At 64.0% G+C, this 57,545-nt stretch carries 51 protein-coding genes, 1 tRNA gene and 1 pseudogene (2 of these 53 cut by a window edge); 26 read left to right on the plus strand and 27 right to left on the minus strand.

Features of this window, described 5'->3' with window-relative positions:
- Window positions 1-225: the 5' end (the start) of an SDR family NAD(P)-dependent oxidoreductase gene (locus tag U5A58_RS18900; RefSeq protein WP_254356156.1), read on the minus strand. 681 nt of this gene lie to the left of the window's left edge; only the first 225 of its 906 coding nucleotides appear in the window; its start codon is at window positions 223-225; its stop codon lies beyond the left edge, outside the window.
- A gap of 307 nt (window positions 226-532) precedes the next feature.
- On the opposite strand from U5A58_RS18900, the gene U5A58_RS18905 reads away from it, so the two are divergent.
- Window positions 533-1,435, plus strand: a complete 903-nt coding sequence (locus U5A58_RS18905) for a LysR substrate-binding domain-containing protein (RefSeq protein ID WP_321912329.1) — start codon at window positions 533-535, stop codon at window positions 1,433-1,435.
- A 52-nt stretch (window positions 1,436-1,487) separates the two neighbouring features.
- Here U5A58_RS18905 and U5A58_RS18910 read toward each other — a convergent pair whose 3' ends face one another.
- From U5A58_RS18910 to U5A58_RS18925, 4 genes are all read right to left on the minus strand, one after another.
- Entirely contained in the window at window positions 1,488-2,645 is a 1,158-nt protein-coding gene (locus tag U5A58_RS18910; RefSeq protein WP_321962599.1) for an acyl-CoA dehydrogenase family protein, read from the minus strand.
- A gap of 70 nt (window positions 2,646-2,715) precedes the next feature.
- Entirely contained in the window at window positions 2,716-4,248 is a 1,533-nt protein-coding gene (locus U5A58_RS18915) for a class I adenylate-forming enzyme family protein (RefSeq protein WP_321962600.1), read from the minus strand.
- Window positions 4,249-4,568: 320 nt separating this feature from the next.
- Window positions 4,569-5,942, minus strand: a complete 1,374-nt coding sequence (locus U5A58_RS18920) for an MFS transporter (protein ID WP_321962601.1) — start codon at window positions 5,940-5,942, stop codon at window positions 4,569-4,571.
- Between the two features lie 47 nt (window positions 5,943-5,989).
- Complete coding sequence (locus tag U5A58_RS18925; RefSeq protein WP_321962602.1) at window positions 5,990-8,329, minus strand: cytochrome P450/oxidoreductase; 2,340 nt, start codon at window positions 8,327-8,329, stop codon at window positions 5,990-5,992.
- Between the two features lie 231 nt (window positions 8,330-8,560).
- On the opposite strand from U5A58_RS18925, the gene U5A58_RS18930 reads away from it, so the two are divergent.
- On the plus strand, window positions 8,561-9,388 hold the full coding sequence (locus U5A58_RS18930; protein WP_321962603.1) for an IclR family transcriptional regulator: 828 nt from the start codon (window positions 8,561-8,563) through the stop codon (window positions 9,386-9,388).
- Between the two features lie 301 nt (window positions 9,389-9,689).
- Complete coding sequence (locus U5A58_RS18935; protein ID WP_321962604.1) at window positions 9,690-11,054, plus strand: NYN domain-containing protein; 1,365 nt, start codon at window positions 9,690-9,692, stop codon at window positions 11,052-11,054.
- Between the two features lie 306 nt (window positions 11,055-11,360).
- On the opposite strand, the pseudogene U5A58_RS18940 reads toward U5A58_RS18935, so the two are convergent.
- The 9 genes and pseudogenes from U5A58_RS18940 to U5A58_RS18980 form a co-directional block, all read right to left on the minus strand.
- Window positions 11,361-11,594: pseudogene (locus U5A58_RS18940) on the minus strand (hypothetical protein); the annotation flags it as partial.
- 64 nt (window positions 11,595-11,658) lie between these two features.
- Complete coding sequence (locus U5A58_RS18945) at window positions 11,659-12,465, minus strand: hypothetical protein (protein ID WP_321962605.1); 807 nt, start codon at window positions 12,463-12,465, stop codon at window positions 11,659-11,661.
- The gene (locus tag U5A58_RS18950) at window positions 12,462-14,711 is read right to left on the minus strand and encodes a cation:proton antiporter (RefSeq protein ID WP_321962606.1); all 2,250 of its coding nucleotides are present in this window, start codon (window positions 14,709-14,711) and stop codon (window positions 12,462-12,464) included. Before U5A58_RS18950 ends, U5A58_RS18945 begins: the two co-directional genes overlap by 4 nt.
- Before the next feature lie 12 nt (window positions 14,712-14,723).
- Window positions 14,724-15,311 (minus strand): LutC/YkgG family protein, encoded by a 588-nt coding sequence (locus tag U5A58_RS18955; RefSeq protein ID WP_321962607.1) that lies wholly within the window; start codon window positions 15,309-15,311, stop codon window positions 14,724-14,726.
- The gene (locus tag U5A58_RS18960; protein WP_321962608.1) at window positions 15,298-16,692 is read right to left on the minus strand and encodes a lactate utilization protein B; all 1,395 of its coding nucleotides are present in this window, start codon (window positions 16,690-16,692) and stop codon (window positions 15,298-15,300) included. Before U5A58_RS18960 ends, U5A58_RS18955 begins: the two co-directional genes overlap by 14 nt.
- Complete coding sequence (locus tag U5A58_RS18965) at window positions 16,689-17,432, minus strand: (Fe-S)-binding protein (RefSeq protein WP_321912347.1); 744 nt, start codon at window positions 17,430-17,432, stop codon at window positions 16,689-16,691. Before U5A58_RS18965 ends, U5A58_RS18960 begins: the two co-directional genes overlap by 4 nt.
- A gap of 120 nt (window positions 17,433-17,552) precedes the next feature.
- Window positions 17,553-18,764, minus strand: coding sequence for a porin (locus tag U5A58_RS18970; protein ID WP_321962609.1), 1,212 nt, complete (start codon window positions 18,762-18,764; stop codon window positions 17,553-17,555).
- Between the two features lie 162 nt (window positions 18,765-18,926).
- The gene (locus U5A58_RS18975; protein WP_321962610.1) at window positions 18,927-20,378 is read right to left on the minus strand and encodes an APC family permease; all 1,452 of its coding nucleotides are present in this window, start codon (window positions 20,376-20,378) and stop codon (window positions 18,927-18,929) included.
- Window positions 20,379-20,667: 289 nt separating this feature from the next.
- A complete protein-coding gene (locus U5A58_RS18980) occupies window positions 20,668-21,675 on the minus strand; it encodes an AraC family transcriptional regulator (RefSeq protein WP_321912354.1) in 1,008 nt (335 codons plus the stop codon).
- Window positions 21,676-21,882: 207 nt separating this feature from the next.
- Here U5A58_RS18980 and U5A58_RS18985 point away from each other — a divergent pair, with 207 nt between their 5' ends.
- From U5A58_RS18985 to crcB, 5 genes are all read left to right on the plus strand, one after another.
- The gene (locus U5A58_RS18985; RefSeq protein ID WP_321962611.1) at window positions 21,883-23,865 is read left to right on the plus strand and encodes a primary-amine oxidase; all 1,983 of its coding nucleotides are present in this window, start codon (window positions 21,883-21,885) and stop codon (window positions 23,863-23,865) included.
- A 7-nt stretch (window positions 23,866-23,872) separates the two neighbouring features.
- Window positions 23,873-24,853: a hypothetical protein gene (locus U5A58_RS18990; protein ID WP_321962612.1), complete on the plus strand. Its 981-nt coding sequence runs from the start codon at window positions 23,873-23,875 to the stop codon at window positions 24,851-24,853.
- A gap of 49 nt (window positions 24,854-24,902) precedes the next feature.
- Complete coding sequence (styD, locus tag U5A58_RS18995; protein ID WP_415774252.1) at window positions 24,903-26,381, plus strand: phenylacetaldehyde dehydrogenase StyD; 1,479 nt, start codon at window positions 24,903-24,905, stop codon at window positions 26,379-26,381.
- Between the two features lie 120 nt (window positions 26,382-26,501).
- Window positions 26,502-27,248 (plus strand): SDR family oxidoreductase, encoded by a 747-nt coding sequence (locus U5A58_RS19000; protein WP_321962613.1) that lies wholly within the window; start codon window positions 26,502-26,504, stop codon window positions 27,246-27,248.
- A gap of 168 nt (window positions 27,249-27,416) precedes the next feature.
- The gene (gene crcB, locus U5A58_RS19005; RefSeq protein ID WP_321912362.1) at window positions 27,417-27,797 is read left to right on the plus strand and encodes a fluoride efflux transporter CrcB; all 381 of its coding nucleotides are present in this window, start codon (window positions 27,417-27,419) and stop codon (window positions 27,795-27,797) included.
- 67 nt (window positions 27,798-27,864) lie between these two features.
- On the opposite strand, the gene cfa is transcribed toward crcB, so the two are convergent.
- Window positions 27,865-29,028, minus strand: coding sequence for a cyclopropane fatty acyl phospholipid synthase (gene cfa, locus U5A58_RS19010; protein WP_321912363.1), 1,164 nt, complete (start codon window positions 29,026-29,028; stop codon window positions 27,865-27,867).
- Window positions 29,029-29,263: 235 nt separating this feature from the next.
- Between cfa and U5A58_RS19015 the strand changes: the two genes are divergently transcribed.
- Window positions 29,264-29,680 (plus strand): HIT family protein, encoded by a 417-nt coding sequence (locus U5A58_RS19015; protein ID WP_321949111.1) that lies wholly within the window; start codon window positions 29,264-29,266, stop codon window positions 29,678-29,680.
- Window positions 29,681-29,700: 20 nt separating this feature from the next.
- On the opposite strand, the gene U5A58_RS19020 is transcribed toward U5A58_RS19015, so the two are convergent.
- Together U5A58_RS19020 and U5A58_RS19025 are read right to left on the minus strand one after the other, a co-directional pair.
- Window positions 29,701-30,372 carry a nitroreductase gene (locus U5A58_RS19020; protein WP_321962614.1) on the minus strand — a complete coding sequence of 224 codons (672 nt, stop codon included), beginning with the start codon at window positions 30,370-30,372 and terminating at the stop codon, window positions 29,701-29,703.
- An 86-nt stretch (window positions 30,373-30,458) separates the two neighbouring features.
- Window positions 30,459-31,664, minus strand: coding sequence for a porin (locus U5A58_RS19025; protein WP_321962615.1), 1,206 nt, complete (start codon window positions 31,662-31,664; stop codon window positions 30,459-30,461).
- Between the two features lie 220 nt (window positions 31,665-31,884).
- On the opposite strand from U5A58_RS19025, the gene U5A58_RS19030 reads away from it, so the two are divergent.
- The 4 genes from U5A58_RS19030 (at window position 31,885) to U5A58_RS19040 (ending at window position 33,862) form a co-directional block, all read left to right on the plus strand.
- Window positions 31,885-31,975 (plus strand) — tRNA-Ser (locus U5A58_RS19030).
- 384 nt (window positions 31,976-32,359) lie between these two features.
- Window positions 32,360-32,845, plus strand: a complete 486-nt coding sequence (locus U5A58_RS19035) for an Hcp family type VI secretion system effector (protein ID WP_415774253.1) — start codon at window positions 32,360-32,362, stop codon at window positions 32,843-32,845.
- 31 nt (window positions 32,846-32,876) lie between these two features.
- On the plus strand, window positions 32,877-33,230 hold the full coding sequence (locus U5A58_RS40865) for a DUF3592 domain-containing protein (RefSeq protein WP_415774261.1): 354 nt from the start codon (window positions 32,877-32,879) through the stop codon (window positions 33,228-33,230).
- Entirely contained in the window at window positions 33,227-33,862 is a 636-nt protein-coding gene (locus U5A58_RS19040; protein ID WP_321962616.1) for a hypothetical protein, read from the plus strand. The genes U5A58_RS40865 and U5A58_RS19040 overlap by 4 nt, the downstream gene beginning before the upstream one ends.
- Before the next feature lie 833 nt (window positions 33,863-34,695).
- Here the strand turns inward: U5A58_RS19040 and U5A58_RS19045 are convergent.
- From U5A58_RS19045 to acs, 3 genes are all read right to left on the minus strand, one after another.
- The gene (locus U5A58_RS19045) at window positions 34,696-36,714 is read right to left on the minus strand and encodes a VC_2705 family sodium/solute symporter (protein ID WP_321962617.1); all 2,019 of its coding nucleotides are present in this window, start codon (window positions 36,712-36,714) and stop codon (window positions 34,696-34,698) included.
- Complete coding sequence (locus tag U5A58_RS19050) at window positions 36,711-37,076, minus strand: DUF4212 domain-containing protein (protein ID WP_321912372.1); 366 nt, start codon at window positions 37,074-37,076, stop codon at window positions 36,711-36,713. The genes U5A58_RS19045 and U5A58_RS19050 overlap by 4 nt, the downstream gene beginning before the upstream one ends.
- A gap of 100 nt (window positions 37,077-37,176) precedes the next feature.
- A complete protein-coding gene (acs, locus tag U5A58_RS19055; RefSeq protein WP_321962618.1) occupies window positions 37,177-39,159 on the minus strand; it encodes an acetate--CoA ligase in 1,983 nt (660 codons plus the stop codon).
- Window positions 39,160-39,513: 354 nt separating this feature from the next.
- On the opposite strand from acs, the gene U5A58_RS19060 reads away from it, so the two are divergent.
- The 9 genes from U5A58_RS19060 to U5A58_RS19100 all read left to right on the plus strand — a co-directional run bounded on the left by U5A58_RS19060 (window position 39,514) and on the right by U5A58_RS19100 (window position 47,289).
- Complete coding sequence (locus U5A58_RS19060) at window positions 39,514-40,407, plus strand: DMT family transporter (protein WP_321912376.1); 894 nt, start codon at window positions 39,514-39,516, stop codon at window positions 40,405-40,407.
- Between the two features lie 176 nt (window positions 40,408-40,583).
- Entirely contained in the window at window positions 40,584-41,228 is a 645-nt protein-coding gene (locus tag U5A58_RS19065) for a TIGR00645 family protein (protein ID WP_321912378.1), read from the plus strand.
- A 52-nt stretch (window positions 41,229-41,280) separates the two neighbouring features.
- Window positions 41,281-42,804 carry a fumarate hydratase gene (locus tag U5A58_RS19070; RefSeq protein WP_321912380.1) on the plus strand — a complete coding sequence of 508 codons (1,524 nt, stop codon included), beginning with the start codon at window positions 41,281-41,283 and terminating at the stop codon, window positions 42,802-42,804.
- A 203-nt stretch (window positions 42,805-43,007) separates the two neighbouring features.
- The gene (gene bfr, locus U5A58_RS19075) at window positions 43,008-43,487 is read left to right on the plus strand and encodes a bacterioferritin (RefSeq protein ID WP_233882110.1); all 480 of its coding nucleotides are present in this window, start codon (window positions 43,008-43,010) and stop codon (window positions 43,485-43,487) included.
- Window positions 43,488-43,558: 71 nt separating this feature from the next.
- Window positions 43,559-44,419 carry a glutamate racemase gene (gene murI / locus U5A58_RS19080; RefSeq protein WP_415774254.1) on the plus strand — a complete coding sequence of 287 codons (861 nt, stop codon included), beginning with the start codon at window positions 43,559-43,561 and terminating at the stop codon, window positions 44,417-44,419.
- A gap of 363 nt (window positions 44,420-44,782) precedes the next feature.
- Window positions 44,783-45,037: a bacterioferritin-associated ferredoxin gene (locus U5A58_RS19085; RefSeq protein ID WP_321962711.1), complete on the plus strand. Its 255-nt coding sequence runs from the start codon at window positions 44,783-44,785 to the stop codon at window positions 45,035-45,037.
- 288 nt (window positions 45,038-45,325) lie between these two features.
- Entirely contained in the window at window positions 45,326-46,057 is a 732-nt protein-coding gene (locus U5A58_RS19090; protein ID WP_321936075.1) for an energy transducer TonB, read from the plus strand.
- A 47-nt stretch (window positions 46,058-46,104) separates the two neighbouring features.
- Entirely contained in the window at window positions 46,105-46,851 is a 747-nt protein-coding gene (locus U5A58_RS19095; protein WP_321912387.1) for a MotA/TolQ/ExbB proton channel family protein, read from the plus strand.
- Window positions 46,852-46,869: 18 nt separating this feature from the next.
- Complete coding sequence (locus tag U5A58_RS19100) at window positions 46,870-47,289, plus strand: ExbD/TolR family protein (RefSeq protein WP_133183537.1); 420 nt, start codon at window positions 46,870-46,872, stop codon at window positions 47,287-47,289.
- 429 nt (window positions 47,290-47,718) lie between these two features.
- Here U5A58_RS19100 and U5A58_RS19105 read toward each other — a convergent pair whose 3' ends face one another.
- A complete protein-coding gene (locus U5A58_RS19105) occupies window positions 47,719-48,759 on the minus strand; it encodes a LysR family transcriptional regulator (protein ID WP_321912390.1) in 1,041 nt (346 codons plus the stop codon).
- A gap of 121 nt (window positions 48,760-48,880) precedes the next feature.
- Here U5A58_RS19105 and U5A58_RS19110 point away from each other — a divergent pair, with 121 nt between their 5' ends.
- The 4 genes from U5A58_RS19110 to hemP all read left to right on the plus strand — a co-directional run bounded on the left by U5A58_RS19110 (window position 48,881) and on the right by hemP (window position 51,259).
- On the plus strand, window positions 48,881-49,762 hold the full coding sequence (locus U5A58_RS19110; protein WP_321962620.1) for a pirin family protein: 882 nt from the start codon (window positions 48,881-48,883) through the stop codon (window positions 49,760-49,762).
- A gap of 136 nt (window positions 49,763-49,898) precedes the next feature.
- The gene (locus tag U5A58_RS19115) at window positions 49,899-50,297 is read left to right on the plus strand and encodes an OsmC family protein (protein ID WP_321962621.1); all 399 of its coding nucleotides are present in this window, start codon (window positions 49,899-49,901) and stop codon (window positions 50,295-50,297) included.
- 38 nt (window positions 50,298-50,335) lie between these two features.
- A complete protein-coding gene (locus U5A58_RS19120) occupies window positions 50,336-50,821 on the plus strand; it encodes an SRPBCC family protein (RefSeq protein ID WP_321912395.1) in 486 nt (161 codons plus the stop codon).
- Window positions 50,822-50,998: 177 nt separating this feature from the next.
- Window positions 50,999-51,259: a hemin uptake protein HemP gene (gene hemP, locus U5A58_RS19125; protein WP_321912397.1), complete on the plus strand. Its 261-nt coding sequence runs from the start codon at window positions 50,999-51,001 to the stop codon at window positions 51,257-51,259.
- 340 nt (window positions 51,260-51,599) lie between these two features.
- On the opposite strand, the gene U5A58_RS19130 is transcribed toward hemP, so the two are convergent.
- The 6 genes from U5A58_RS19130 to uvrB form a co-directional block, all read right to left on the minus strand.
- Window positions 51,600-52,007 (minus strand): GlcG/HbpS family heme-binding protein, encoded by a 408-nt coding sequence (locus U5A58_RS19130; RefSeq protein WP_321936077.1) that lies wholly within the window; start codon window positions 52,005-52,007, stop codon window positions 51,600-51,602.
- 130 nt (window positions 52,008-52,137) lie between these two features.
- Window positions 52,138-53,565 (minus strand): 4Fe-4S binding protein, encoded by a 1,428-nt coding sequence (locus tag U5A58_RS19135; RefSeq protein WP_321962622.1) that lies wholly within the window; start codon window positions 53,563-53,565, stop codon window positions 52,138-52,140.
- Window positions 53,562-54,407: an FTR1 family iron permease gene (locus U5A58_RS19140; protein ID WP_321962623.1), complete on the minus strand. Its 846-nt coding sequence runs from the start codon at window positions 54,405-54,407 to the stop codon at window positions 53,562-53,564. The genes U5A58_RS19135 and U5A58_RS19140 overlap by 4 nt, the downstream gene beginning before the upstream one ends.
- A gap of 52 nt (window positions 54,408-54,459) precedes the next feature.
- The gene (locus tag U5A58_RS19145) at window positions 54,460-54,813 is read right to left on the minus strand and encodes a cupredoxin domain-containing protein (RefSeq protein ID WP_321912406.1); all 354 of its coding nucleotides are present in this window, start codon (window positions 54,811-54,813) and stop codon (window positions 54,460-54,462) included.
- Between the two features lie 91 nt (window positions 54,814-54,904).
- Entirely contained in the window at window positions 54,905-55,453 is a 549-nt protein-coding gene (locus U5A58_RS19150) for an iron transporter (protein WP_201698127.1), read from the minus strand.
- Between the two features lie 295 nt (window positions 55,454-55,748).
- Window positions 55,749-57,545, minus strand: the 3' portion of a protein-coding gene (gene uvrB, locus U5A58_RS19155; protein WP_321962624.1) for an excinuclease ABC subunit UvrB. 285 nt of this gene lie beyond the right edge of the window; 1,797 of the gene's 2,082 nt are visible here — the last part of the coding sequence; its start codon lies off the right edge, out of view; it ends in the stop codon at window positions 55,749-55,751.

Consider the following 57,545-nt stretch of genomic DNA (forward strand, 5'->3'; position numbering starts at 1 on the left):
GGCGGCGTCGGCCACGCTGTCGGTGTTCGCGGTGGCCTGGCCGTCGAAAGACTTGATCTCGTTCACCACGGCCTGCGCGGGACCGTCGTTATGGCCCTCGCCGGTAAGCGAAGCGCCCACGTCGTTCACCACGACTTTTGCGCCATGGCGCGCCATCATGAGCGCGATATCGCGGCCAATGCCTCCGCCCGAGCCCGTCACCACCACGACCTTACCGTCCAGCATTCGTTGCGTCGTCATCGTTTTCGCTCCTCCAGCCCGCTTTGCGCCGGGCATTCATTCGATTTGAATCGTTATGCGGCAAGCTGTGCCGTTCGTGTTGCAGCTTGACGCATCGGGTACGGGTGCACAATTTGGATATGCCGAACGCCCGTTTCGGCCAGGATTAACCCGTACTATCGCTAATGGCGTGCATTGCGCTGCGGCGCAATAATGCTCAGAGTCCGCTCGTGCCCCGTGTCTTCTCGAACGAACGGGCAGGCAGACGCAGGCAGGAAAACCCGCAGGAACTGGAGTCACGGCAAGTCAACCCATGCATTTCGATCTCGTCGACCTGAAGCTCTTCACCCACGTAGCTGAGGCGAGCAGCCTCACCCGCGGCGCGGAACGCGCGCACCTCTCGCTGCCCGCGGCCAGCACGCGTATCAAGAATCTCGAAGAACAGGTGGGCGTGAAGCTCTTGAGCCGCACGAGCCAGGGGGTCACGCTAACCGGGCCCGGCGAGACGTTGCTCGCGCACGCGCGCCGCGTGCTCAAGCAGCTCGAGCAACTCACCGGAGACCTGCAGGAGTACTCGCAGGGCGTGAAGGGCCATGTGCGCGTGTTCGCGAACACCACGGCAATGAGCGAGTTCCTGCCCGCCGTGCTGCGCACCTACCTCATCAACCATCCCGACGTGTACGTGGATATTCACGAGCGTCTTTCGCCCGACATCGTACGCGCCGTGCAGGACGGCACGATCGATATCGGCATCGTGGCCGGCAATGTGCGCACCGAGGGCTTGCAGGTGCTGCCGTACCGGCGCGACCGCCTCGTGCTCGTCACGGCGCTGAGCCACCCGCTTTCGCAAGCGAGCGAAATGGCATTTGCCGATACGCTCGACTACGACTTCATCGGGCCGCCCGAGGAAAGCGCGATTTTCTCGTTCCTCAAACGTGCGTCGTCGGATTTGCAGCGCACGATACGCTGGCGTATCCAGATCGGCAATTTCGAAGCCGCGTGCCGCATGATCGAGGCGAACATCGGCATTGGCGTGCTGCCCGAGGGCACGGCGCGCCGCCACGCGCAAACCATGTCGCTGAAGATCGTGCCGCTCACCGACGAATGGGCCGTGCGCAAGCTGCAGATCTGCATGGCCGATCGCGACGCGCTGCCGCTGTTCGCGCGCAAGCTCGTCGATCTGCTCGTGGCCGACGGCATCGGCCGGCTCGAATAAGCCCGAATAAACCCATCAAGCGGCGCGCGTGCTGCGCGCCGCTGCCTCTTGCTTACCGCCCGCCAGCCGCGCGAATCATGTTGCGCGCGATGACGATCTGCTGGATCTGGCTCGTGCCTTCGTAGATGCGGAAAATGCGCACATCGCGGTAAAAGCGCTCGATGCCATAGTCGGACATATAGCCCGCGCCACCGAAGATCTGCACCGCGCGGTCTGCCACACGCCCGCACATTTCCGATGCGAACAGCTTCGCACACGCCGCTTCCGTACTCACGTTCTGGCCTGCGTCGCGACGGCGCGCGGCGTCGAGCACCATGCAGCGCGCCGCATAGAGTTCGGTCTGGCTATCCGCAAGCATGGCCTGCACGAGCTGGAATTCGGCGATCTTCTCGCCGAACTGCTCGCGCTCCATTGCGTAGCGCAGCGCGTCGTCGAGCATGCGCTGCGCCACGCCCACGCAAATCGCCGCGATATGGATGCGCCCCTTGTCGAGCACCTTCATCGCCGTCTTGAAGCCCAGGCCTTCCTTGCCGCCGATGATGTTTTCCGCCGGCACCTTCACGTCTTCGAAGATCACGTCGCAGGTATGCGCGCCGCGCTGCCCCATCTTCTTGTCGCGTTTGCCGAAGCTGATGCCGGGCGTTTTCGCGTCAACGATGAACGAGGTGATGCCGCCCGCGCGCGGCTCGTCGGGATTGGTGCGCGCCATCAGCGTGAACATGCCGGCCTGCGGCGCGTTCGTGATGAAACGCTTGGTGCCGTTCACCACGTAGTGATCGCCGCGCCGCTCGGCACGCGTCTTGATGGATGCGGCGTCCGAGCCCGCGCCCGGCTCTGTGAGCGCGAAGCTCGCAATGATCTCGCCGCTCGCAAGCTTCGGCAGCCAGCGGGCCTTTTGCTCCTCGGTGCCGTCGATCACGATGCCCTGCGAGCCGATGCCCACCGTCGTGCCGATGATCGAGCGAAATGCGGGCGAGGTCTTGCCCAGCTCGAGCATCACGAGCACTTCTTCTTCCATCGTGAGATCGAGCCCGCCGTACTGCTCCGGAATGGTCAGGCCAAAGAGGCCCATGGCCTTCATATCGTCGACGATATCGGCCGGAATCTCATCCGTTTCCGCTACGCGCTCCTCGTTCGGCACGAGACGCTCGCGCACGAAGCGCGCGACGTTGTCGAGCAGAACGTTCATCGTTTCCTGGTCGCGAATCATGGTGTATGCCCTGCAATCGTTGATCGGGCGGCACGGCGCCGCCCGGTGAGAGAGAAATAATCGGGAATGCTCAGCGAGTGCGCACGGCGCGTTTGGCCATTTCGCGCAGCGGCTGCTTTTGCAGCTTGCCGCTCGCCGTGGTCGGAATCATGTCGATGGTCACGATCTCCGAGGGACGCTTGTAAGCCGAAAGCCGCTCGCTCAGGTAGTGGGCGAGATCGGCGGCGTCGATCGTCGCGCCCTCCTTCGCTTCCACGAAGGCCACGACTTCCTCGTTGCCTTCGGCGTCGCGCCGCCCCACCACAGCGCTCTGGCGCACCGCCTCGTAGGTATTGATGACCGACTCGACCTCGATCGGATAGACGTTGAAGCCCGAGCGGATGATCAGATCCTTCGAGCGGCCCACGATGAAGAGCGCGCCGTCGGCATCGAGCCGCCCGAGGTCGCCGGTCTTGAGCCAGCCTTGCGCGTCGAGCACTTCGGCGGTCAGGCCCGGCTCGCGATAGTAGCCACGCATGACGCCGGGGCCGCGCACCCACAGCTCGCCCGGCTCGCCGCGCGGCACATCGTGGCCGTCGGGTCCGACCACGCGCAGCTCCGCACCCTCGACGATCTCACCCGAGGACACATCCTTGCGCGGACGGTCCATGCGCGTGATGAAGAGCGAGCCCGCGTACTCGGTCATGCCATAGCCGTGATGCAGCGGCATGCCGAAGAGCGTTTCGACCTGCTGCTTGAGCGTGGGGTCGAGCGGACCGCCGCCCGTATAGAGGTAGCGCAGACGCGGCGCATGCACCGCGCCGCCGTGCTCGCGCACATAAGCGACGATGCGCGTGAAGAGCGTTGGCACGCCCTGAAGAATGGAAATTTCGGAGGCGCCAAGCGCCTTCACGACCTCTTCCGCCGAAAAGCGCGCCGCGAGATGCAGGCTCGCGCCCGCTTCGAACGTGGCGAGCAGCAACGTGGCGAGGCCGAAGATATGCGACATCGGCATGACCGCGTAGGCGCAATCGGCCTGCGTCATGTCGCGCGAGGTGGCCGAGACATGCGCGAAATGCAGCAAGCCGCGATGCGTGGCCATCACCCCCTTGGGCTGGCCCGTCGTGCCCGACGTATAGATGAGCACCGCCACTTCGTGCGCGAGCGCTTCCGGCTCGCGCGCGGCGGTAGTGTCCTGTGCGGCCATCATCAGCGGCCCGAGTCCGGCCGGAGCGATTTCGCGCGCGCGATAACGCACGCCATGACGCAGCGCGTCGGGCGACGCGCCGTGCGTAAACAACATGAGACGCGGCCCGCAATGCGCGCGGATCGTCTCGATCTCGCGCTCCGAAAGCCGCGCGTTGACGACAGCCGGCCACGCGCCGATTTCCGAAAGCGCGAACAGCAGCGTCACCACGGCCGAACAATTTTCGGCCACGATCAGCACGCGGTCGCCCACGTCCACGCCCTGCTCGCGCAAAAACCGCTGCGCCTGCTCAACGTCGCTCCAGAGCTGCCCGAAGCTCGTCACCTTTGCTTCTTCGCGTATCGCCATCGCCTCGGGCGACACCTCCGCCCAGTGCCGCGCGATATCGCTGATCTTGCGCGCCGCTCGCCTCACCACTGTCACCTCCCGTCGTTGCTCTTTGACTGCGTACGGCGCGCCGTGGCACGCCGCATCGCGACAGGTATCAGTGTGGTTCAGGCGCGGCCTGCCAACAATTCGTTTTCGAGAAAGCCGGCATTCGTCTGCCGAGAAGTCGGAGTTGACCCCGATGGCCGGGCGTTCACCCCTCGCTGGTGATGCGGGCGAAGCGCCTGCGGGCGCTCGCGCCGGCGCGCTCCGTGCACAGCCTTGCGGGCGCAGTCCACGCGCCGTCGCCGCCATGTCCGTGCGGGCGCCTAGCGGCTGCGAGCGCCGCCAGACGCAGGCGCTGCCGCCAGTCACTCCATCTGCGCCGCCGCACGCTCGCCTCCCATCGTGCCCCTGGAAGCGCTATTCGCCCGATGAATCGCCACGATGCCCGCGAGCGAGACGCAGGCCGGCACGGCAGCCGCGATAAAGAGCGACGAGGACGACCATTGCAGGTGCAGAAGCGCGCCGCCGAGCACCGGGCCGACGACCGAGCCGATACGGCCCACGCCGAGGCTCCAGCCGATGCCGGTCGAGCGCAGCGAGGTCGGATAGTAGGTCGCGGCGAGCGCGTTGAGCGCCGGCTGCCCGCCGATGATCGTAAAGCCGGTGATAAAGATCGCGACGAACATCGCGGCCACCGAGACCATCACGGCCGGATTGCCGATTGCCGCCGTCGAGACGATGGCGATCAGGAACGTCGTGCCGAGCACGCGCGTAAAGCCCGCCAGGTCGATGATGCGCCCGAGCAGCAGCGTGCCGATCACGCCGCCGCCCCACAGCGCCGTGCCTGCGAATACGGCGGTCTGCGTCGAATAGCCGGCGTCGCGGATCACGGTCGGCAACCAGTTCGAGAGGAAATACATGGCGAGCAGATTCGCGAAGTTCACCACCCACAAAAGCATGGTCACTCTTGCGCGCCCTTCCTTGAACAGCTCGACGAACGGCACGCCGCGCGAGCGCGTTTCCGTGGTCGTGAACTGCGCGCCCGTGGGCAGATGCAGGGCGGGCGCCACACGCAACAGATTGCGGCGCACACGCGCCTCGGTTTGCGCGCCGCGATTGCGAAACAGCAGGAACTGGATCGACTCGGGCAGCGCGAGCCACATCAGCACGCCGAGCACGAGCGGAATCGCCCCGCCCACGAAGAACACGGCGCGCCAGCCGAACGCTGGAATCAGCGCAGCGGTGATGAGGCCGCCCAGCACGCCACCGAGCGTAAAGCCGCACGAAACGATCATCATGAGCGTGACGCGCATGCGGCGCGGGCTGTACTCGCCCGCGAGCGCCATCGCGTTCGGCATGATGCAGCCAAGGCCCAGACCCGCGACGAAGCGCCAGGCCACCAGTTCCGCAATGGAATGCGCGAAGCCCGTGGCGACCATGCACGCGGAAAAGAACAGCGTCGCGCCGATCAGCACCGGGCGGCGGCCGATCTTGTCGGCGAGCGTGCTGAAGGTGAGCGAGCCCACCAGCATGCCGAAGAGGCCCGCGCCGAACACCGGCGAGAGCGTTTCCTTCGCAATGCCCCACTCGCGGATCACGACCGGCGCCACATATCCCATCGCCTGGACGTCGAACCCGTCCATGACGAGGCATAGCGCGCACAGCGTGACCACGAGCAACTGATACGGCCCGAACCGGCTTTCGTCGATGATGCCGGTGACCTCCACCGCCTTGTTCATGTTGTGTCTCCAATGCTTGTTTTATGGTCTCGATCGCGCTGCGGCGACTAGAGTTCGAGTACCAGCCGCCCGCTTTTCGCGCGCGAGCAGCAGGTCATCATGCGCGATTGCGTGTCGCGTTCGGCGCGCGTGAGTACCACGTCGCGGTGATCGATCTCGCCCGCCAGCACGCGGACCTCGCACGAGCCGCACAAGCCTTCTTCGCAGTCGCTTTGCACGTCGATGTTCGCGCGGCGCAGCGAGTCGAGCACGGTCTGGTCCGCGCCCACGTTCAGCACGAGCCCCGAGTCTTTCAACTCGACTTCGAACGCCTGTTCCTGCGCGGGGTCGAGCTTGCCGCCGGTCGCGGCGAAGTGCTCCACGCGCAGCGCGTCTTCGGGCCACGCCTCGCTGCAGGCTTCGAGCGCTTCGAGCATGCGTGCGGGGCCACAGGCGTACACGCGCGTCTGTTCGTCGACGCGCAGCGCGGCGAAATCGTTGCGTGTGCCCTCTTCCGATACGTGCATATGCAGACGTTCGCCATGCAGTTGCGCGAGTTCGTCGGCAAGCGCCATCGTCTTGCGCGAGCGTCCGCTGTAGTGCAATTCATAGTCGATGCCCAGTTCGCGCGCGCGGCGCGCCATGGCGCTCACCGGCGTGATGCCGATACCGCCGGCAATGAAGATCGCGCGACGCCCTTCCTCGTCGAGCCGGAAGTGATTACGCGGGCCGCGGATCTTCAGGCGCATACCCGTGCGCAGCGTGTCGTGCACCCAGGCCGAACCGCCGCGGCTTTGCGTTTCGCGCAGCACGGCGATCTCGAATGCACGCGTTTCGGCGGGGTCCGAGCACAGGGAGTACTGGCGTGAGATGCCGGTGTCGCCGCATTCCACGTCGATATGCGCTCCCGGCGCCCAGCGCGGCAGCGCGCCGCCGTCGGGCGCGACGAGACGCAAGCGGACGATGCCTTCGGCCACGGCGTCCACACGCTCGACCACCACGGGCCGCGAAAGCGCATGCGCAGAAGGCTCGCCAATGCGTACCGGAACGTGCGCGCGGAGCAGCGCCGCATTCGTGCGTTCCGGGTTCTGCGCGGGGTCCCATTCCACATACAAATGCTCAGGACCCCGGAACGACGTGTTGGGTACGTAGGTGAAGCTTTGCTCGGCCAGACGCATGTGCGGCAAGCGGCGCGTGAACTCTTCGAGGAAGATCTGCATCTCCATGCGCGCGAGGTTCTTGCCCATGCACTGGTGCGAGCCATAGCCGAACGTGACGTGATCGCTTGCGTTGTCGCGACGAATGTCGAACAGGTCGGCGTCCGCAAAATGGCGTTCGTCGTGATTCGCGGAGGACGTCACGATGAGCAGCTTCGAGCCCGCCGGAATGTCGATGCCGCCAATCTGCACGTCCTTCGTCGCGAGGCGCCGCCAGGCCGCAACCGACCCGTTGTGACGCAGGCACTCTTCCACGGCGTTCGGAATGAGGCTCGGGTCCTCACAGATCTCGCGCCACGCATTCGGGTGCTGCAGCAGCAGCTTCATCGCGTTGGCCGTGGCATTGGCCGTGGTTTCGTGCGCGGCCACGATGCCCGCCATCATCATCGAATGCAGATAGGAGTCCGTGACGACTTCCGGATGGTCCTTCTGCTTGCGAATGCCGTACTGCATCCAGCCCGGGCCGTCCGGGTGCTGGCGCATCTTGTCGAGCACCTTGCCCGCGAACTGCCAGAAGTTGCCCACCGCGTGCGCGACTTCGACCTGCTCTTCTGGGCGAGGGCGGCCCCACGTATTGACCGTGTGCGCGATCGAGTACTTGCGCAGCAGGTCCATGTCCTCTTCAGGCACGCCGAGAAAGTGCAGCGCGACGGTGAGCGGCACTTCCCAGAGCATCTCGTCGACGAGATCGGCGCGGCCTGCGTCGATGAAACGATCCACGTACTCGCGCGTGAGGCGCCGCACCATCGGTTCGTGGTGCTTCAGATGTTCGGGCGTGAACGGCTCCATCAGCACGCGGCGGCGCGGCATGTGCGCAGGCTCGTCTTCGTTCACGAGCGTGCGGTTCATGGCGTAGCCGTACGACGCCAGTACCGCGTTCGCCTCGGGGCCCGTGGGCGTGATCTTTTCGAGCGCGATAGAGGGCGAAAACGTGAGGTTGTCGCGGAAGATCGCCTTGATGTCGGCGTAGCGCGTGACCACCCAGTAGCCAAGCTGCGGGCTGTAGAACACGGGCTCCTGCTCGCGCGCCCAGCGCACGTACTCGGGCGGGTCCTGCTGGTAGCCGTCGCTGAACGGGTCGAATGCCGCGGCATTGGCGCTAACCGGGCAGCGCGGCGCGGTGTCTCGCGCCTCGCCCGTTGCGTGGGGGAACGGGCAGCGGCCCGCTGACTGGGAAGATGTCTCGCTCATATGCCTCTCCTGCATCCTGCATGAATTACGTTTTGCGTAACTCTAGTACGCATTGCGTAATCGTGAGATAGGGGTTAACGTGCAAGCATGGCAGGCACTGTACTGCGCCTATGCGCCCTAAAATCCCGCGTGAACCCAACCGAACGTCCGTCCCCGCCCAGCATGGAAAGCAGGAAAACCACTCCCCGCCGCCCCGCGGCCAAAGCCGCCGAGGCCGCAGCAGCCACCACAGTGGCGGCCCCAAAAGTCGCGCGAGAAACGAAAGCCGCCGCACCGCGCGAACGCCGCCAGCGCGTGCAGTCCGCGCAAACCGGCATGGCCGTGCTGAAGGGGCTCGCGCGCCTGGGCGGCCGTGCGAGCCTCTCGGGTCTCGCGGCCTGCGTGGAAGAGAGTCCCGCGAAGGTGCATCGCTATCTCGTGAGCCTGATCGAGGAAGGTCTCGTCGCGCAGGACACCGCCACCCAGCAGTATCGGCTCGGCGTCGAGGCGATGATGATCGGCGTGGCCGCCATGCGTCAGGCCGATCCGGTGCGCATTGCGGAGCCTGCGCTCGTGCGCCTGCGCGAGACGCTCGAAGTGACGTCGTTCGTCGCGGTGATGGGCAACAAGGGGCCCACGATCATCCGTTTCGAGGAGCCGGGGCTGCCCGTGACGGTCAACGTGCGGGTGGGGTCGGTGATGTCGCTGCTATGGTCGTCCACGGGCCGCGTCTTCCTCGGCCTGCTCGACGACACGCGCGTGCTCGCGCAAGCCGAGGAAGAACTCGCGCACGCCGACGCTTCGTTGCGCGCGCAACTGAGCGCGAGCGACCCGATCGGCACGCTGCGCCGCGACGTGCAGGCGGCGCGCTGCGCAAGCGTGCGCGATACGAATCTCAAGGGCATCAGCGCCGTTTCGGCGCCGCTCTTCGATCACACCGGCAAGCTGTGCGGCGCGCTCACGGTGCTGGGCGCCACGGGCGGCTTCGACGCGACACCCGAGGGGCCGAACGCTCGCGCCGTGCGCCGCGAGGCCCAAGCCGTGAGCGCCCTGCTCGGCTATGTGGCGCGCAGCGCTTAGCGTCCACCGTCGTCGAGTCGCTTTTTGTTTTTTTGCCGCTATGGGGCTTGGGAGCGCTTGCGGCTTTGGGTACCCTGCCGATCCGGAAAGCCAGGGCGGCGTAAGGCTACGAATGCGCTGTGACGCTTACGTGAAAAAGAGGGGTTTTACGACCGGACGCTCGAAAATAGTTGCCAAGAACCATGCTTGGCGCACGCAACGCACTCGTTCGAAGGGAGCGGCACCGCTATCGCGATTCCCGGCCCGCCGCGGTGCAACCGGCTATCATGTGAATTCAACGTAGATGGAACGAATCAATCACATGGCTTCCCCACAGGAAAACGTCAGCATGGCGGTGTTCTGCGACTTCGAGAACGTCGCGCTCGGCGTGCGCGACGCGAAAATCGACCGCTTCGATATCAAGCCCGTGCTGGAGCGGCTCTTGCTCAAGGGCAGCATCGTCGTGAAGAAGGCTTATTGCGACTGGGAGCGCTACAAGGGCTTCAAGGCCGCGATGCACGAGGCGAGTTTCGAGCTGATCGAAATTCCGCACGTGCGCCAGTCGGGCAAGAACTCGGCCGATATCCGCCTCGTCGTGGACGCGCTCGATCTCTGCTATACGAAGTCGCACGTGGACACCTTCGTGATCGTGAGCGGCGACTCCGACTTTTCGCCGCTCGTCTCGAAGCTGCGCGAAAACGCCAAGAAGGTGATTGGCGTGGGGGTGAAGCACTCCACTTCCGACCTGCTCGTCGCCAATTGCGACGAGTTCATCTTCTACGACGACCTGGTGCGCGACCTCGCGCGCGACCAGCAGGCGCACGGCAAAGGCAAGAACAAGGACGGCGGCGGCGCGAAACGCCAGGGCGGCGAAGAGCGCCAACCGAAGCAGGACGGCGAAGAACGCAAGTCGAAGGCCGTTACCCTCGCGATCGAAACGCTCGACGCGCTCGTGCTGGAGCGCGGCGAAAGCGGCAAGATCTGGGCCTCGGTGCTCAAGAGCGCCATCAAGCGCCGCCGGCCCGACTTCAACGAAACGCGCTACGGCTTTCGCGCATTCGGCAATCTGCTCGAAGAGGCGCAGTCGCGCGGCCTGCTTGAAGTGGGCCGCGACGACAAGTCGGGCACCTGGGTGTCGCGGCTGAACCCGCCGCCCCTCCCGTCGGCCGCCGCCAGCGTGTCGGCGCCGGAAAGCCCGGCGCCACGCACCGAAGAGCCGCGCGGCAGGCGCAAAGGCCGTCGCAATGGCCGCGGTGGCGGCGCGGCGGACGCGCGCGAAGCCGCAATCGAGCAACCGGTCGAGACGCAAGGCGAGATTCCGTTCGAGCCGGTTCAAGCGCATGCAGCGCACGGGCACGAAGCCGCGCCGCCCTTCTTCGCCGAGCCATTCGACGCGAACGAGCGTGACCACGCGCCGCAAGAGGCACACGTCGCGCCAGTGACGCCCGAATCGGCGGCCGATTTCGAAACAGTCGAGACCGCCGCGCCCGCCCCCGCGCGAGCGCGCAAGACGGCTGCGCGCAAGAGCCCCGCGCGCAAGAAGACATCGAAGAAAGCCGCCGAACCGGCGCCGAGCGCCGCGGACGAACCAGCGAGCGCTCCCGCTACGCCGGCCGAGCCCGCCGCCAGGAAAGCGCCCACGCGTGCACGCCGCACACGCAGCAAGGCCGCCGCGGAAGAAAACTGAAAATAGGCTGAATATCGCACCGCGCGCGCCGCTCGAGACGGGCGGCGTGCGGCGCACCCATCATTCGCCGAATGGATTTGCGGGCCGCTTGCCCTTGGCCGGCGGCGCTTCCTCGCTCGCGGGCGTGGCACTTCCAAAAGGATCCTGCTTACCCGACGGCTTCGCGTCGCCAAACGGGTTCGCAGCCGAAGCGGGCTTCGCCCCGCCAAACGGATTCTGTGCGGCAGCGCGCTTCTCCCCGCCGAACGGATCGCTCGCGTCCGCCGCCTGGCCGGCATCGTCCTCTACCGCTTCATCCTCTGCCTGCGCGAGGTTGTACTCGGCACGCATCTGCTCCAGCACGCGCGCCACGCTCGCCTCGAAGCCTGCCGCGTTGTGAAAGTGCTGCATCGTCCAGTTGCAGCCGCTGCGATCGGGCGCTTGAAGTTGCGGACGCGGCACGCCGATCTTCACGCCGTCGTCGACCACCTCCTGCAGCCGGTGGATGCGCCGGTGCACTTCCTCTTGCAGCCGCGAAGCATTGAGCGTCTTGCGCAACATTGCGAATCTCCTTTCCTGTACGCATCGAGTCGCGCGAGTCTAGCGCAATGGCTCGCTCGCGTCGCTACGTAGCGGGCGCATTCATGTGCGCGAGCGCGTCGCGCATCGAATCGCTCGGCACCACGAGCTGTCCCGTAAACGGCGTATCGAGGTCGGCGATCACAAAGACCGCCGATGAAATGGACACCGCGCCCAGTACGATCAGCACGATCGCGAGCGCGTTATGCGGCGCGACAAGGCCAAAGCTCAGAAAGATCAGGACCAGCCAGAGCGCGAGCATGGTGAAGAACGGCCGCGAGATCGAGCCATGCGCCTCTTCGATGAGACGCCAGCGCGTATCGGTCACGCGATCGAACATCTGCGCGAGCGGGCTCACGAGCGCCTGGTGGTAGGCGTCGTGCGGCACGAGCGTGTCGATTTCGTGCCCAACCGAATCGAGCAGCGCGCCGAGCTGCCGGCTCTCGAGTTCGTCGTTGCCAACGCCTGGATCATGCGGATAGTAGTTGCCCGGCGGCGGCTTTTCCTGCTCCCAGGTCGAGGCGATGGCGCTTGCCGTATAGGCGCGCAGCAAGGTGCGCGCCGTTGCCGCGTCGGGACCGTAATCACGCAGGCGTTGATCGAGCTGGATCAGGTCGGCGGCGTAGGTGCGCATGTCGTTGGTCGCCGTATCGAAGCTCGATTTCGCCGACGCGGTGAGCAGGCTCAGCACGAGCGCCGCAAACGTCACCAGCATGCCGATCACGAGTTGCACGAGCTGCACGGTTTCATGCTTGCGATGCTCCTCGGGCAACAACGGCCGCAGCAGGACGCCCAGGCCCGTGCCTCCGAGCAGCAGGACGAATACGAGCAAGGCCTGCTGGATTTCGGTCATGGCGACGCCCTCCGCTCCTCGGCGGAGGCGTTTTCCACCGGCGCGGCCGCATCGGTGGGCGCCGCTTCGGGTACTTCCGATGCAGCGGGCTCCGTATGCGCATTGGCGCCGTTCAATGCGTCGATGCGCGTATGAACCGCCTTAGCCTTCGCTTCAGCCTCGCCCGGCACCAGGTCCGGGTGCGCCCGCGGCACCGCGAGCTTCCACGCGACGTCCAGTTCGCGCCGGATCGAATCGTAGATCTCTTTCGAAATGGAACGGTCTTCGTACATGGCCTGCACGCGCTCGCGCCCTTCGCGCAGCGCGTAGAGCAGCAGCATGCGCCGCTCGAGCACGTCGGCCGCGTGACCGAAACACTGGCGCACGTCCTCAAGCCCATGTTCAGCCTTCTCGATGCGCGTCTTCAAGATTGTCTTGAGCAGCGCCGCGAGACGCTCGCCTAGCAGCGGCGTGAGGCTTTGGTCGTTGAATACGATCAGCTGATGCAGCACCACCCGGCGACACATCAGGAGTTCGAAACGATCGGCGAGTGCGTCGACATACGGCTGCTGCAAGCGCAGCCAGCGATAGAGCAAGCGCGCGATGCGCATGCCCGCCGTATCCGCGAGAATTTTCGCCGCGGCGCGCTGATAGCCGAGGCGCCCGCCCGCGCGCGCCTCTTCGATCATGGCGTCGGTGTTGCGCATCATCGCGTCGAGATTGCGGATCGTGATGATGCCGCTGCCGTACTGCGGAATCAGGTCGCGCTCCTTCGCCGCGAGCGTGACGAGGCCGATGACGAGACGCTCGCGGTCGGAGAGCGCGGCTTCGATATCGTACCCCGTGGCGCCGATATAGACACTCTGCCGGAACGTGTGACAGGCCTCGTCGGCGATCGCATCGGGAATGTGAAAGGTGCGCGCCGCCATATGCACGCGCTCGGATACACCAATCGACGAAAGCTGTACCGCCTTGCTTTGCAACGCCTGCTCCTGGGGCGAGAGCAGATCGAGATGCAGCCGGCGGATCAGCAGCTTGAGCGACGTGCCGTTCACGATCAGGCTCACGAGCACGAAGCCCGTTGCGAGAATCGCGACGAAACGGCGTGTGGAATCGGGCAGCGCCGTGTCTTGCGCAAGGCCGAGCGCGAGCACGAGCGTCACCGCGCCGCGCAACCCGCCCCAGGCAATCACGAGCTTGTAGGCGGCGCTCACCGGCTCGGTGAGCCGCACGCGGCTCAAGAGCGGAAGCATGCCGAACACCACGACGACGCGCGCCACGAACGCCGCCACCACCACCACCGCGAGCGCGACAAGATCGATCCACTGCGCGTTTCGCAGCGTGGCTGGAATTTGCATGGCCGCGAGCAGAAAGATCGCCGCGCCCGCCATGGCCGCGATCTGTTCCCAGATCAGTTGCAGATGCTTCCAGTTCACAGGCGACAGCCGCGTGCTCCCCAGGCCGCTAATGACGAGCCCGGCCGCGACCACGGCCACCACGCCCGAGACGTGCAACATCTGGTCGGCGAGAAGATAAAGCGGATACGGCAGCGCGAAACTGAGCGAGATCTCGGCCTTGCCCTCCCCGCCCAGCAACGGCAAGAGCCACGCGAACAGGCGCCCGGCCAGCGCCCCGACCAGCAGGCCGCCGCCAAGCGCGATACCGAGTGCACGCAGCGCGGCCGTGGCCGACACATTGGCGGCGTCGCCGGTGATCGCGGCGATCAGCACGCCGGCAATGGCAATGGCGGCCGCATCGTTGAGGAGGCTCTCGCCTTCCACGAGGCGCACGAGCCGCTCCGGCGCGCCCACTTCGCGGAACACGGCCAGCACGGCGGAGGGGTCGGTGGTCGCGATCATCGCGCCGAGCAGGAGGCCGTCGGCGAGCGGACCGAGACCCGTGAGCCGGACCGCGCCGCCCACCACGCCGGTCGCGACGAACACGGCCACCACGGCGAGCAGCAAAATGGGCGCCGCGTCGCCGAGCATCTCGCGCACGTTCACACTGAGCGCGGCCTGGAATAGCAACGGCGGCAGGAAGATCCACAAGTACGCCTCGGGCGGCAGCCGCGGCGCGAGCGCAGGTATCACGAAGTTGGCAGAGAGCGCGGGCCAGGCCTCACCGCTCACGAGATAGATGCCGCCGAGCGTGAAACCCCACGCGGCCAGCAAGACCGATTCGGAAATCGACCAGCGCAGGCTCACTGCCTGAACGAGCGCGATGCTCGCCAGCAGAAAGCCGCTCAGGAGAAGGACGTGGATGACCATGGCGTGCAACCGTCACGGCGCCGGCAGCCACACCACCGTCAACGACCTCACGCCTTGTGCCCCCTGGATCAGCACGCCTTCGATATCGGCCGTCGCGGACGGCCCCGTGACGAGCGCCGCGTAGCGCGCGCCGCGAAAATCGTCGCGCCGGTACGCGTCCTGCAAGCCCGCCACCAGCCTCGCGGGATCGAGCAGAACCACGAGATGCTGCACGAGATAGCCAAGCGCGTTCACCACGTACTCACGCTCGCTCAGCCACAGCGAACCCGTTTCCGCGACGCCGAAACGCGCGCGCACCACCCCCACGTCGACGTCCTGGAGCGACGCCGGCTGCGTGGCGGCGCTGATCTCGCGCGTGCCCTGCACCTCCGGCGTGGCCGACGCGATGCGCGCCTCGCTGCCAAAGCGGCGCAGGATCATGGCGCGCACCTCGGCCGCGCTCTGCACCTGGGTCTCGCTGCCGCCCATCAGTTTGAGCGCAGCGCAAAAGCGCTCGTGCAAGTCGCCAGGCGGGGCGGCGAACAACGGCACCTCGGGCAACGGTTCGTGCGCGGGTTGCGCGGCGCGCACGCGCGCGAGAAATGCCTCACGATCCGCCATCGCCGCCTCCCTTGCGGTTTTTCCGGTACCACGCATGGAACGTGGTGCGCGGCACGTGTGGCAGATCGCGCTGTTTGCCCCAGATATTGAGCGGGTTGTAGAGCATGAAATTGGGCAAGCGGCGCAACGCGCCTTCGAGCGACTTCATCGCGCCACGATAAAGCGTCGGACTGCCGAGCAACCGGCCTGCCATCTTCAGCACCTCCTGCTTCACGAACGGCACTTCGTGCTGCGCCGCGATGACTTGCCGCCACTGGTAGATCTGCTCGTGAATATTGATCTTCACCGGGCACACATTCGTGCAGCTGCCGTTGAGCGTAGACGCGAACGGCAATGCGCTGAAGCGCTTGAGATCGAAGGTCGGATTGATGATCGCGCCGATCGGCCCCGCATAGGTGCTGCCGTACGAGAGACCGCCGCTGCGCCGGTACACGGGACACGTATTCATGCACGCGCCGCAGCGAATGCACTTGAGCGAGTACCAGAACTCGGGCATCGCGAGCCGCTCGGTACGGCCGTTGTCGACGAGCACGAAGTGCATTTCGGCGCCGGGCCGAGGCGCGCGAAAATGCGAAGTGTATTGCGTGATAGGCGAGCCGAGCGCGCTGCGCGAGAGCATGCGCACGAATACGCCGAGATCGGACAACCGGGGAATCAGCTTCTCGATGCCCATCGAGACGATATGCAGCGGCGGCACGTTGGCGGAAAGGTCCGCGTTGCCCTCATTGGTGCACACCACCACCGTCCCCGTTTCGGCCACCGCGAAATTACAGCCGGTCATGCCCGCCGTTTTCTCGCGCACGAACCACGGCCGCGTATTCATGCGCTGGCTTTCCGCCAGATAGTGAATGTCGTTGTTGTGCGGGTCCGTGCCGATGGTGCGGCCGAACACTTCGGCCACGTCGTCGCGCAGCTTGTGCACGGCGGGCACGACGATATGGCTGGGCGGCTGCCTGTCGAGTTGCTGGATGCGCTCGCCAAGGTCGGTCTCCATCACCGAAATGCCGCGCGACTCCAGATACGGGCGCATCTCGCACTCGTCAGTGAGCATGGACTTGCTCTTCACGAGCGCGGTCATGCCGCGCTCGCTCAGAATGCGATACACGATTTCGTTGTGCTCCTCGGCCGTATCCGCAAAGTGGACCTGTACGCCATTGGCCTGCGCCGTGCGCGTGAAATGGTCGAGGTAGTCGGCAAGATGCGAGAGCGTATGCGCCTTGATTTGCGAGGCGAGCGTGCGCAGCATTTCCCATTCGGGAATGGCGTGAGCCTGCGCGTCGCGTTTCGAGCGCAAGTCCCACAGACGTTTGTCGTGGAAGGCCACATGCTCGGGCCGCGAGAGAAACGCGCCGGCGAGCTTTGCATGTTCGACTCGCTTCATTCGCGCGCTCCGTTGAGCACCTGGGCAATATGAATGAAGCGGATGTCCGCGCTCATGCGTTCGGCGCAGCCCTGCTGGTGCATGAGGCAGGACATGTCGGCGGAAACGATGTACTGCGCGCCCGCGCTTACGTGATCGACCACCTTGTCCTGGCCCATGCGCACCGACACCGCTTCTTCGGTTACGGCGAACGTGCCGCCAAAGCCACAGCATTCGTCGGGGCGCGCCGGCTTCACGAACTCGATGCCCTTCACATGTTCGAGCAGCGCGAGCGGTTTCGAGAACACCGGGCCTGCGATTTCCGAAACGGACGCTTCCTTCAAATGGCGCAGCGCGCTGCAGCTATTGTGCAAACCTACGCGCCAGGGAAATTCGGCCCAGGGAAATTCGCGCGCGCCCAGCACGTCGTGCAGGAACTCGACGAGTTCATACGTGCTCTCGCGCACCTTGCGCACTGCTTCGGTCTGCTCGATAGCGGTGAAATGGTCGCGCACGTGATTCACGCAGCTCGCCGAAGGCCCGACGATATAGTCGTAGCCCGCGAAGGCGCGGGCAAATACCCGCTCCGCGCCGGCTGCCTCGGCCTGCGCGCCGCTGTTGGCCATGGGCTGGCCACAGCAGGTTTGATCTAGCGGATAGTCGACCTCGCAGCCGAAGCGCTCGAGCAATTCCAGTGTGGCGATGGCCACCTCGGGGTAGAACGCGTCGATGAAGCAAGGGACAAACAAGGCAACTTTCATGTGCGGGCTCACACGAAAAGCGGACCCGAACATTCTACTGCCGAACGGCGCGGGCGGCTTGCGAAGCGTGCACGCGCCCGGGGTTGCCGCGGCGCATCATGCTGCGCCGCGGTTCCTCGCTTAGAAGTTGTGGCGAATGCCCGCGATCACGGCGAGCTGCTTGTCGGTGTCCGAATTCACGAGATTCGGGATCTGCGCCAGGTTCTGCGTCGCGCCGCTCGTGGCGTCGATCCCAAGCCCTGCCCCCGACGACTTCTGCCCGATCGCCACCGCATAAACCGCCGTACGCTTGGACAGGCTGTAGACCGCGCCGAGGTTGATCTGATGCAGCCGCGTGGACGATCCGCCGTCCGGATGCGCATCGTTGAAGATATAAGCGAAGCCGAACTGCAGCGCGGGCGAGTATTGCCACGTCGTATTCAACTCGGCAATGTCGAACGAAATGTCCGCGCCTTGTGGTCGCGCCGCGTCCGCGAAATAGAGACTCTGCGACAAGCGCGTGTGCGTATAGCTGAGCGCCACGCTGATCTTGTCGAACGCGTACGAGCCGCCTGCGCCAAAAATGCTGATGCGTTGCGCGTTTTGTAGTTCGCAGTACGATGCATTCGGATTGCTGCAGCTAAAGTCGCCGATATAACCGCTCTCGCCGCCGAGCGCTGCCTGCAGCGGATTGCGCAATTCGAGGTAACCGGCAGAAAGCGAAAGCGGCCCGTTGGCGTAATTTGCAGCCAACGACCAGCCACGGTTCTGCGAGAAATTCCCCGCCACGCCGCCAAAACTGAACAGGCCGCCAAGTGTGAAGCCGCCGAAACTCGGGCTCACATATTTGATCGAGTTATTGAAGTTGAACGCTTCGTTGAGATTGTCCACGTCCCCAAAGTGCGAACCATAGAGCGTTGCCCAGTTGTTGCTCGACACGTAGGCGCCCAGGTCGTCGGAAAACGGATCGTACTGGCGGCCAAGCGTGAGCGTGCCGTAGCGGCTGTTTGCGACGCCCACCCAGGCATTGCGGTTGAAGAGTGTGCCGCCCTGCAGCAGTGCGCCGTTCTGCGAAAAGAAGCTGTTTTCCAGCGTGAAGTTCACGCTCGTGCCGCCACCGATGTCCTCGCTGCCCGTGAGACCCCAGCGCGACGGCACGAGGTTGCCGCCGCCCAGTTGCCAGTTTGCGTGGCCGCTCGTGCTGCCGTCTGCGTGCGTGGTCTGCTGGTTGGTCGAATAAACGAGGCCCGCGTCCACCGTGCCGTAAAGCGTGACTGAAGATTGCGCGTGCGCGCCAATCGCGAAGGCGCAGGAAGCCAGCGCCAGTGCCGTGCGCTTGACGGTATTTGCCATGTCGTTGTCTTTTCGATGAGAGATAGGCCACGCCCTTGCATGCATGCACGCGCGCGACCGGAGCGCGGCGCGTCTGGCGCGCCGCTCTTGTCTGGAACTATGGGAAACTGCAGGAAACTGCGTGAATCGTGGGGTTCGCGCGAAGCGCGTCGCGGCGCGGCGCTATTGACCGAATCGCGCGTAGATGTCCGGGCGCGAGCGCTTGAGGATCATCGCAATCGCCACGCCGACCAGTGCGGCCGCGAGCACGATCCAGGGGAACGCGCGCACGACAGGGCTATCGGAGCCCGCGAGCGCGTCGAGGTTGCCGATCAGCACGATGCCGATGGAGAGCAGACCGCAGCCGCCGAGCACAGGCGCCAGGAACGCGTGCCAGAGGCGCGTGTCCTTTTTCGTGGCGCGGAAAAATGCCGCCACCGAGAAGCTCGTGACCGCCTGCAGCATGACGATGCCGATGGTGCCGAGCGCCGAACCCCAGCTGAACACGATATTGAACGGATCGCTGCCCGCGATTACGAAAAGGCCCACCGGCACCGCAACCGAAAGCGTCTGCAGATAGCTCGCGAGATACGGCGAACCATACTTCGGATGCAGACGATCGAGCACGGCGGGAAGAATCCCCTCCCCCGAAAGTGCGTGGATGTAACGCACGATCGTGTTGTGGAACGACAGCAGGCTCGCGAAGATGCTGGAAAGCAGCAGGAAGCTCATCGTCGTGGTCATCGCGCCGCCCAGGTACTGCGTCGACTGGATGAACCAGAAGTCGCCCGGCTGCTTCGTCGCCACGTCCGTCACGTTGCTGATGCCGTAGGCGCAAACGATGGCCCACGTGACAAACGCGAAGAACACGAGAATCAGCGTGACAGAAACATAGGTGGCACGCGGCACCGTGACCTTCGGGTCGCGGCACTCCTTGCCGTAGATCGCCGTGGCCTCGAAGCCGATAAACGACGCGAGCGCGAACATCACCGCAATGCCGAGATGGCCGCTGAATACGTGGCGCGGCGAAAACGGCGCAAGCGTGAGGCCGTCCGGTCCGCCATGATGAATGACGATCGCGAGGCTCAGCAGCAACAGGATGCCGAGTTCGAGACACATGAGCACGCCGAGCAGACGGCTATTCAGGTCGATGCCGCGAATGCCGGTGAACTGCACGACGACGAGGCACGCGAACGAATACGCGTACCACGGCAGCGAACTATGCATCAATGGCCCGAGCACCACTGTGCAGAAGAAGCCGAACAGGCCGTACAGCGCAATCTGGATGCTCGTGTACGAGAGCAGCGCGACGAGCGCGCCGGCCATGCCGACGGGACGCCCGAAACCAGCCGTGATGTAGGCGTAGAACGCGCCGGCGCGCACGATGTGCCGGCTCATCGAAGCGAAGCCCACGCTGAACACGAGCAGCACGATGCCCGCGATCACGAATGCGCCGGGAATGCCCGCGCCGTTGCCGAGACTGATGGCCGGCGGCACCGCGCCGAGCATGCCGGTGAGCGGCGCCGCTGCGGAAATGACGAGAAAGACGATCTGCCAAAGCCCGAGCAGGCTGCGTTGTGAGTCCACTGCCGCGTCGTCTCCAACGAGGTGAGCGGGAGAATACGGTTCGTTCATCGTTGCCTCTGCTGGTGTCTGTTCTGGGTTCGCCATACGACACGATGAAGAACCGCGTGCCTCTGGCGCTCGACGAATCGAATTTCCCGATTCGGATTGAGCGCATGGTAGGCAGCTAATAAATTCGCCGACTTGGCGCAACGCGCCAAATACTCGATAAAGTGCGCCAGGGCTGGAGCGGGTTTTCACTTAACCGCCGTGAAGCGGTCGAGATTACCTTCGGCATCCTGATCAATGCCGTGAACTGGAAATTCGTACTTTATTCAGTCCACATACTTACCGACAGCCATCATTTAGCTTTCACTGCTTGCCAGTTGCGCGTTGCGCGCCATAGCACGGTGGCGTCGGCATACCCCACCGCGCGGGCCACAGCAGCGTTGGTCATGCCCTCCTGCTCGCGCAGCACCGCCACGCTGCGTTCGCGCTCCTCGCGAATGATCTGGCGCACGGAAGTGCCGGCGTCGGCGAGATGCCGCTGCAAGGAGCGGTCCGAAAGCCCGAGGTCCTTCGCGATGTCGCCGACCACGAGCTTCTCGCGCGCGAGCCGTCGCGTCACGAGATCGCGGACCTGGTCCACGAGCGTATGCGGGATCGTGTCGCGCGAAATGAGGTCGGTGGCGTGGCGCTCCATCATGCGCGCCATCTGCACGTCGGCGCTTTTGAGCGGCGTGTCGAGATCGTGCGGGTGCACGACCACGCCGTTTGCCGGCTGCTGGAACCGCACCGGCACGCGAAAGAGCCGCATATATGGCTTGAGGTCCTCGGGCGCCGCGTGTTCGAAATGAATCTCACACGGCGTCCACGCCGCGCCACGCACCTGACGAATCATGTGGCACATCGCCGACACGCTGTATTCGGCGTCCTGCCGGCGCGGCCAGATCTGCGTATGTGCAATGCGGTAGCTCCACATCGGCCATGCGTTGTCGGTCACGAGGTCGACGGCCGTTGCGCTCTGCCACGAGCCAAGCGTATCGGTGAACTTACGGATTGCGGCGCCGAGCGTGGGCGACGACATGAACACGAGGCCAGCTGGCCCCAGTTCCGTGAGCTGCAATTCGGCGCCTAAGCGCAGACCGAGAAACGGTTCGTCGAGCACCTGCGCCGCGCGTTCGAATGCGCCCACATAACGCCCCAGCGCCACGATTTCATAGGGATTGGAAAGCTGCCGGCGGCTCAAGCCGAACTCAGCCAGCAATGCATCGCAGTCCGCACCAGCGGCGTCGAGCGCACGCACGATGGGACCCATCACGGCGCCGCGAATCATGGGGAAACCGCTATTGACAGGCACTCTTTTCATGTCTCGCTCCATTAGGGCCTGTATGCGTCGACGGCTTGAACCATCGTTCGTCTCTGGCGCACTCTATCGCCCCTTTGGCGCGTTTTGCAAGCGCGAAAAAAATACGGCGTTTCTACGATTGACCCATCGACAAGGCATGAGACGAATGCGAATTCCTCATACCGTCGCCTGCCCTGTTGCGCCCAACGTCATCCTTACGAAATGCTTATGAACACGAAACCGAACGCGCATCCGCTCGACCCATTGAGCCTCGCCGAAATGCAGCTTGCCTGTGACATCGTGAAAGCCGCCGAGCAGCTCGATGAATATGGGCGCTTTCCCGTTACCGAACTGCATGAACCGCCCAAGGCGGAAGTGCTCGCCTACCAACCCGGCGAGTACTATTCGCGCCGCGCCTTTGTCATCGCGATCGACCGCACGCGTAGCCAGACGCTCGAATTCGTCGTGGACCTGCGCGAGAAAAAAGTGGAATCGCGCAAGGCGCTCGCACTGCAAAGCGCGCCCTATGGCCAGCCGCCCGTGATGATCGAAGACTTCATGAATGCGGAGCGCATCGTGAAGGAAGACACTGCGTGGCGCGCGGCCGTCAAGAAGCGCGGCCTCACCGAAGACGATCTCGAGCGTGTGCAAGTCGATCCGTTCTCCGCAGGCGCCTTCGACCGCCCGAACGAAAACGGCCGCCGCCTCGTGCGCTGCGTGAGCTACTACCGCGAGTCGTTGACCGACAATGGCTATGCGCACCCCATCGAAGGCGTCGTCGCCGTGGTGGACCTGCTGGCGCACAAGGTGATCGAGCTGATCGACGACGGCCGTATCATCCCCATCCCGCGCGCCAAGCACAACTACGACACGCCGAGCCTCGGCGAGCCGCGCGCCACCGTCAAGCCGCTCTCCATCAGCCAGCCCGAAGGGCCGAGCTTTACGATAGACGGCTGGCAGGTTAGTTGGCAGAACTGGAAATTCCGCGTGGGCTTCACGCCGCGTGAAGGGCTCGTGCTGCACCAGATCACCTGGGACGACGGCAAGAGCGCGCCGCGCCCGATCGTGTACCGCGCGAGCGTGACCGAGATGTGCGTGCCCTACTCGGACCCCACCACGAACCACTACTGGAAAAGCGCGTTCGACGCGGGTGAATACGGACTCGGCAAGCTCGCGAACCAGCTCGAACTGGGCTGCGATTGCCTTGGCACGATCCGCTATTTCGACATTCCTTCCGCCGACGATTTCGGCAACGGCTTCACCATGAAGAACGCCGTGTGCCTGCACGAAGAAGATTACGGCACGCTCTGGAAGCACTACGAATTCCGCACCGGCGTGTTCGAGATGCGCCGCTCGCGCCGCCTCGTCATCTCGTTCTTCGCAACCGTGGGCAATTACGACTACGGCTTTTACTGGTACTTCTATCAGGACGGCACGATCCAGCTCGAATGCAAGCTCACGGGCATCATCCAGACTTCGGCGGTGGCGGACGGCGACACGTACCCGTGGGGCGGCATGGTCACGGAAAACCTGGGCGGCCCGACGCATCAGCACTTCTTCAACGCGCGCCTGCACATGATGGTGGATGGCGAGAAGAACTCCGTGACCGAGCACGAATTCGTGCCGCGTGCGATGGGCGCGGAGAATCCGTACGGCAACGTGTTCGATACGACCAAACGCGTGCTCAAGACCGAGCAGGAAGCGGCGCGCAACGCCAACGGTCAGACCGGGCGCTTCTGGAAAGTCGTGAATCCGAACGTGAAAAACCGCGTGGGCGCGAATCCGGGCTACAAGCTCATCGTCAACGACTCGCCGCTCATGCTCGCCGATCCCAACTCGAAGGTGCGCCAGCGCGGCGGTTTCGCCACGCGCCACGTGTGGGTCACGCCGTACGACACGACGCAGCGCTACGCGAGCGGCGACTACCCGAACCAGCACGCGGGCGGCGACGGCCTGCCGCGCTATATCGAGGCGAACCGCAACGTGGAGAACGAGGACATCGTGCTGTGGCACAGCTTCGGGCACACGCACGTGTGCAAGCCCGAGGATTTCCCCGTGATGCCGGTGGAGTATGCGGGCTTCATGCTCAAGCCCAATAACTTCTTCTACGGCAATGCGGCGATGGACCTGCCGGGCGGGCGCGATCCGCACAGCGTGCAGGACGGCGCACCTGCGCCCGAAGGGAAATCGTGCTGCCACAGCAAGCAGTGAGCACGCAATGATGCCGCGCGAGCGCCGCCTTGCTGTGATGCACGTGGCACGGCTCTTGTGCCTCTGGGCGGCGATCACAGGCGGCGCAAGCGCGCTTGCCGCAGGCATCATGAGCGCGGCGATGCAGGCCGGCGCATCGTTTGCCGCATTCGCCGCAAGCGCAATTGCCTTGCTTTCGATGGCGCTGGTGCCCGGCGTGCTCGCACGCTGCTTCGTTACGCGCGCCACCGTACCGGTCGCGAGCGCACTCGTACTCACGATGGCGGCAACGGGCGAAGGCGCGCGTGCCGGCGCGACGGGGGCACAGACGCCGCTCATACTGGGCGGCGCCGCCCTGATCGCCGCAGCATGCCTGCACTTGCGGCGTACAGGTGAGAACGCCGCAAATTCGACGCATCGGCACGTAACGACGCCAGCGTGGCGCAACGGCATGCTGCTCGTTGCACCCACGCTGCTTGCCGGGCTTTCGAGCGGTGTGCTCGCGCGCTTCCAGTTCTTCGCGCTGTGCGGCGGCGCTGCGATTTCCGTGACACAGGTGGCGATCTCGCTCGCCGTGGTGGGCGTCGCCGGCTGGCTCGCCGAGCGCGTCGATTACCGGCGCGCGCTGCTAGCGCTCTTCGTATTGCGCGGCGCGTTGCTCACCGCGCTCACGATAGATTCGCTTGCACCGTGGGCCGCGCTCGCTGCGCCCGCTTTCGCCGTGCTCGACTATCTGACGCTCCCCACGCTCATGCGCGGCGGGCGGGCGACCCGCGCGTCGGGCGCCGGCTGCCCGGGCCTCGCCCACCATGCCGGCATGCTGGCAGGCGCGGCGATCGCCACCACGTCATGGGGCTTTGGACAAGGGTTCTATGTGCTGTTCCTCGTTGGCGGCGCGCTCAATCTTGCATGCGCATACGCATTCGCGGCCCCGCGCCGACTCCGCACGCGTACCCCCTACTCCGCTTCAGCCGCACTCGCGGCGGGCAGCACGATCGATTTACGCTGAAACCACCACCCAAAAACGTTCGCATTACTACCTAAAACCAGGAGACGGTATGGACCGCCAGGACTTCACGCACACGATCCGCACGCAGATGTTCGTTGACGGACGTTTTAGCGAAAGCGGCAACGGCCGCACGTTCGCCGTATTCAATCCCGCCACCGGCGCCGAGATCGCGCAGGTACCCGACGCCAGCGACGCCGACATCGACGCAGCCGTTACGGCCGCGCGCCGCGCTTTCGAAGCCGATACATGGCGACGCATGCCGCCGGCCGCGCGCGAGCGCCTGCTGCTCAAACTCGCCGATCTCGTCGAGCAGCACGGCGACGAACTCGCGGCACTCGAAACGCTCAATCAGGGCAAGCTGCTGGGCTTTTCGAAGATGCTCGAAGTAGGCGGCAGCGTGCAATGGCTGCGCTATATGGCCGGCTGGGCAACCAAGATCGAGGGCAGCACCGTGGATCTCTCGCTCGCGTTCCCGCCCGGCGTGCGCTACAACGCCTCCACGCGGCGCGTGCCCGCAGGCGTGGTCGCCGCGATCGTGCCGTGGAATTTCCCGCTGCTGATGGCGGTCTGGAAGATCGCGCCTGCGCTCGCCTGCGGCTGCACCGTGGTGCTCAAGCCCGCCGAGGAAACACCGCTCACAGCCATACGTCTCGCCGAACTTGCACACGAAGCCGGCTTTCCGCCGGGCGTATTCAACGTCGTCACGGGCCAGGGCGAAACGGCTGGCGCGGCGCTGGTGCGCCATGCGCAGGTGGACAAGGTCACCTTCACGGGCTCGACCGAAGTGGGCCGCATCATCGGCAAGCAATGCGCAAGCGACCTCAAACGCGTGTCGCTGGAACTGGGCGGCAAGAGCCCCGTGATCGTGCTCGACGACTGCGATCCGCAGCGGGCGATCGAAGGCGCGGCCGGCGCGATCTTCTTCAATCACGGCCAGGTGTGTACGGCTGGCTCGCGCCTGTATCTGCCGCGCGCGCGTTACGAGCAGATCGTCGATGGCATCGCACACGTTGCGCGCGCAACGGTACTCGGCTCGGGCTTCGACGCGGCCACGCAGATGGGCCCGCTCGTTTCGGCGCGCCATCGCGCCAAGGTTGCGGGAATGATCGCGCAGGGACGCGCCGAAGGCGGCGACATCGTGGCGGGCGGCGGCGATGGCAATCGCCGCGGCTACTTCATCGAGCCCACCGTGATCTCGAACGCGGCGAACAAGCCGCTTACCGTCGTGCGCGAAGAAGTGTTCGGGCCGGTGCTCGTCGCCATGCCGTACGACGATGTCGAGGAAGCCATCGCGGCGGCGAATGCTTCCGAGTACGGTCTTGGCGCCAGCGTCTGGACCAACCAGCTCGACCAGGCTCTGCGTGTGGTGGACGGCGTTCAGGCAGGCACGGTATGGGTGAACACGCACAACATGGTCGATCCGGCGCTGCCCTTCGGCGGCTTCAAGGCCTCGGGCATTGGCCGCGAGCATGGCCGCGCGATCATCGACGCGTACACGGAGACCAAATCCGTCTGCATCGCCTATTGAGCGCCGCCGTGCATTGTTAATCGAAATGGAATGATGAAACCCGGCGGCAAGCAATGATCGCCGCCGCGGTTTCATTCATGATCGAGCCCGTCCACATCACTCACGAGAAGGGTTCCGATCATGAACGCATCCGCGAACGCGAGCGGCGTCGCCATCGTCACGGGCGCCTCGCGCGGCATAGGCGCCGCCATTGCCGAACGCCTCGCACGCGACGGTTACGCCGTCGTCATCAACTACGCCTTGCGCAGCGCCGAAGCCGAAGCGCTGGTCGCGAAAATCGCGGCGCAAGGCGGTCGCGCCATCGCTGCGCAAGCGAACATCGCGAAGGCCGACGAAGTGCGCCGGCTCTTCGAAACCACAGCAGAAACGCTGGGCCAGCCCACGCTGCTGGTGAATAACGCAGGCATCATGAAAACGGTCACCGTTGCCGAATCGACCGACGCACTCTACGACGAAACCTTCGACATCAACGTACGCGGCACGCTCAACACGCTGCGCGAAGCGGCGACGAAACTCGCGGACGGCGGCCGCGTGATCAACTTCTCGACCTCCGTGCTCGCGATGAACCTGCCCGGCTACGCGCTCTATACGGCAAGCAAGGCCGCTGTGGAGACGATCACGCGCGTGTTCGCACGTGAATTGCGCGGACGTTCCATTTGCGTGAACGCGGTCGCGCCGGGGCCGGTGGCGACGGAATTGTTCCTCAGCGGCAAGACCGAAGAGCAGGTCCAGCATTTCGCGAGCATGCCGCCGCTTCAGCGCCTCGGGCAACCTGACGACATTGCGAGTGTCGTGTCGTTTCTCGCCGGGCCGGACGGCGGCTGGGTCAACGGCCAGGTGCTGCGCGCGAACGGCGGGATCGTCTGACGCACCGCCCTGCAATGGTTCGAGACAGAACCAGGTCTGAGGATAAAGCGCCATGGCATGGAACCGCCGGACTCGGCCGGTGCTACACTCCGTGCTCGAAAGCGGTAGAAAAACAGAGCCGGCGGGATGGCGCGCCGGCGCATATTGCGCCCTCAACCACTCCAGACCATGTATCTGTCCATCCTCGCCGTCGGCATTGGCGGCGCGCTCGGTTCGCTGCTGCGCTGGGTTCTCGGGCTGCGTCTGAATGCCCTCTACCCTGAGCTGCCGCTCGGCACGCTCGCGTCGAACGTCATCGCGGGCTATGTGATCGGCGTCGCAGTCGCGTACTTCGGACGCATGCCGCAGCTTTCCGCCGAATGGCGCCTCTTCGTGATCACGGGCCTTATGGGCGGGCTCTCCACGTTCTCGACCTTCTCAGCAGAAGTCGTTTCGCATCTGCAGCACGGACGTTTCGGCTGGGCCGCGGGCGAAATCGCCATACACGTATGCGCCTCGGTCATCATGACGATCCTTGGCATTGCAACGGTCTCGGCACTGATTCGCTGATGCGCAAAGCAAACGGCCGCGTTCGCCATTCGCGCAACGCGGCCGCTTGGGTGATGCAACGGGAAGATCAGGCAGGACGCTGATAGCCGCCCAGCAAGCCGTTCTTCGAAAACACCCACTGCCACAGCTGGATATCGCGCGCGCGGAATGCCCCGGCGCACGACAGCAGGTAGTAACGCCACATGCGGTAGAACCGCTCGCCCATCTGCGCCTTGAACCGCGGCCACGCCGCCTCGAAATTCGCATGCCACGCCATGAGCGTGCGATCGTAGTCGGCGCCGAAGTTATGCAGGTCCTCGGTCACGAAGAGGCCGCCCGAAGCGTCGGCGATCTGGCCGATAGTCGGCAGCATGCCGTTCGGGAAGATGTATTTGTCGACCCACGGGTCGGGCGTGGTGTCGCGGCGGTTCTTGCCAATGGTGTGCAGTACGAAGAGACCGTCGTCGGCAAGACAGCGCTGTGCGACTTCCATATAGGTGCGATAGTTCTTCGGGCCCACATGCTCGAACATGCCCACGCTCGCGATGCGGTCGAACTTCTCGTCGAGCAACCGGTAGTCCTGCAAACGGAATTCGACGGGCAGATCCTTGCAGCGCTCGGCGCCGAGCGCGGCCTGCTCCTTCGAGATCGTCACGCCCACGCACGACACGCCATAGTTTTCGGCCGCGAATTTCATGAGGCTGCCCCAGCCACACCCAATGTCGAGCAGGCGCATACCGGGCTTCAGACCCAGCTTGCGGCAGATGAGATCGAGCTTTGCCTCCTGCGCCTCGTCGAGCGTCTTCGCGCCGCCCGACCAGTAGCCGCAGGTATAGGCCATGTGCTTGTCGAGCATCGCCTCGTAGAACTCGTTGCCGATATCGTAGTGCTGCTGGCCCACCTTCCATGCCCGGCGCACGGTCTGGCGGTTCATGAGGCGCGCTTTGAGCGCGTAGAAGACGAGACGGGAGGGATCGATCTGGTCATCCAGATGCGCGCGCAACACATGTGCGAAGAATTCGTCGAGCTGTTCGCAGTCCCACTGGCCGTCCATGTAGGCCTCGCCAAGGCCCAGGTTGCCTAGCGCCAGCACGCGCTCGGGCACCTGCGGGTCATGGATGCGCATGTCCCACGGCCGGGTGCCGTTGAATTTGACGTCTGCGCGCGCCAATAGCTGGGCTATAAAGCGCCAGGCCCCCGATACGGCGGCCTCACGAACGGGATGAGCTGCTTCGAGATCAGTCGTTGCCATACGTGCTCCATGTCGGCTGGAGTCGGGTCCTTGGTACCTTGCTCCGCTGCCATTCAAGAGGTTGCAATCAAGACATTCGTCGTCGCGCGCGCTGCGAGAAACTCTATGATGCACCTACTTCAAAAAACGTGCAGGAACACGCACAGCCCATACAGGGCGGGCCATAATCGCAAACTCGACAAAACTCATCGCCCGGACGCTGGCAAACAGCGCGCCTGAACTGGAGAAACCCACCATGGCCTATGACGACAAAAATATCTTCGCCCGCATCCTGCGCGGCGAAGCGCCCTGCATCAAGGTGTACGAAGACGACGCGACGCTCGCGATCATGGACGTCATGCCGCAATCCGAAGGCCACTTGCTCGTGCTGCCGAAGGAAGGCGCTGAATTGATTTACGATCTTTCGCCGGAAGCCGGTGCCGCTGCGATGGCGACGGTGCAAAAGATGGCGGCTGCGCTGCGCAAGGTGCTTGCACCCGAAGGCCTGTTGATCGCGCAGTTCAACGGTGCCGCCGCCGGGCAGACCGTACCGCACGTGCACTTTCATCTGATTCCGCGCCGCGCGGGCGAAGAACTGCGCCCGCACGCGCGTGAAATGGCCGACATGGCGCAGCTCGAAGCGCTCGCCGCGCGCATTCGCGCAGCACTGTAAGCGATATGTATTATTAAAGCTTAAATGCCGTCGAATTGAACGAATTCGTCGAGCGGTGCGCGCGCCGAGCGCCACTGGTTAATAGGCGCGCGCGCGTCTTCATGACCGATCGCCATGCCGCAGAACACCATGCGTTCGCGCGGCAAGGCGAGAAACTCTCCCACGCTTTGCGCGTAGCGCGCCCAGCATTCCTGCGCGCAGCTATGCAGGCCGGCTTCACGCAGAAGCAGCATCACCGTCTGCAGGAACATGCCGAGGTCGGCCCATTGCGGCGGCCCCATCTGACGATCCACGGTGCAAAAGAGCGCGAGCGGCGCGTCGAAAAACGCGTAGTTGCGCGCAAACTGACGCAACCGGCCCGGCCGGTCCTCGCGAGCGACGTCGATGCTTCGGTAGAGATCCTCGCCCACCTGATAACGACGCTCGCGATACGGCGAACCCAGGTCGCGCGGATACACGTCGTACTCCATCGGCTCGCCCGCGGGCGCCTGCGCAATGCGATCGGCCATGATTGACTTGAGTTTCGCGAGCGAATCGCCGCCCACGACATGCACATGCCACGGCTGCAGATTGCCACCCGAGGGCGCGCGCGCCGCGGTATCGAGCACGCGGCGAATGACGGCGGGGTCCACCGGATCGGGCAAAAACTGGCGCACGGACTTGCGGCTGGTAACGGCTTCGCTGACCTTCAAGCAGATTCTCCTCGGGGGATCGACGAAGCATTATCGGCGATCCCCCGTGCGGCTGCCGACGCACGCCGCAGGTGCTCGTGCTGGCGTCAGAACTTGTGACGGATCCCGACCACGACGAGTGCCTGATTGTCGGCACCCGAACTCACGCCGAAGTCGCCGATCGATGCCTGCGCAACGATGCTGGAGCCATTCGTGCTGAGCGTGTGGCCGCTCGCCTTCTGGTAACCGGCTAGCGCGTAGAGATCGGTGCGTCTGGAAAGCGAGTAGTCGCTACCCAGGTTCACCTGGTTGTAGTGCGCCGACGAGGGGCCGGTGAGCGATGTGTAGTTGTAGCCCGCGCCCGCACGTAGCGCCGGTGTGATCTGATAGTTCAGGAACGCCGAGCCGCTGTTGAATTTTGCGGTTTGGTGGAAAGTTGAGTACGCATCGTTTGCGTATTGCGTGTTCGACCAGGCCAGCCCGAAGCTCAATGCGCCCACCGCATAGCTGCCGCCCGCGCGCACGATCTGGATGGAGCTTGCGCTCGCGAAGCCCTGATTGATGACCGTGTTGAAGAGACTGTCCGAGCTGCTCGTCCAGGTGCGCACGCCGGAAGTAAGCGTGCTGCCGCCGTTGGCAAAGAAGTAGCCGGCCGCGAGCGAGAGCGGGCCGTTCGAGTATGCGGCGCCGAAGCTGTAGGTCTGGCCGCTGCCGGTGGCGCCGGCTACGCCGCCGAAGCCGTACAACGCTTCGAACTGGAGCCCCGCGATGAGCGGGCTCGCGTACTTGACCGAGTTGCTCACGCGCAGGCTGTTGTCGTAGTTGTCGAGGTCGCCTGGCGTGCCGAACACGCCGCCGAACGGACCGTCGGCGGTGAGCGGCTGCACGAGATCGACGAGCGGATCATACTGGCGGCCGAGCGTGAGCGTGCCCCACGTCGTGCTGGCGAGACCGACGATGGCCTTGCGGCCGAATTCGCGGCTGCCCTGCCCGAGCGCTCCGGTGCCTACGTTGAACCCGTTTTCGAGCTGGAAGATCGCGGCGAGGCCATTGCCGAGATCCTCGGTGCCGCGCAGGCCCCAGCGGCTGCCCGAGAGATTGCCGCTGCTGAACTTGACGAGCGTGGACTGGTTCTGGCCGCTCGTGCTCTGGGCGTTGTGCACGTAGGCGATGCCGGCGTCGACGATGCCGTACAACGTGACGCTGCTTTGTGCGTGGGCGGTTGTAGCGAGTGTCGCGCCTGATGCGGCGAAGGCGAGCGCGAGCGCGGCGGTTAGCGGGCGGCGTGAGAGGGCGGCGTTTTTGTTGTTCATGCGAGGCGTTCCGTTGCGTGTGGTGGTTGTCGCTGCGCGGTCCTTGCGAGGCCGCTACAAGGCCGGTGCGGCAACGTTACGGAACGCCCAGGAAGCGGGGAACGACCGATTTCTGCGTTGCTTAGGGGATTCGTCGGACTTTGCAAAGCGTAGAGCGTGCCAGCTTCAGCACGGGCGCTTTCCTCCCGCGCGCGGACTCTGCTATAATTCGCCTCCCGCCGGAGAGATGGATGAGCGGTTTAAGTCGCACGCCTGGAAAGCGTGTATAGGTTAATAGCCTATCGGGGGTTCGAATCCCCCTCTCTCCGCCAGAACAAAACAGCAAAACCCCGTAAGTTCAAAGACTTACGGGGTTTTTGTTTTTTTTGGCCCATCATTTAGCCCATCAGCGAGTGCGAACTTGCTGCCGTTCCTATCCGTAGCAGTCCGTTAAAGTCCTTCATTCTCTTGCCGTACAAGCTAGCAGCGAGGGGGCGACGTTGGACGGACGGAAACCAATTTCGTTTGCTGCCGTTGCGGCGGCAAAGCGCGCCACCTTTATCCGCCATCGCGCGAGAACGGCGAGGAATAAGCCGCACCACCAGGCTCACGGGGCGCTTATCCCATTAACACCACTTTGACGGGTATCGAGATTTGGCTTCTTTCATCAAACCCATTTGCGAATGCGGAGTAGCCTGAAGGGTCCCGAAATCTTAATGGGCATCGCAATGGCTGATAGTTTTCTCAAGATTGATGGTATCGCCGGAGAGTCACAAGACGAAATCCACCGTGGCGAGATTGATATCGTTAGCTGGCATTGGGATATGTCGCAGCAATCGAGCATGATGAGCGGTTCCGGCGGCGGAGCCGCGAAAGCAACTATCGACGATCTTGTAGTTGTTCATAACATCGATCGGGCCAGTCCCAATTTAATGCGCTATTGCCTGACGGGCCGCCACATTCCAAAGGTCGTCCTCTCGGTACGCAAGGCGGGTGGTCTGCCGCTTGACTTTCTGAAGATCACGATGAACAACGTCGTGTTAACACGTGTCAGGCCGGTTGTGGTTGGAAATTCGCATCTTGAGCACGTCGCTCTTTCATTTGCCAAGGTTACGCAAGAGTACGTCGTGCAAAACAGCATGGGCGGAAGCGGAGGAATGGTAACGGCCACCTTTGATATCAAGGAAAATCTTGCCAAGTAAGCCGCTATTCCCCGGAAGATATCTTGCCTTTGTGGTTGGCATCGTTACGGCCTGTGGAACGGTTCTGGCAGTCAACCATGAGCGGAATTTTCTTGACCTATCGCTCACGGCCAGAGGTGAGGTGACCAGCTTGCCGCATGGCGGCCACCATCCAGAGATCACCTTTGTAACCAACGCTGGCGAACCTGTTTCAGCCCGACCAGGAAGTGTTACTGCACTTGTTATTGGCGACCGGGTTGATATTCGCTACGACCCAGCCATGCCGAGGGCATCGGCCCAGATTGATACGTTCTTGGACCGCTGGATGGTTTCGCTTCTGCTGGGAGCGTTTTCCACCCTGTGCATAGTCGGGGGGCTAAAGAGAAATTCAGTGGATCACTCATGATTCTGAAAAGCAAAAGCAACTGGACCTATGACACTGGCGCGGGCGTCAATCTCGGGTTTCACTTTCTGACTGTAACCGATAGCGTCCTAGTCCTTGACGAGCCGTCCGGGCGTGCGCAGCAGTTCAAATACACTGGCTCGGGACTCGCTGCTTCACTTCTGGGTCTGGGACACGTCAAGTTGAGCAGGCTGGAATTGCCGAAGTTGACCATTCTCGACAGGAATTTCTCCGGCAGCGTATCCGGCAAAGGATTTACAAGCGGTGGCGCTGCCTACATGACTGAGGCATTTCATGGGGCGGAGCTACACATCGGAGATTTCGAAGGCGGTACCGTTTCTTTTGATGGTTCCGGTGGATACATTGCCGGATGGAGTGGTTCAGTTATTTTTGCTGGTATCCGGCTGACCATGATGGAGGCGCTGATTGCAAGCGTTGGAATTCCGTTTGCCAGAAACATGTTTCTGCAACTTGCGCTAGGTTCTGCGCCCATCATCATCTTGAACTACGGGCAGACAGAGGGGCTGATTGATTCTGTCGGCGTCGATTTCATGTATGGTCAGTTGACTTATCAGGGACCGGAGCCCATCCCGCATCGGGTGCCGATTCCGGAGTTTCCCTCTGGAAGTGAATAGTAGAAAATCCGTAAGCCCCGCTTTCGGCGAGATTTTCATATTTGGCTGCTATTGCGATTGAGTAACCTGCGCCGCCCACGCTTCCTTCATCGGGCAGCGCGACTCCATTAGATTTGGCTCTGTGATAGACCACCTCTATCCAACACTTATCTTCCACGCCTTCTCAGGCCTGGAAATCCCTACCGCAATCGCCTTCAGTTCGCGCTACTGCGCCGCCCCGAACGCGACAAACGCGCACATCATTAGCCCAAGCGCATCCCTCAATTCACACACTCGCAGTGCAATACTTGTTATACACAAGCCCTTTCCCATCCATGCCCGAGATCGTTTGCGTGCCATTGCCGAAATTCATGATCATCTCGGTCCACGTCGATCCTCCGCAGCCTGCCCCGTGCTGAACGTCGTTTCGCCAATGGAGGCACCGGTCTGCTCCCGCCCTCGCCCGGCAGTTTCTGCTGATACCCATTGACCGTAGACGTGCAGCCGAAGCGCTGCACCGTTTACGAATTGCCCGATTCGTAAACGTAGGTCTGGAAGGCGTCGTTGCCACCACCATTTGGCAAAATGCGGCAGACACTGCAAGGGCGCCGAACACGAATGATTTGATAGCGCAGCGGGAAGCAGTGGCGCAACGAGCGCTCACGCAGCTTGTCGTTGAATACTCAATTTGGAAGAAAGGAACCGCCAGCAGAAAAAAGCGTCGGGCCGCGGCCCGACGCCGAATTCCCGCGTACTGCTTCGAGGACCGGCGCGGGAACGAGAGGACTTCAGTATCCCCTCTTGCGCGCGTTAAAAAAGTGCTAGACCGCACACCCGCAATCACGTCCGTACCGTCACGGGTGCCGGATATAGTCCACCAACGCAAGCGTATAAGCGTCCGGCTTACGATCGAGCAAACTCACGCCAATCGCCACGAGAAATCCTGCGGGCACACCGAACACACCCGAACTGATCGGCTCGATGCCAAACCATCGCGGACCCGCAAAGCCCGTAAGTTGCGTAAAGAACGGGTACGTCGAGACGATGTAATAGACGCACACGGTCAAGCCCGCAACCATGCCGGCCACCGCCCCCAACCGCGTCGTGCGCTTCCAGAACACGCCGAGCACGAGCACGGGAAAGAGACTCGAAGCCGCGAGTGAAAACGCCGCCCCCACCAGAAAAAGAATGTTGCCCGCGTTGAGCGACGCCACATACGAAGCGAACAGCGCCACGCCGAGCAGCAGGATCTTCGACATCGTCACGCGCCGCTGGCTCGACGCGTCCGGATCGACCATGTGGTAGTACACGTCGTGCGAAAGCACGTTCGAGATGGTGAGCAGCAGCCCGTCCGCAGTCGAAAGCGCCGCCGCGAGCGCGCCCGAAGCAATGAGCCCCGACATCACGTACGGCAGCCCCGCGATTTCCGGTGCAGCGAGCACGACCATGTCGGGCTGCATCTGGATATCGCTCCATCGCACCACGCCGTCGCCGTTCACATCCGCGATGCCGATGAGATACGGTTCGACACGCCGCCACTGCATGACCCAATGCGGCAGATCGTCGAAGCGCTGCCCTACCAGATGCGTGAGGATCTCGAACTTGATCAGCACCGCGAGCACGGGCACGGTCAGATAAAAGAGCGCGACGAAGAAGAGCGTCCAGCCCACCGAGCGCCGCGCCGAGGCCACCGAAGTCGTCGTGTTGTAGCGCGTGAGGATGTGCGGCAGGCTCGCCGTGCCAAGCGACAGGCACAAGAGCAGCGAGAGGAAATTGCGTTGATGAATGCGCCGCTCCGCTTCGTCGGCGGCGGGGAACGGCTCGTTCATCGGCACGGGCGGCGTGGCGCGCTCGAGCAGGTCGTCGCGCTGACGCGTCCACATCATGCGTGCGGCGTCCACGTCTCGCGGGAACGCGTTCAATTGACGCTCGAGCGAATCGATATCGCGCAGCGGACCGTTGTGGCGGCGCAGGTCCGCAAGCGACTCGACGAGGTGCGTCTTCTCCGCGACATACGACTGCGGCAGCGTGTCAAGGCGCGTCTGCCACTGCGCCGCGCCCTTGCGGTATGCGTCGCGCACGGTAGCCTCGGCACTCGCGCCGCGCACGTCGCGCTCGAGCGCTTCCACGCGCTGCATCACGTTGCCGTAGTCGGCTTGCGGCAGCCAGCCGAGGCCGTCGCGATGCGCGATCAGCGAGACCGGAATCAGGATGGCCGCAATCAGGATGATGTATTGCGCGACCTGGGTCCACGTGACGGCGCGCATGCCGCCGAGAAACGAGCACACGAGTATGCCCGCCAGCCCGCAAAAGATGCCGATGGCGAAGTCCACGCCGATGAAGCGCGTGGCGATGAGCCCAACACCCTGGATCTGCGCGACGAGGTAGACGAACGAGCAGAGGATGGTCGCGAGCACGGCGAGCGCGCGCACGAGATTGCTCGAAAAGCGCGTGCCGAGGAAGTCGGGAATCGTATAGCGCGCGAGCTTGCGCACATACGGCGCGAGCAGGAAGGCGACGAGGCAGTAGCCGCCTGTCCAGCCCATCAGATAAGCAAGCCCGTCGTAGCCGCTCGCGTAGAGCGAACCCGCGAGGCCGATGAACGACGCGGCGGAAAGCCAGTCGGCAGCCGTCGCCATGCCGTTGAAGAACGAGGGCACGCGCCGCCCGGCCACATAGTATTCGACCAGGTCGGACGTGCGCGAAAGCAGCCCGATCACCGCGTACACCGCGATCGGCACGAACAGGAATACGTAGCCGATCCACATGCCGGGGCCGGTGGAAAGCTCGATGCGCCACATCACATAGACGAAGGCGAGAAACCCGAGCGTGTACAGCGCGTAGGAGCGGATCAGCCGGTGCGCGAGCTTCATCGTTGCTGGGCCCTGCTCGCCTCGCGTATGGCGGCGTCGGCTTCGCGCGCGGCTTGCAGCACGCGGTCGGCGCGCTGCATCAGCACGATATAGATCGTGACGAGCAGCACGTACAGCAGGATCGCGCCCTGTGCGCCCAGGTAGAACGGCAGGCTAAAGCCCGCGAAACGCACGTTGGCGAGCGTGCGCGCAAAGAGCGGCGCGACGAACGAGACGAGAAAGCCGATCGTCATGAGCACGGCGATCAGCGCGACGTTGAAGCGCCAGTAGCGCCGATGCGCATGCGCCATCGCCTCGCTCACCGGGGGCGGCTCAGGCAAGGGATTGAGATTGTTCTGTGGTGTCGTGTGTGGCGCGGCCATGCGCCTGTGTAGCAAAAACGCGTATGGCCGGCAATCGGGGTCAATGCGGGGAGCAATGCGATGCGCGGCGCCAGGCAAGGCGCCGCGCGAACCTCAGCGTTTAGAGCGATTCGCCAAGCTGATCGAGAATCGCCGGGTTTTCCAGCGTGGAAACGTCCTGCGTGATCGCCTCGCCCTTCGCCAGCGAGCGCAGCAGGCGGCGCATGATCTTGCCCGAACGCGTCTTCGGCAGGTTTTCGCCGAAGCGGATGTCCTTCGGTTTCGCGATCGGGCCGATTTCCTTGCCCACCCAGGCGCGCAGATCGTTGGCGAGCTTCACGGCTTCGTCGCCTTGCGGACGCGTGGCCTTGAGCACCACGAACGCCACCACGGCTTCGCCGGTGGTGTCGTCGGGGCGGCCCACCACGGCGGCTTCGGCCACGAGCGGGTTCGCCACCAGCGCCGACTCGATCTCCATCGTGCCAAGGCGGTGCCCCGAGACGTTCAGCACGTCGTCGATACGGCCCATGATCGTGAAGTAGCCGGTGTCCTTGTCGCGCACGCTGCCGTCGCCCGCCAGATACAGCGTGCCGCCCAGTTCCTCGGGGAAGTAGCCCGACTTGTAGCGTTCCGGCTGCCCCCAGACGTTGCGGATCATCGACGGCCACGGGCGCTTGACGACGAGAATGCCGCCCTGCCCGTTCGGCACGTCCTGGCCGGTTTCGTCGACGATCGCGGCCATGATGCCTGGCAGCGGCAGCGTGCACGAGCCCGGTACGAGCGGCGTCGCGCCCGGCAGCGGCGTGATCATGTGGCCGCCCGTTTCGGTCTGCCACCACGTATCGACGATCGGGCAGCGCTTGCCGCCCACGTTTTCGTAGTACCACACCCACGCTTCGGGATTGATCGGCTCGCCTACCGTGCCGAGAATGCGCAGCGACGAAAGGTCGTAGCTCTTCGGGTGCACCTTCGCATCGGCTTCGGACATCTTGATGAGCGAGCGAATGGCGGTGGGCGCCGTGTAGAACACCGTGACCTTGTGCTTGGCGATCATGTCCCAGAAGCGGCCCGCGTTCGGGTACGTGGGCACGCCTTCGAACACCACCTGGGTCGCGCCGATCGAAAGCGGTCCATAAGCAATGTAGCTGTGGCCCGTGATCCAGCCGATGTCGGCCGTGCACCAGAACACGTCGCTCGGCTTGTAGTCGAAGGTCCACTTCATGGTTTGCGCGGCCCACAGCAAGTAGCCGCCCGTGCTGTGCTGCACGCCCTTCGGCTTGCCCGTCGAGCCCGACGTGTAGAGGATGAAGAGCGGGTGTTCCGCGCCCACCGGCACCGGAGCGCAGGTGTCGCTTTCGGCCGCCGAGACTTCGTGCATCCAGTGGTCGCGGCCTTCGTGCCAGGCGACCTTGCCACCCGTGCGCTGGTACACGATCACGCTGTGCACCGCTTCACAGCCGCCCATGGCGAGCGCTTCGTCGGCGATGTTCTTCAGCGGCAGCGCCTTGCCGCCGCGCATCTGTTCGTCGGCGGTGATGAGCGCGACCGCGCCCACGTCGACCATGCGTTCGTTGAGCGACTTCGACGAGAAGCCGCCGAACACCACCGAGTGCGTCGCGCCAATACGTGCGCAGGCCTGCATGGCGACTACGCCTTCGACCGACATCGGCATGTAAATGACCACGCGGTCGCCCTTCTTCACGCCGCGTTTCTTCAGCGCATTGGCGAAGCGCGAGACGCGCGCGAGCAGGTCCTTGTAAGTGACGTTCGTGACGGTGCCGTCGTCGGCTTCGAAGACGATCGCGACGCGCTCGCCATTGCCCGCTTCGACGTGGCGGTCGAGGCTGTTGTACGAGGCGTTGAGTTCGCCGTCTTCGAACCACGTGTAGAACGGCGCTTTCGATTCGTCGAGCACCTTCGTGAACGGCTTTTGCCAGGTCAGCGTTTCACGCGCGAGGCGCGCCCAGAAGCCTTCGTAATCGCGTTCGGCTTCGGCGCACAGCGCCTTGTAGGCGTCCATGCCGGACACCGTGGCGCCAGCCACCGTTTGCTCGGAAGGCGCAAAGACGCGGCGTTCCTGAAGAACCGATTCAATCGCAGACATCGACAACCCCTTGGTGAAGATGAAACGTCAAACTCGTGGACACGCATGAGCATCTTCAATGCCCCTGCGCGCCGTCTCCGTGCGCCGCCGCCCATACGGGCGCGGCGCTATTGGCTTGCGCTGCAAGCCGCCATTGTGGCATTGCAGCATGCATGGGGGCGCGCTTCTGAGCACGACTCGCAGCACGAACGTGCGGCAATACGATCTGCGCAAACCACCCATGCCGGCAAGATTAAGCGTAGCAACTTACCACCCACTTACGCGCGCACATGCAGGCATTGCAAGTCGCGCGCCATGGCACGCAAGTAAGCAGACATTTAGAATGCTAACTGAACTGCGCACCCGGATTCCAGCTTGAATCGCTATTACATGTTTCTCATTGCCTCGATGCTGCTCGTGGGCAGCAACGTCGGCATCGGCAAGTCAATCGTCGCCTTCATTCCTGTTCCACTCTTTGCGTTGCTGCGCTTCGTGGTCGCCCTTGCGGTGCTCGGCCCGCTGCTGCGCCGCTCCAAAATGCAACAGGTGAAGCGCGGCGAATGGGTCAATCTGTTCCTCCAGGCGCTCTTTGGGACATTCGGGTTTACGCTGCTGATGCTCGGCGGCGTGCATCGCACGAGCGCGGTCGCGGCCGGCGTCATCACGAGCACGATTCCCGCCGTGGTCGCCCTCTTCTCGTGGCTCTTCCTGCGCGAGCGCCCCGATGCGCGCGCGCTCGCCTCCATCGCGCTCGCCATTGCCGGCATCGCCGTCATCAATCTCGCACACGTGGGCGGCGGCGATACCGGCGCAAGCTCGTTCGTCGGCAACCTGATGGTGCTCGGCGCGGTGTGCTGCGAATCGCTCTATGTGATCCTGTCGCGCCGGCTCACCCAAACGCTCGCGCCACTCGACATCTGCGCATACACACACTTGTTCGGCTTTCTGCTGATGCTGCCCGTGGGACTGCCCGGCGCACTGTCGTTCGATTTTTCTGCCGTGCCCGCAGGCATCTGGTGGCTCGCGCTCTGGTACGGTCTTTCGGCGAGCGTGTTCTCGTTCTGTCTCTGGATGATGGGCATTCGCCACGTGCCGGGCAGTATCGCAGGCGTGTTTACCGCCGTGCTGCCGGTGGCGGCCGCTCTCTATGGCATCACGTTCCTTGGCGAGCGCCCCACCCCCGCGCACGGCATTGCGCTCGCCTGCGTGGTAGCCGGCATCGGGCTCGCGAGCCTCAAGGCGAAGCGCCTGCCGACCGTGGTCTCATGAGCGCCGCGTAATCAGGTTGAAAGCATCACAGCGGGAGCGGGCCTGTCGGAATCCCGGCGGGCCCTTCCTGCGACGCTGTACAATAGCGCCCGCCCGGCCCCTCGCGCGCGCCTTCTGGCCCCAACCAGACGACACCGCCCCTGTGGCCCCGCCCGATTTCGCCACCGTGATTGCCCATGTCCGCCGCACGCCCCCAGCCGCCTTCCGCCGCCGCACCGGGTAAAGCCCGTCGCCGCATGCGTCCGCTGCCCAGCATCATCTTCATGAGCCGCTGGCTGCAGGTGCCGCTCTATCTGGGTCTGATCGTCGCGCAAGCCGTTTACTGCGTGCTGTTCCTCAAGGAGGTCTGGCACCTCGTGAGCCACGCCACCACGCTCGACGAAACCAGCATCATGCTGGCCGTGCTCGGCCTGATCGACGTGGTGATGATCTCGAACCTGCTCATCATGGTGATCGTGGGCGGCTACGAGACCTTCGTCTCGCGCCTGAATCTCGAAGGCCATCCCGACGAGCCCGAATGGCTCGACCACGTGAACGCCGGCGTGCTGAAGGTCAAGCTCGCCATGGCGCTCATCAGCATTTCGTCGATCCACCTGCTCAAGACCTTCATCAATCCCGACGCCGCTTCGTCGCATACGGTGATGTGGCAGGTGATCATCCACGTGGCGTTCCTCGCTTCCGCGCTCGTCATGGCGTGGATCGACCGCATCACCACGCATACGCACCCCGAACACTATCAGGAGCTCGCCGCGCGCCATCCGGTGCCAGGCGGGCATGCGCTCGCGCGTCAGGCGGTTCCCGAAACCGCCGACGCAGACTGAACCGCGCACGCTGTACATAAATTCAAAACACCCGTCCCCACAGAAGCTAGCCATGACCGTCATCAAACAGGAAGACCTCATCCAGAGCATTGCGGATTCGCTGCAATACATCAGCTACTACCATCCGCAGGACTACATCGAGGCACTCGGCCGCGCGTACGAGCTCGAAGAGAGCCCGGCCGCAAAGGACGCGATCGCGCAGATCCTCACGAACAGCCGCATGTGCGCCGAAGGCCGCCGCCCGATCTGCCAGGACACCGGCATCGTCACGATTTTCGTGAAGGTCGGCATGGACGTGCGTTGGGACGGCGCCACGATGGGCGTGACCGACATGATCAACGAAGGCGTGCGCCGCGGTTACCTGAACCCGGACAACGTGCTGCGCGCCTCGATCGTGAGCCCGCCCGAAGGCGGCCGCAAGAACACGAAGGACAACACGCCGGCCGTGATCCACTACGAGATCGTGCCGGGTGACAAGGTCGACGTGCAGGTGGCGGCCAAGGGCGGCGGCTCGGAGAACAAGTCGAAGTTCGTCATGCTCAACCCGTCCGACTCGATCGTGGACTGGGTGCTCAAGACCGTGCCGACGATGGGCGCGGGCTGGTGCCCGCCGGGCATGCTCGGCATCGGCATCGGCGGCACCGCTGAAAAGGCGATGCTGATGGCCAAGGAATCGTTGATGGAGTCCATCGACATCCAGGACATCATCAAGCGCGGTCCGAAGGACTGGATCGAAGAGCTGCGCGTCGAACTGCACGAGAAGGTCAACGCGCTCGGCATCGGCGCGCAGGGTCTGGGCGGCCTCGCCACCGTGCTCGACGTGAAGATTCACGCGGCTCCCACGCACGCCGCTTCGAAGCCCGTCGCAATGATCCCGAACTGCGCCGCCACGCGCCACGCGCACTTCGTGCTCGACGGCTCGGGCCCGGCCAAGCTCGAAGCGCCCTCGCTCGACGCGTGGCCGAAGGTCAACTGGGAACCGAACACGGAAACGAGCAAGCGCGTTGACCTCAACACGCTCACGCCGGAAGAAGTCGCTTCGTGGAAGCCGGGCCAGACGCTGCTGCTCTCGGGCAAGATGCTCACGGGCCGCGACGCCGCGCACAAGCGCATCGCCGACATGCTCGCGAAGGGCGAGAAGCTGCCGGTGGACTTCAAGAACCGCGTGATCTACTACGTTGGCCCGGTCGATCCGGTGCGCGACGAAGTGGTCGGCCCGGCAGGCCCCACCACGGCCACCCGCATGGACAAGTTCACCGAACTGATGCTCTCGCAAACGGGCCTCATCTCGATGGTCGGCAAGGCCGAGCGCGGCCCGGTCGCGATCGAGGCGATCCAGAAGCACAAGGCGGCTTACCTGATGGCGGTGGGCGGCGCGGCTTACCTAGTTTCGAAGGCGATCCGCGGCTCGAAGGTCCTCGCGTTCGAAGACCTCGGCATGGAAGCCATCTACGAGTTCGACGTGCAGGACATGCCGGTGACGGTCGCGGTCGATTCGTCGGGCACCTCGGTCCACAAGACCGGCCCCGCCGAATGGCAAGCAAAGATCGGCAAGATTCCGGTCGCCACGGTTTGATGCTCGCCTGATGCCTGTTTAAAAACCGGGGCCTCGCGCCCCGGTTTTTATTTGCGCCGCGAGAAAGCGTACTGAGATTAATTCTCAGCACACAGTAAATCGCCGATATTTACCGCAATTCAACGTAGATTCGGCCTTGGCTTTTGTGTATTGAGCGTTTATTGTTGGAAACCAGCCACCGCCCCACAAAGAAAGGAAAGACTATGCAAGGCGACAAGAAGGTCATCGAATATCTGAACGCGCAGCTCAAGAACGAGCTCACGGCTATCAATCAGTATTTTCTGCATGCCCGCATGTACAAGCACTGGGGCCTCGAGAAACTCGGCAAGCATGAATATGACGAATCGATCGGCGAAATGAAGCATGCCGACTGGCTCATCGAACGTATTTTCATGCTCGACGGTCTGCCGAACCTGCAAGACCTGCACAAGCTGCTGATTGGCGAAGAAACCAAGGAAATCATCGAGTGCGATTTGAAGCTCGAACAGATTTCGCAGTCCACCTGCAAGGAAGCCATTGTGTATTGCGAATCGGTGCGTGATTTCATTTCGCGCGAAATCTTCGTGAAGATTCTCGACGACACCGAAGAGCATATCGACTGGCTCGAAACGCAGCTCGACCTCATCGGTAAGATCGGCATCCAGAATTACCAGCAGTCGGCCATGGGTTCGGTAGAATCCTGATCGCACGCCTCGCGGCTCGCGCGCATCCGTCCGCCTTGCGGATGCGCACCCACCCTTTTGCACCCGTCTCCGTGAACCTACCGGCCTCTTCCAGCGCTGCGCCCGTCGGCATCTTCGACTCCGGTCTCGGCGGCCTTTCGGTGCTGCGCGCCGTGCGCGCGCTGCTGCCCGCGGAACGGCTCGTGTACGTCGCCGACTCGCGCTACGCGCCGTATGGCCAGCGCGACGACGACTTCATTGCCGACCGCACGCTCGCGATCTGCGAATGGCTTGTCGCGCAGGGTGCGAAGGCGCTGGTGGTGGCCTGCAACACGGCCACGGCGCAGTCCATCGCGCTCGTGCGCGAGCGGCTCTCCGTCCCGCTCGTCGGGGTGGAGCCTGGGATAAAGCCGGCGGCGCTGGTTTCGAAATCGCGCGTGGCCGGCGTGCTCGCCACCCAGGTCACGCTGCGCAGCGCACGCTTTCAGGCGCTCGTGGAACGTCACGCGGCCGACTTGCGCGTGCTGTGCCAGCCTGGCCATGGCCTCGTGGAAGCCGTGGAGCGCTGCGACATTAGCTCAGCCGAATTGCTCGCGCTGCTGCGCGCCTACGTCGAGCCCATGCTCGACGCGGGCGCCGACACGCTCGTGCTCGGCTGCACGCACTACCCGTTTCTCGACACCGCGATCCGCTCGATCGTCGGCGAACGCATGACGCTCGTCGACACGAGCGTCGCCATCGCGCGCCAACTGGAACGCGTGCTCGACCAGCACGGCCTGCGCGCGGGCGGCGAGCCTGCAGGCGCGGGCGCCGACGACATTCGCTTCTGCTCGACGAGCGACGGCGCGCATTTGCATGAGCTGGCCGCCGCGCTGCTGGGGCTCGACGCCAATGTCGAACGCGTGGTCATCCCCTCGCGCCGCACGCGGGAACTCGAAGCGAACGCGGCCTGACGCGCCGGCGCTACACCAGGCGCAATTCCAGAGTTTGCGATTCGCGTTTCGCAGGGTGTTCTCGTTTCAACCCCGTTTCTGCGCGCCTGACTCACCGCCCGCGTACCATCTGGCTCCTGCCCGAAGCCCGCTAGCAAGCTCCATCGCCGCTACCCAAACCTACGGGGCCAGCGCCACGGCTGACCGCTTGCCGGCCCGTTCGGCGCCTTGGCGAGCGTCCCTCTCTCGTCCGTCATTTCCTGACCCAAAGCAAAACCCCTGCTAAGCATCCGGTTTTGTTACAAAAAATCCGTCTACCCGCTTGCCAAACCCAGCAAACATAATGATAATAATTCGCATTAACTCTCTCTATTGCGGTCCATCATGATTGTCTGCGTTTGCAAATCCGTCTCCGACCGGACGATCCGCGCCTCCATCGAGGAAGGCATGGATTCTTTCGACGAGCTGCAGTTCGAGCTCGGCGTCGCGACCTGCTGCGGCAAGTGCGAAGAATCCGTTCGTGACGTGATGGCGCAAAGCGGTGTTTGCGCGAGCCGCTGCGGGATGACGCATCCGGTCGCCCCCGCCGTAGTCCCTCATGCGGTTCCGCTCACGTTTTACGAGCGCAAGGCTGCCTGAAGCCATGGCGCGCATCCAGCCACCGATGCGCGCCCGCCCCGTCCGCCCGCTTAGCCAAAGGCGCCTCGCGTGCCAGGCGCCGCGGACGTCAAATCGCCGCCGACAGCAAGCCCGTCTCCCGACCAGCCAGCTACCGCTCGTGACCCTCAAAGGAGGTCGTGATGGAATTGCTGATCGGATTCGTAACGACGCTGTGCATCTCGCTGTTGATCTTTCGCAAATAAAGCTGCCCGACACGACGCGCCGGTTCGCCTGCGCGCCGCTGTCCGCATGGCAGCCACGCTAAACATGCAGGCTTTCCAAACCACCGCTGGCACGCTGCCGTCTTCCACTGTTCACGTCAATCGCCGTGTCGTCACGGCGAGCGCGATCGTGGTCGCGCTGCATGCCGCGCTCATCGGCGTCGTGCTGATGAAGCGCGAACCCGTGACGCCCGTCGCACTCCAGTCGCAAACGATGACGGCCGAACTGCTCAAGCCCGAGCCGGTCGCCGCCCCCGCTGCGATTCAGTCCACGCCCACGCCGCCACCGCCCAAGCCGGTCCCGCACGTGACGCGCGAAAAGCCGAAGGTGCAGCCCAAGCCCAAGCCGACTCCGCTGCCCGTGGCCGAAGCGCCCTCGCAGCACGCGATCGAGTCGGCCGCGCCTAGCGCGCCAACGCCGCCGGCTCCCACGCCGCCCGCGCCCGCACCGCAAGCCGCCGCGGCCACCGACGCCAAGCCGACCATGGCGCTTTCGGCGCCCAAGAACGTATCGCACCTCGACTGCCGCATCGTGCAGCCCGACTATCCGACGCTCTCGCGCCGGCGCGGCGAAACGGGCACGGCCTTCGTGCACTTCGTCGTGGGCCTCACCGGCAAGATCGAGAACATCGAGTTGAAGAAGTCGAGCGGCTCCGCCCGCCTCGACGACGCCGCGCTCGACGCGATGCGCCAAAGCTCGTGCAAGCCGTACCTGGAAAACGGCGAAGCCGTGCGCGCGGCCTACACGCAACCCTTCGAGTTCAGCCTGAACGATTGACCGGCTGAAGTCACACGCTTTCATGAATTGAATAAAGAGGACTAACAATGCAGAACTACGGTATCGCCCACGTCTGGGCGCAAGGGGATTTCGTGACGCGCGGCATCGCGCTCGCGCTGTTGATCATGTCGGTGCTGTCGTGGTGCGTGATCGTCGTGAAGGGCTGGAACGTCGCGCGACTCAAGCGCCTCACGAAGAACGCCGAGCAGCAGTTCTGGCACTCGGACGATCTCGCCGACGGCGTGAAGAAACTCGGCAGCGGCTCGCCTGAAGACAACCCGTTCCTCGCGCTCGCGCTGTCGGGCCAGGAAGCCGCCGATCATCATCACCAGACGCAGCCGCATCTGCACGACCGCATGGACGTGTCGGACTGGGTCACGCGCTGCCTTAAGGACACCATGGACGAGTCGGTCGCGAAGATGCAAAGCGGCCTCGCCATTCTTGCCTCGATCGGCAGCACGGCGCCGTTCGTCGGCCTGTTTGGCACGGTGTGGGGCATCTATCACGCACTGCTTACGATTGGCGCAACGGGCCAAACCTCGATCGACGCCGTGGCCGGCCCGGTGGGTGAAGCGCTCATCATGACCGCGTTCGGCCTGTTCGTCGCCATTCCCGCCGTGCTGGGCTACAACGCCCTCACCCGCGCCAACAAGGCAATCGTCTCGAAGCTCAACCGCTTCGCGCACGGCCTGCATGCCTTCTTCGTGACGGGCGCGCGCCTCTCCTCGACGGCCCGTGGCCAGTCGAAGGAAGGCAACACGGGCAACCTGCGTGTTGCTGCGCGCAGCCATTAAAGAGCGGAGGCAAGCATCATGGCGATGAGCCCCTTTGCCAGCGACGACGACGATGGCCTGATGAACGAAATCAACATGACGCCGCTCGTCGACGTCATGTTGGTTCTCCTGATCGTTTTCATGGTGACGATTCCCGTGATTCGTCACGCCGTGAAGATCGACCTGCCGCACGCGAGCAGCCAGAAGGAAGACACGAAGCCCGCGCAGATCAATATCTCGATTGAAGCGGACGGCACGGTGCTGTGGGACGGCACGCAAGTGGACGACGCAGCGCTGAACCAGAAGATCGCGGCCGCGGCGCAAACCACGCCGCAGCCGGAACTGCATTTGAACGCGGACCGCAAGGTGCAATACGAACGCGTTGCACAGGTCATGTCTGCGGCGCAGAGCGGCGGCCTCACGAAGCTTGGCTTCGTCACCGACCCGGCGCATCACTGAGCGGTTCGCTGCGTGCGTGATTGCGCGCAGCACGCTTAATTCAGCGGTACAAAGTAAAAGGCCTTCATCGTCAGATGAAGGCCTTTTTTCGTGCGCACGCGGCGCATTCGGGCGGTGGCGGCGACTCCCCGACAATCGATCGGTTCACACCGGCACATGCGACTGCCGTGGGCAACACGGACTGCGCTTTCGGCCCTGAAGGCCCACTATGATAGCGGCCATCAATTCCCGCTCAAGACCGGTGCTTGGCGAGAAGGACTTCAATATATTCCTCTCGCTTCACGCCTACAAGAGTTAGGCCATTGAATGTAGCGATGGCTGGTCACGCTTGAATGCCTAAAAACAAATGGCGCTATACGTAATGCACGAATGCACTGCGCAGCAAGCCAAGCTTCATACAAGCGCACGCGCGTGCACGTTCGCAAAGCTTCATGCCGTTTCGATCTTGCTGGCGCTCTTTGTGCGTGGCAGCCCAACCTGCGCGCTCGGTGTGCTCTGCCCTTCTGCCTTCGCTGCAAGCGCGGCAACGTCGCTTCTGAGCGGACACTCCTGCTGCAAGCTCTTATCGGCATCGAGCACTTCCACGAGGTAATCGACGAAGGCGCGCACGGCGGGAACCATACCCTGACGCGAGAGGAATACCGCATAGAGTTGCGGCACCGGCAACGTCCAGCCCGGCATCACGGGCGAGAGCTTGCCCGTGCGCAGCGCGGCGCCATACATCATCTCCGGCAATGCAGCGATGCCAAGGCCTTGCAAGGCGGCCTCACGGATCGTCGTGAGATCCGCGGTGATGAGGCGCGGCTCGTGTTCGTGTGAATGACGCGTGCCATCGGGTGCGATGAGCTGGAACACGTGGCGTCCGTCGCCCGTGGGTGTATCGAGCGTTTCGAAGCGCGAAAGGTCCTCGGGGGTGAGCGGCGGCGCGTTCTGCGAGAGCAGGCTCGGCGCACCCACCAGCATCTGCTCGGTGCGCCACAACGGCCGCACCACGATATTGGCGTTCTGCGGCGGCTCCGAGCGCACGCGCAACGCGATATCCACGGAATCTTCGAACAGGTCGATCACGCGGTTCGTCACGCGCATCACCACCCGCACCTCGGGGTAGCGATGCATGAATTCCGGAATCACCTGCGAAAAGATGGTCTGCGAAAGCGTGACGGGCACACTCACGCGCACCGTGCCGCGCGGCGACGAGCGCAGCGACTGAACGACGTTCACCGCGGCCTGCGCCTCGGCGAGCATCGCACGGCAATGCTCGTAGAAGAGTTCGCCCGCCTCCGTGAGCGCGAGCTTGCGCGTGGAGCGCTGCAACAGGCGCACGCCGAGCGAGGCCTCGAGTTCGCTCACCCGCCGCGACAGACGCGACTTCGAGATGCCGAGCACGCGTTCGGCAGCGGAAAAGCCGCCATGCTCGATCACCTGCGAGAAGTACATCAGGTCGTTGAGGTTATGCGAATCGATTTTCATGTCGTCGTTCCAGCGATGGGACAATCCATTGCGATGAGGCCGTAAAACAGGCCAAATTGGGTACCTATAATAGCGGTTTGTTTCGCATATAACGCAATTCCCACAATTCGAGGTGAGATCCATGACCACGACCCGCACGATCGAACGCGTTTATCCCGCAGTTCGCACCACCGAGGGTGGCGGATTCATCGTCCATCGGCCGTTCCCGACCCGCCAGTTGATGGACTTCGATCCGTTCCTGCTGCTCGACGAGATGGGCCCCGTCGATTACGCGCCCGGCGAGGCCAAGGGCGCGCCCGACCACCCGCACCGCGGCTTCGAAACCGTCACTTACATGGTCGAAGGCCGCTTCGGCCATAAGGACTCGGCGGGCCACTCGGGCACGCTGCGCCCCGGCGACGTGCAATGGATGACGGCTGGCGCAGGCGTGATCCACAGCGAAATGCCCGACCCCGAATTCACGCGCACGGGCGGCCGCATGCATGGCCTGCAGCTGTGGGTGAACCTGCCCGCGCGCGACAAGATGATGGCGCCGCGCTACCAGGAACTGCCCACGGAGCAAATTCCGGTGGGCCGCTCGAAGGACGGCAAGGTCTCGGTGAAGGTCATTGCCGGCGAAGCGCTCGGTGCAAAGGCCGCAATCGAAACGCGCACGCCGATTCTCTACCAGCACTTCACGCTCGCGCCCGGCGCGCGCGTGGAGCAGCCGGTGCCGAGCGAATATCGCGTGTTTGCATACGGGCTCTCGGGCACGGGTCTGTACGGCCCCGAGTCGCAAGCCATCGATGCCCAGCAGATGGTGACCTTCGCGAGCGACGGCGACACCGTCACGATCGCCGCTCCGGCCGACGCGAGCGCGCCGCTCGAGGTGCTGCTGATCGGCGGCGTGCCGCTGAACGAACCGGTCGTGCGCTACGGCCCGTTCGTCATGAACACGGAGCAGGAGATCCGCCAGGCGGTGCTCGACTATCAGGCCGGGCGCATGGGACGCATCGCTCACTGAAACCGGGGCGAGCGCCGCAGCGGGTTCTGTCGCATCGCCACAGGCACGCCCGCTTTCCGTCACAATAAGGTTTCCGGAGCGCGCACCGCTGGTCGCGCGCCCGTCCCTCTTTAACCGTCCCGCCCGCGAGGAGCGCATGGCCGAACCCGCAGTCACCGCACACATTGGCTCGACGAACTATCAGGTCCAGTTCGACGACGGCACCCACACCTGGATCGCGGACGAACCCGCCTCGCTCGGCGGCGGCGACCGCGGACCGTCGCCCTTCTCGCTCTTGCTCTCGAGCCTTGGCGCCTGCACTTCCATCACGCTGAAGATGTACGCGCAGCGCAAGGAGTGGCCGCTCGAAGGCGTACGCGTGAAGCTCACGATGGAAACCGGCAGCGAAGGCACCAGGATCGACCGCCAGATCGCGCTCGAAGGCGCACTCACCGAAGAGCAGCGCGAGCGCCTGCTGCAGATCGCCAACGCCTGCCCGGTCCACAAGGTGCTCACGAACACGATCGTGATCCGCACGGGCCTCGTCGTCGCTTGAGCGTCGGCGCAAGGACACAAACACAGGAAGGCGCCGCCTTGAATTTCGAACACCTCATCCAGATCAACGATCCGCTGAACCCGCTCGTCGAGGCCATGACGCGCGAGCAGCTGTGGGAAGGGCTGGTGCTGCGCGCCGAGCAGCCGCAGCTCTTCGTGATCGGGCTCGACAGCTGCACGATCCTCTCGCGCACCGAGAGCACGATGGAGCGCGAGCTGCACTACGGCCACGCCACGGTGCGCGACCGCGTCACGCTCACACCCAACGAGAGCGTGCGCTACGACATCATGGCAACGCCCGAGTACGTGGGCGGCTCGCTCACGATGACGATCGAGCAGCCCGATCCGCTGCAGCTCTTTCTGCGCTTCGAGTACCGCACGACGCTGCCGACCGCCGACACCGAGGACGATCGCCAGACCTCCGAGATCGTGAAATCGGCCTATCGCGAGTCGGATATCGACACCGTGCGGCTCATCCGCCAGTTCGTGCAAGGCGACGGCAACGCGCCGAACGCGCTGCACTGAAGGCCCCCGGCGTTTGTCAAACCGCCTTGCGCGGGATGGCAAACGCCGATTCATGACGCAACGCCCGCTTCGGCTCAGGCTATCGGCGTTCGATTTCGATGAATATCTCGTAGTTGTAAATGTGAACGATTATCATTTAGAATCATTCCATCGAATCGAGACAAAGACGTCACGTTCATGACCGAACTGAACCGCACCTCCACGCTAAGCTTGCGCCGCAACGGCAGCTCGGCACTGACCAGCGCACGGCCCAAACCTGCCGTCGCTCAGCCGAAGCCGCGCAAGATCGCCGAAACGGCGGCCGCCGCGCCAGGCGACGAGCGCAAGCTGGATAGCGCGGCGCTGCTGCAAGGCCGCAGCCATGTGAGCATCATGCACAACGGCGAGACGTATCAGCTGCGGGCCACCCGGCTCGGCAAGCTGATCCTGACGAAATAGGAAACCGCGAGGTTTCAACCGGGTATTGTGGGGACCGCCTCCTCTGAGAGGCGTTGGGGCATTAGCCAGCAACGACGGCTTGCACGCGAGATCTAGACCCCTTCGTGCAGACATCCTTCAAGCTTCAAGCCAGCCGTCGAAGCAAGCCACGCCATTTTTTTGTTCTCACACCTGTGTCGATCCGGAGTTGGCGCTTCAGCGCTTACTCCGGCCCCATGCAAAGCACGGAGTGGCGCGCGAAGCGTGAGCCGCCCGAGGCTATGCACCCCGAGCAAAAGCCGCGGCACGGTCCGCGGCTTTTGTTTTTTTGTGGCGCCGCTACGCGCGGCGATGGATGCGCTTACTCGACCCCAAGCGCCACAATGCCGGCACGCGCAATAGCCGCATCCTGATCGGACTTCACGCCCGACACCCCTACCGCGCCAATGACATCGCCGTTCACGATCACGGGCACGCCGCCTTCCAGCATGCCGGTGAGCGGCGCGCTGAGAAACGCCGTGCGGCCCTGCTTGATGACGTCCTCGTAGACCTTGCTCTCGCGGCGCCCTAGCGCGGCGGTGCGGGCCTTGGCTACGGCGATCTCCGAGGTAATGGGCGAGGCGGCGTCGAGCCGGCGTAGATACAGCAGATGGCCGCCATCATCGACGATGGCAATCGTCACGATCCATTCATTCGCGCGGGCGTGCGCAACGGCTGCGTCGGCTACCCGGATCACGTCTTCGTCGGTCAGTACTGCTCGCGTTCGCATGCGTCTCTCCGAAGAGTCAAAAACCGGGTTTGGCAAGATAGCCAACCCGGTCTTTGAGAGTAACCCAGACTTGTGCCGCGACGCGCTGATGCCTCGTATGTCGGCTATATCAGCGGCAGACGAAGAAACGTCAGCGCACCCAGCCCCAGAACATGAGCCACCACGCGCTGTCCACCACGGCGAGCGCGAGCGCGAAGCCCGCGAACGCCAGCGCGCGCTGCCAGAACCGCGAGCTGTAGCGGCCCGTCACACGCCAGGCGAGCCAGGCGCTCCAGAGATTCGTGATGACGAGAATCGCAATGCGCACCTCGGCGGCCCAGTCTAGCGGCACGTGCTCGGCGCGCAGAAGCGAGAGCGTCGTGGCCGAGAGGCCGAGGAACACGCCCGCGCCCGCCAGAGGAATCAGCGACTGCGCGAAGTGATGTAGGCGCCGCATCTCGAAACGTCCGAGCACGGCCGTCGAGCCCGCGAGAATCACGAGCAGCGCCGTGCCATACACGAGCGCCGTGGCGACGATATAGCCGACGATCATCGTGCCGTCGAGCCACGAGAACACGTCGTTCTGCTCCGGGTAATGCGTGAGCAGGAACCACGGCGCGTTCGTGTCGAGCGGCCATGTGATGTCGCGGTCGATGAGCCAGCCGGCGAGCCATTGCTTGATGCCGATAAACCACGGCGAGCCCGTCCAGTGGAACGCGCCGATCGCCACACCGAGCAGGCCGTAGAGAATCAGCGCGGTGTCCCACGGGTTCGCCTGGCTGTCGCCCAACTCGACCACTTCTTCCCCGGGCGAGCGCCACGAGAGCGCAATGGCGTCGCGATGGCCGCTGCAGCGTCCGCACATGTGGCACTGCGCGGCGCCCTTCATGTTGCGCAGCGGCACGAGCGGCGCGCAGTTCACGGGAATCACGCGATGCCCGCCGTGCTCGCCGTGCGTGTAGGAGTTGCGCCAGGCGTCTTCGTCGACCTTGAAGCGAAACGGCGCGAGACGCGCGAGAAGCGCAAAAACCCCGTTCACGGGGCAAAGATACTTGCACCAGACGCGCTTCTCGCGCCCGTACAGAAAACCGATCACCATCGCGCCGAGCGTCGAGCCGCCCAGCACCAGCAGCACCGCCTTCGGGTACTGGTAGACGCTCACCATCTGACCGTAGATCGTGGTGAGGCCAAAGGCCACGAAAGGCCAGCCGCCCCAGCGCATCCAGCGCGGAATCGCGCGGCCGCGCCCGAACTTGCTGGCGAACTCGGTGAGCGCGCCTTCGGGGCAGAGCACGCCGCACCACACGCGGCCGAGCATCACCATCGAGAGCAGCACGAACGGCCACCAGATGCCCCAGAACACGAACTGCGCCGCGAGCGTGAGGTTGTTCCACAGGTGCGCCGTGTCGCCGGGCAGCGGCATTGCCGCCGGCACGAGAATCAGGAATGCGTAGACGGCGACGACGACCCACTGCACGGCGCGGATCGCCGCGCCGTGACGTTGCATCCACTGACCCGCCTGGGCGAGCTTGCCAAGGCGACCCGTTGCCTTTGCCGGGCGAGCGGATGCACAACTCATGCTGCCTTCCTCTTCGCGACCACGCCCGCGCGGCCGGTGGCGCGCCGCACGAGGAACCACACCACGAGCCAGTACACGGCGTAGGCGATCAGGTTCATGAGCGCCGGATGCGCGCGGTAGCCCGTGAGCGTCGCGACGAGCGAGCCGAAGGTGCTCGAGTCATCGAGGATTGCCGAGGAGTTCCACACCTGGTCGACGATGGTCGGCAGGATTTCCTTGTCGATCAGCTTGTCCACGCCGGTCTGGAACAGGCCCGCGCCGAGGAACAGCAGCATGATCTCGGTGATGCGGAAGAAGTGCCGCCACGAGAAGATCTTGCCGCCCAGCTGAAGCAGATAGAACGTGAGGAACGCCAGCGCGAGGCCGATCAGCACCGCGAGATACTGGCTCGCGTCCACATGGCCCGACTGACCGAAGCCGAGGCCGTAGAGAAAGATCACCGTCTCGCTGCCTTCACGCGCGATGGCCAGCGCGACGAGAATCGTCACGCCCCACCAGTTCGCGTCGCGCGTGCTCTTTTCCAGCGACTCTTCCATCTCGCGCTTGAGCGTGCGGCCGTGGCGTTTCATCCACAGCACCATCTGCACGATCAGCACGCACGCCACCAGCACCATGCCGGTCTGGAAGTAGTCCTGCGCGTCGCCCGACAGCACTTCGGTGAAGCCGACCAGCGCCGCGCCGAGCGCGACGGCGGCAACGATGCCGAGCGCCACTCCGCCCCACAGGTACGGCACGCCGCGCCGCGCGTCGGCGTCGCCGTTTTTCAGCCACGCATAAAGAATCCCGACGACGAGCAGCGCTTCGACGCTCTCCCGCCACACGATGAACATCACCTGACCCATTCAACACCTCCTGCTACCGGCGCTACACGCCAGCGGCCTTACTTCGCTACGCTTATTTCGCGACGATCACGCCCTGCGCCTGCTGGTGGAAATCGTCGAAGAACTTGTACTCGCCCGGATCGAGCGGCGCGATCACAACGAACGAATCCGCGCCGGGCGCCAGCACCTTTTCCTTGCGCAACTGAACGCTCTCGAACTCCGCGGCGCCCTTGCCCGTATTGCGCACCTCGATCTTGATGCGCTTACCCGCCGGCACTTCGATGCGCGCGGGGTTGAGCTTACCGTCGTTCATTTCGAGCTTGAACGTGGGCAGATCTTCGGCGTGCGCGATCGTGGCCACGCCCGCGAGCGACACCGCAAAAGACGCGCTGAGCGCGAGTGCCGCAAACTTCCGCTTTCCAGTCATGGGTTTTACCTGCTCCTTGCTGCCATTCATGCGGCGGCGCTGGACGCGATGCGCGCCGCCGCTCGCACTGCCGGGTGACACTAACTACGACTTAGTAACCGCCCTTCTTGCCGATGCCCGCGAACGGGAAATCGTATTCCAGCGTGATCGGCTTGAACCACGGGCCCACGCCCGTTTCCTTGTCGACGTGACGGCCGAACGCCATGTGGCCCGTCTGCATCGGCGCCTCGACGATCAGCTTGAGGTGGTACTTGCCGGGACCGGCGAGCTTCACGTTGTCGCCGTAGTGCGGGCCGTCGTTGGCGACCATCGGCATCAGGTCGCCCTTTTGCACGTAGCTCGAACCCGGCTTGGTGAGTTCGTAGTGAACCTGCAGATACGGCATCCAGTCGCCTTCGGCGAAGCCGGTCGGGTTGTTCTTGACCGCGTGGATGTCCGATTCGAGGTGAATGTCGGAATCCGAGGCCTTGCGCATCATGCCTTCCGGCTCCATGGTGATCGGCTGCAGATAGACCGCGCCGATTTCCATGCCGCCCTGGATTGCCTGCTTGCCGATCGGGTATTCAGCCGCATTGGCCGCAAACGCCGCCGTGGCGGCCGCGATGACGGCAGTGCCGCGCAAGAGAGAGTGAATCCGCATCGAAACTCCTGGTTTTTATATATGAGGGTTACATCCGACCTACGTTCGCTGCGTCCATGTAATAACGCTAATGCGAACAATTCTCAATAATGGCGAAGTTTAACACCGATGCAGATGAGGGACAAATTCGGAGGCGCGGAAAACCCAACCGCGACAGGGTTTTAGCAGCGATTTGTTAACAGGGGCTTACGGCGGCTAGCGGCCCGGTTGCAGCGTCGGGATCTGACGAAAGGCATTCGAATGGGACAGGCAGGGTGCGGCGCAAAGCCGCCCCACCCGCCTCGTGGCCCGATGCTCAGATCGGATGGTCGCCCACGTTCGCCCCGAACACGCGCTGGCGCAGCACCGCGAGCTGATCGCGCGTCTGGGCGGCCTTCTCGAATTCGAGGTTCTTCGCGTAGTCCATCATCTGCTTTTCGAGCTTCTTGATTTCCTTGGCGATCTGCTTCTCGGACATGTCCTCGAACTTCGCGCGCTCCTGCTCCTCGCGCAGCTCGGCGCGGGCTTCATCGACGTTGTACACGCCATCGATGATGTCCTTGATGCGCTTGACCACGCCGCGCGGCACGATGCCGTTCTCTTCGTTGAAGTGGATCTGCTTGGCGCGGCGGCGCTCGGTTTCGTCGATGGCCCGGCGCATCGAGTCGGTAATGCGGTCGCCGTAGAGAATGGCCTTGCCGTTCACGTTACGCGCGGCACGCCCGATTGTCTGGATCAGCGAGCGCTCGGCGCGCAGGAAGCCTTCCTTGTCGGCGTCGAGAATCGCCACGAGCGAGACCTCGGGAATGTCGAGGCCCTCTCGCAGCAGGTTGATACCCACGAGCACGTCGAAAGTGCCCAAACGCAGGTCGCGGATGATCTCCACGCGCTCGACCGTGTCGATGTCGCTATGCAGATAGCGCACCTTCACGCCGTGGTCCGAGAGAAACTCGGTGAGCTGCTCGGCCATGCGCTTGGTGAGCGTGGTGACGAGCACGCGCTCGCCGACGGCCACGCGCTCGTTGATCTCGCCGAGCACGTCGTCGACCTGCGTCGACGCGGGCCGCACCTCGATCACCGGATCGACGAGGCCCGTGGGCCGCACAACCTGTTCCGCGATCTGACCCGTCACCTTCTTCTCGTAGTCGGCGGGCGTGGCCGAGACGAACACGACCTGGCGCATCTTGCGCTCGAACTCGTTGAACTTGAGCGGCCGGTTGTCGAGCGCCGAAGGCAGCCGGAAGCCGTAATCGACGAGATTTTCCTTGCGCGCGCGGTCGCCGTTGTACATGCCGTTGAACTGGCCGATCAGCACGTGCGACTCGTCGAGGAACATCATGGCGTCGGTCGGCAGATAGTCGACGAGCGTAGGCGGCGGCTCGCCGGGCAGCGCGCCCGAAAAGTGCCGCGAGTAGTTCTCGATGCCCTTGCAGAAGCCCAGCTCCTGAAGCATTTCCAGATCGAAGCGCGTGCGCTGCTCGAGGCGCTGCGCCTCCACGAGCTTGCCTTCCGTATGGAAGAACTCGAGTCGCTCGCGCAATTCGGACTTGATGGTTTCGACGGCGCGCAGCACGGTTTCGCGCGGCGTCACGTAGTGCGATGACGGATAGACGGTAAAGCGCGGAATCTTCTGGCGCACGCGGCCCGTGAGCGGATCGAACAGCTGCAGCGTTTCCACTTCGTCGTCGAACAGTTCCACGCGCACGGCCATTTCGGCGTGTTCGGCCGGGAAGATGTCGATGGTGTCGCCGCGCACGCGGAACGTGCCGCGCTGGAAGTCCTGCTCGTTGCGCGTGTATTGCATGGCGATCAGGCGCGCGATGACGTCGCGCTGGCCGAGACGGTCGCCGTGGCGCAGCGTGAGAATCATCTGGTGGTACTCAGACGGATTGCCAATACCGTAGATCGCCGAAACGGTCGCGACGATCACCACGTCGCGCCGCTCCATCAGGCTCTTGGTGGCCGAAAGCCGCATCTGCTCGATGTGCTCGTTGATCGACGAATCCTTCTCGATGAAGAGATCGCGCTGCGGCACATAGGCTTCCGGCTGGTAGTAGTCGTAGTACGAGACGAAGTACTCGACGGCATTGCGCGGAAAGAACTCGCGGAACTC

Source organism: Paraburkholderia sp. J7 (assembly GCF_905220155.1).
GTDB lineage: Bacteria > Pseudomonadota > Gammaproteobacteria > Burkholderiales > Burkholderiaceae > Paraburkholderia.

Excerpts from the sequence above, each read along its gene's own strand:
- U5A58_RS18905 (WP_321912329.1), top strand. The coding sequence starts at position 533 with ATGCATTTCGATCTCGTCGACCTGAAGCTCTTCACCCACGTAGCTGAG.
- U5A58_RS18910 (WP_321962599.1), bottom strand. The coding sequence starts at position 2,645 with ATGATTCGCGACCAGGAAACGATGAACGTTCTGCTCGACAACGTCGCG.
- U5A58_RS18920 (WP_321962601.1), bottom strand. The coding sequence starts at position 5,942 with ATGAACAAGGCGGTGGAGGTCACCGGCATCATCGACGAAAGCCGGTTC.
- U5A58_RS18925 (WP_321962602.1), bottom strand. The coding sequence starts at position 8,329 with ATGAGCGAGACATCTTCCCAGTCAGCGGGCCGCTGCCCGTTCCCCCAC.
- U5A58_RS18935 (WP_321962604.1), top strand. The coding sequence starts at position 9,690 with ATGGCTTCCCCACAGGAAAACGTCAGCATGGCGGTGTTCTGCGACTTC.
- U5A58_RS18945 (WP_321962605.1), bottom strand. The coding sequence starts at position 12,465 with ATGACCGAAATCCAGCAGGCCTTGCTCGTATTCGTCCTGCTGCTCGGA.
- U5A58_RS18950 (WP_321962606.1), bottom strand. The coding sequence starts at position 14,711 with ATGGTCATCCACGTCCTTCTCCTGAGCGGCTTTCTGCTGGCGAGCATC.
- U5A58_RS18955 (WP_321962607.1), bottom strand. The coding sequence starts at position 15,311 with ATGGCGGATCGTGAGGCATTTCTCGCGCGCGTGCGCGCCGCGCAACCC.
- U5A58_RS18960 (WP_321962608.1), bottom strand. The coding sequence starts at position 16,692 with ATGAAGCGAGTCGAACATGCAAAGCTCGCCGGCGCGTTTCTCTCGCGG.
- U5A58_RS18965 (WP_321912347.1), bottom strand. The coding sequence starts at position 17,432 with ATGAAAGTTGCCTTGTTTGTCCCTTGCTTCATCGACGCGTTCTACCCC.
- U5A58_RS18970 (WP_321962609.1), bottom strand. The coding sequence starts at position 18,764 with ATGGCAAATACCGTCAAGCGCACGGCACTGGCGCTGGCTTCCTGCGCC.
- U5A58_RS18975 (WP_321962610.1), bottom strand. The coding sequence starts at position 20,378 with ATGAACGAACCGTATTCTCCCGCTCACCTCGTTGGAGACGACGCGGCA.
- U5A58_RS18980 (WP_321912354.1), bottom strand. The coding sequence starts at position 21,675 with ATGAAAAGAGTGCCTGTCAATAGCGGTTTCCCCATGATTCGCGGCGCC.
- U5A58_RS18985 (WP_321962611.1), top strand. The coding sequence starts at position 21,883 with ATGAACACGAAACCGAACGCGCATCCGCTCGACCCATTGAGCCTCGCC.
- U5A58_RS18990 (WP_321962612.1), top strand. The coding sequence starts at position 23,873 with ATGATGCCGCGCGAGCGCCGCCTTGCTGTGATGCACGTGGCACGGCTC.
- styD (WP_415774252.1), top strand. The coding sequence starts at position 24,903 with ATGGACCGCCAGGACTTCACGCACACGATCCGCACGCAGATGTTCGTT.
- U5A58_RS19000 (WP_321962613.1), top strand. The coding sequence starts at position 26,502 with ATGAACGCATCCGCGAACGCGAGCGGCGTCGCCATCGTCACGGGCGCC.
- crcB (WP_321912362.1), top strand. The coding sequence starts at position 27,417 with ATGTATCTGTCCATCCTCGCCGTCGGCATTGGCGGCGCGCTCGGTTCG.
- cfa (WP_321912363.1), bottom strand. The coding sequence starts at position 29,028 with ATGGCAACGACTGATCTCGAAGCAGCTCATCCCGTTCGTGAGGCCGCC.
- U5A58_RS19015 (WP_321949111.1), top strand. The coding sequence starts at position 29,264 with ATGGCCTATGACGACAAAAATATCTTCGCCCGCATCCTGCGCGGCGAA.
- U5A58_RS19025 (WP_321962615.1), bottom strand. The coding sequence starts at position 31,664 with ATGAACAACAAAAACGCCGCCCTCTCACGCCGCCCGCTAACCGCCGCG.
- U5A58_RS19035 (WP_415774253.1), top strand. The coding sequence starts at position 32,360 with ATGGGCATCGCAATGGCTGATAGTTTTCTCAAGATTGATGGTATCGCC.
- U5A58_RS19040 (WP_321962616.1), top strand. The coding sequence starts at position 33,227 with ATGATTCTGAAAAGCAAAAGCAACTGGACCTATGACACTGGCGCGGGC.
- U5A58_RS19045 (WP_321962617.1), bottom strand. The coding sequence starts at position 36,714 with ATGAAGCTCGCGCACCGGCTGATCCGCTCCTACGCGCTGTACACGCTC.
- U5A58_RS19050 (WP_321912372.1), bottom strand. The coding sequence starts at position 37,076 with ATGGCCGCGCCACACACGACACCACAGAACAATCTCAATCCCTTGCCT.
- acs (WP_321962618.1), bottom strand. The coding sequence starts at position 39,159 with ATGTCTGCGATTGAATCGGTTCTTCAGGAACGCCGCGTCTTTGCGCCT.
- U5A58_RS19065 (WP_321912378.1), top strand. The coding sequence starts at position 40,584 with ATGTCCGCCGCACGCCCCCAGCCGCCTTCCGCCGCCGCACCGGGTAAA.
- U5A58_RS19070 (WP_321912380.1), top strand. The coding sequence starts at position 41,281 with ATGACCGTCATCAAACAGGAAGACCTCATCCAGAGCATTGCGGATTCG.
- bfr (WP_233882110.1), top strand. The coding sequence starts at position 43,008 with ATGCAAGGCGACAAGAAGGTCATCGAATATCTGAACGCGCAGCTCAAG.
- U5A58_RS19085 (WP_321962711.1), top strand. The coding sequence starts at position 44,783 with ATGATTGTCTGCGTTTGCAAATCCGTCTCCGACCGGACGATCCGCGCC.
- U5A58_RS19090 (WP_321936075.1), top strand. The coding sequence starts at position 45,326 with ATGCAGGCTTTCCAAACCACCGCTGGCACGCTGCCGTCTTCCACTGTT.
- U5A58_RS19095 (WP_321912387.1), top strand. The coding sequence starts at position 46,105 with ATGCAGAACTACGGTATCGCCCACGTCTGGGCGCAAGGGGATTTCGTG.
- U5A58_RS19100 (WP_133183537.1), top strand. The coding sequence starts at position 46,870 with ATGGCGATGAGCCCCTTTGCCAGCGACGACGACGATGGCCTGATGAAC.
- U5A58_RS19105 (WP_321912390.1), bottom strand. The coding sequence starts at position 48,759 with ATGAAAATCGATTCGCATAACCTCAACGACCTGATGTACTTCTCGCAG.
- U5A58_RS19110 (WP_321962620.1), top strand. The coding sequence starts at position 48,881 with ATGACCACGACCCGCACGATCGAACGCGTTTATCCCGCAGTTCGCACC.
- U5A58_RS19115 (WP_321962621.1), top strand. The coding sequence starts at position 49,899 with ATGGCCGAACCCGCAGTCACCGCACACATTGGCTCGACGAACTATCAG.
- hemP (WP_321912397.1), top strand. The coding sequence starts at position 50,999 with ATGACCGAACTGAACCGCACCTCCACGCTAAGCTTGCGCCGCAACGGC.
- U5A58_RS19130 (WP_321936077.1), bottom strand. The coding sequence starts at position 52,007 with ATGCGAACGCGAGCAGTACTGACCGACGAAGACGTGATCCGGGTAGCC.
- U5A58_RS19135 (WP_321962622.1), bottom strand. The coding sequence starts at position 53,565 with ATGAGTTGTGCATCCGCTCGCCCGGCAAAGGCAACGGGTCGCCTTGGC.
- U5A58_RS19140 (WP_321962623.1), bottom strand. The coding sequence starts at position 54,407 with ATGGGTCAGGTGATGTTCATCGTGTGGCGGGAGAGCGTCGAAGCGCTG.
- U5A58_RS19145 (WP_321912406.1), bottom strand. The coding sequence starts at position 54,813 with ATGACTGGAAAGCGGAAGTTTGCGGCACTCGCGCTCAGCGCGTCTTTT.
- U5A58_RS19150 (WP_201698127.1), bottom strand. The coding sequence starts at position 55,453 with ATGCGGATTCACTCTCTCTTGCGCGGCACTGCCGTCATCGCGGCCGCC.